57 protein-coding genes (2 of these 57 cut by a window edge) are annotated in these 54,755 nt (G+C 66.3%); 27 read left to right on the top strand and 30 right to left on the bottom strand.

The annotated features are described in order from the left end of the window. The 5 genes from A3Q7_RS0112165 to A3Q7_RS0112145 all read right to left on the bottom strand — a co-directional run. Positions 1-484, bottom strand: partial view of a LysR family transcriptional regulator gene (locus A3Q7_RS0112165; RefSeq protein ID WP_018412166.1) — the 5' portion only. The gene continues 446 nt to the left of window position 1, outside the view; 484 of the gene's 930 nt are visible here — the first part of the coding sequence; it begins with the start codon at positions 482-484; its stop codon lies beyond the left edge, outside the window. Positions 485-587: 103 nt separating this feature from the next. Continuing rightward, entirely contained in the window at positions 588-980 is a 393-nt protein-coding gene (locus A3Q7_RS0112160) for a c-type cytochrome (RefSeq protein WP_018412165.1), read from the bottom strand. Positions 981-1,043: 63 nt separating this feature from the next. Continuing rightward, a complete protein-coding gene (locus tag A3Q7_RS0112155; protein ID WP_018412164.1) occupies positions 1,044-2,759 on the bottom strand; it encodes a GMC family oxidoreductase in 1,716 nt (571 codons plus the stop codon). 49 nt (positions 2,760-2,808) lie between these two features. Beyond that, entirely contained in the window at positions 2,809-3,705 is an 897-nt protein-coding gene (locus tag A3Q7_RS0112150) for a transporter (protein ID WP_040570690.1), read from the bottom strand. 112 nt (positions 3,706-3,817) lie between these two features. Next, entirely contained in the window at positions 3,818-5,266 is a 1,449-nt protein-coding gene (locus A3Q7_RS0112145) for an aldehyde dehydrogenase family protein (protein WP_018412162.1), read from the bottom strand. A gap of 299 nt (positions 5,267-5,565) precedes the next feature. Between A3Q7_RS0112145 and A3Q7_RS0112140 the strand changes: the two genes are divergently transcribed. Next, positions 5,566-6,678 (top strand): VIT1/CCC1 transporter family protein, encoded by a 1,113-nt coding sequence (locus A3Q7_RS0112140; RefSeq protein WP_018412161.1) that lies wholly within the window; start codon positions 5,566-5,568, stop codon positions 6,676-6,678. Here the strand turns inward: A3Q7_RS0112140 and A3Q7_RS0112135 are convergent. Then, positions 6,667-7,443 carry a YkgJ family cysteine cluster protein gene (locus tag A3Q7_RS0112135; RefSeq protein WP_018412160.1) on the bottom strand — a complete coding sequence of 259 codons (777 nt, stop codon included), beginning with the start codon at positions 7,441-7,443 and terminating at the stop codon, positions 6,667-6,669. The genes A3Q7_RS0112140 and A3Q7_RS0112135 overlap by 12 nt on opposite strands. A gap of 110 nt (positions 7,444-7,553) precedes the next feature. Next, the gene (locus A3Q7_RS0112130) at positions 7,554-9,386 is read right to left on the bottom strand and encodes a carbamoyltransferase family protein (protein ID WP_018412159.1); all 1,833 of its coding nucleotides are present in this window, start codon (positions 9,384-9,386) and stop codon (positions 7,554-7,556) included. A gap of 354 nt (positions 9,387-9,740) precedes the next feature. Here A3Q7_RS0112130 and A3Q7_RS0112125 point away from each other — a divergent pair, with 354 nt between their 5' ends. After that, positions 9,741-10,457, top strand: a complete 717-nt coding sequence (locus tag A3Q7_RS0112125; RefSeq protein ID WP_018412158.1) for a flagellar brake protein — start codon at positions 9,741-9,743, stop codon at positions 10,455-10,457. A 46-nt stretch (positions 10,458-10,503) separates the two neighbouring features. Here A3Q7_RS0112125 and A3Q7_RS0112120 read toward each other — a convergent pair whose 3' ends face one another. The 7 genes from A3Q7_RS0112120 to A3Q7_RS0112090 form a co-directional block, all read right to left on the bottom strand. Continuing rightward, entirely contained in the window at positions 10,504-11,124 is a 621-nt protein-coding gene (locus A3Q7_RS0112120; RefSeq protein ID WP_018412157.1) for a 3'-5' exonuclease, read from the bottom strand. A gap of 339 nt (positions 11,125-11,463) precedes the next feature. Beyond that, positions 11,464-11,820, bottom strand: a complete 357-nt coding sequence (gene arsC / locus A3Q7_RS0112115; protein WP_018412156.1) for an arsenate reductase (glutaredoxin) — start codon at positions 11,818-11,820, stop codon at positions 11,464-11,466. A 60-nt stretch (positions 11,821-11,880) separates the two neighbouring features. Next, positions 11,881-12,333: a carboxymuconolactone decarboxylase family protein gene (locus A3Q7_RS0112110; protein WP_018412155.1), complete on the bottom strand. Its 453-nt coding sequence runs from the start codon at positions 12,331-12,333 to the stop codon at positions 11,881-11,883. Positions 12,334-12,413: 80 nt separating this feature from the next. Beyond that, a complete protein-coding gene (gene sigJ / locus A3Q7_RS0112105) occupies positions 12,414-13,283 on the bottom strand; it encodes an RNA polymerase sigma factor SigJ (RefSeq protein ID WP_018412154.1) in 870 nt (289 codons plus the stop codon). Between the two features lie 116 nt (positions 13,284-13,399). After that, positions 13,400-14,374, bottom strand: a complete 975-nt coding sequence (locus A3Q7_RS0112100) for an alpha/beta fold hydrolase (RefSeq protein WP_018412153.1) — start codon at positions 14,372-14,374, stop codon at positions 13,400-13,402. Between the two features lie 45 nt (positions 14,375-14,419). After that, a complete protein-coding gene (gene ycaC, locus A3Q7_RS0112095; protein ID WP_026224756.1) occupies positions 14,420-15,043 on the bottom strand; it encodes an isochorismate family cysteine hydrolase YcaC in 624 nt (207 codons plus the stop codon). 96 nt (positions 15,044-15,139) lie between these two features. After that, complete coding sequence (locus tag A3Q7_RS0112090) at positions 15,140-16,006, bottom strand: pirin family protein (protein ID WP_018412151.1); 867 nt, start codon at positions 16,004-16,006, stop codon at positions 15,140-15,142. 127 nt (positions 16,007-16,133) lie between these two features. On the opposite strand from A3Q7_RS0112090, the gene A3Q7_RS0112085 reads away from it, so the two are divergent. Continuing rightward, entirely contained in the window at positions 16,134-17,045 is a 912-nt protein-coding gene (locus A3Q7_RS0112085; protein ID WP_018412150.1) for a LysR family transcriptional regulator, read from the top strand. Positions 17,046-17,183: 138 nt separating this feature from the next. Next, complete coding sequence (locus tag A3Q7_RS0112080; protein WP_018412149.1) at positions 17,184-17,645, top strand: tellurite resistance TerB family protein; 462 nt, start codon at positions 17,184-17,186, stop codon at positions 17,643-17,645. A gap of 11 nt (positions 17,646-17,656) precedes the next feature. Here A3Q7_RS0112080 and A3Q7_RS20310 read toward each other — a convergent pair whose 3' ends face one another. Continuing rightward, on the bottom strand, positions 17,657-18,151 hold the full coding sequence (locus A3Q7_RS20310) for a hypothetical protein (RefSeq protein WP_018412148.1): 495 nt from the start codon (positions 18,149-18,151) through the stop codon (positions 17,657-17,659). Between the two features lie 328 nt (positions 18,152-18,479). On the opposite strand from A3Q7_RS20310, the gene A3Q7_RS0112070 reads away from it, so the two are divergent. The 8 genes from A3Q7_RS0112070 to A3Q7_RS0112035 all read left to right on the top strand — a co-directional run bounded on the left by A3Q7_RS0112070 (position 18,480) and on the right by A3Q7_RS0112035 (position 29,235). Continuing rightward, positions 18,480-19,103, top strand: coding sequence for a paraquat-inducible protein A (locus A3Q7_RS0112070; protein ID WP_018412147.1), 624 nt, complete (start codon positions 18,480-18,482; stop codon positions 19,101-19,103). Then, positions 19,097-19,726, top strand: a complete 630-nt coding sequence (locus tag A3Q7_RS0112065) for a paraquat-inducible protein A (RefSeq protein ID WP_026224755.1) — start codon at positions 19,097-19,099, stop codon at positions 19,724-19,726. Before A3Q7_RS0112070 ends, A3Q7_RS0112065 begins: the two co-directional genes overlap by 7 nt. A gap of 4 nt (positions 19,727-19,730) precedes the next feature. Further along, positions 19,731-21,380 carry a PqiB family protein gene (locus A3Q7_RS0112060; RefSeq protein ID WP_018412145.1) on the top strand — a complete coding sequence of 550 codons (1,650 nt, stop codon included), beginning with the start codon at positions 19,731-19,733 and terminating at the stop codon, positions 21,378-21,380. Continuing rightward, positions 21,380-21,943: a PqiC family protein gene (locus A3Q7_RS0112055; RefSeq protein WP_018412144.1), complete on the top strand. Its 564-nt coding sequence runs from the start codon at positions 21,380-21,382 to the stop codon at positions 21,941-21,943. The genes A3Q7_RS0112060 and A3Q7_RS0112055 overlap by 1 nt, the downstream gene beginning before the upstream one ends. Before the next feature lie 616 nt (positions 21,944-22,559). Then, complete coding sequence (locus A3Q7_RS0112050; protein ID WP_232417968.1) at positions 22,560-25,502, top strand: fibronectin type III domain-containing protein; 2,943 nt, start codon at positions 22,560-22,562, stop codon at positions 25,500-25,502. Positions 25,503-25,548: 46 nt separating this feature from the next. Continuing rightward, entirely contained in the window at positions 25,549-26,097 is a 549-nt protein-coding gene (locus A3Q7_RS0112045; RefSeq protein WP_018412142.1) for a cohesin domain-containing protein, read from the top strand. Between the two features lie 413 nt (positions 26,098-26,510). After that, the gene (locus A3Q7_RS0112040) at positions 26,511-28,439 is read left to right on the top strand and encodes a B12-binding domain-containing radical SAM protein (RefSeq protein ID WP_018412141.1); all 1,929 of its coding nucleotides are present in this window, start codon (positions 26,511-26,513) and stop codon (positions 28,437-28,439) included. A 97-nt stretch (positions 28,440-28,536) separates the two neighbouring features. Further along, positions 28,537-29,235 carry an AbiV family abortive infection protein gene (locus tag A3Q7_RS0112035; RefSeq protein WP_018412140.1) on the top strand — a complete coding sequence of 233 codons (699 nt, stop codon included), beginning with the start codon at positions 28,537-28,539 and terminating at the stop codon, positions 29,233-29,235. A 5-nt stretch (positions 29,236-29,240) separates the two neighbouring features. Here the strand turns inward: A3Q7_RS0112035 and A3Q7_RS0112030 are convergent, their stop codons facing one another. From A3Q7_RS0112030 to A3Q7_RS0112015, 4 genes are all read right to left on the bottom strand, one after another. Next, entirely contained in the window at positions 29,241-30,239 is a 999-nt protein-coding gene (locus A3Q7_RS0112030; RefSeq protein WP_026224753.1) for a cytochrome-c peroxidase, read from the bottom strand. A gap of 248 nt (positions 30,240-30,487) precedes the next feature. After that, positions 30,488-31,486 (bottom strand): cytochrome-c peroxidase, encoded by a 999-nt coding sequence (locus A3Q7_RS0112025; protein WP_018412137.1) that lies wholly within the window; start codon positions 31,484-31,486, stop codon positions 30,488-30,490. A 138-nt stretch (positions 31,487-31,624) separates the two neighbouring features. Next, positions 31,625-32,443, bottom strand: a complete 819-nt coding sequence (locus A3Q7_RS0112020; RefSeq protein WP_018412136.1) for an alpha/beta hydrolase — start codon at positions 32,441-32,443, stop codon at positions 31,625-31,627. Beyond that, on the bottom strand, positions 32,440-33,435 hold the full coding sequence (locus tag A3Q7_RS0112015) for an SLAC1 anion channel family protein (protein ID WP_018412135.1): 996 nt from the start codon (positions 33,433-33,435) through the stop codon (positions 32,440-32,442). The genes A3Q7_RS0112020 and A3Q7_RS0112015 overlap by 4 nt, the downstream gene beginning before the upstream one ends. Positions 33,436-33,833: 398 nt before the next feature. Between A3Q7_RS0112015 and A3Q7_RS0112010 the strand changes: the two genes are divergently transcribed. The 5 genes from A3Q7_RS0112010 (at position 33,834) to A3Q7_RS0111990 (ending at position 36,763) form a co-directional block, all read left to right on the top strand. Next, positions 33,834-34,514, top strand: a complete 681-nt coding sequence (locus A3Q7_RS0112010) for an MBL fold metallo-hydrolase (protein WP_018412134.1) — start codon at positions 33,834-33,836, stop codon at positions 34,512-34,514. Between the two features lie 25 nt (positions 34,515-34,539). After that, on the top strand, positions 34,540-34,956 hold the full coding sequence (locus tag A3Q7_RS0112005) for a hypothetical protein (protein WP_018412133.1): 417 nt from the start codon (positions 34,540-34,542) through the stop codon (positions 34,954-34,956). A gap of 28 nt (positions 34,957-34,984) precedes the next feature. Beyond that, positions 34,985-35,440, top strand: a complete 456-nt coding sequence (locus A3Q7_RS19850; protein WP_018412132.1) for a ZIP family metal transporter — start codon at positions 34,985-34,987, stop codon at positions 35,438-35,440. 166 nt (positions 35,441-35,606) lie between these two features. Further along, complete coding sequence (locus A3Q7_RS0111995) at positions 35,607-36,404, top strand: HNH endonuclease (RefSeq protein ID WP_018412131.1); 798 nt, start codon at positions 35,607-35,609, stop codon at positions 36,402-36,404. Beyond that, the gene (locus A3Q7_RS0111990; protein WP_018412130.1) at positions 36,401-36,763 is read left to right on the top strand and encodes a hypothetical protein; all 363 of its coding nucleotides are present in this window, start codon (positions 36,401-36,403) and stop codon (positions 36,761-36,763) included. The genes A3Q7_RS0111995 and A3Q7_RS0111990 overlap by 4 nt, the downstream gene beginning before the upstream one ends. A gap of 81 nt (positions 36,764-36,844) precedes the next feature. On the opposite strand, the gene petA is transcribed toward A3Q7_RS0111990, so the two are convergent. From petA to A3Q7_RS0111965, 4 genes are all read right to left on the bottom strand, one after another. Further along, positions 36,845-37,435 (bottom strand): ubiquinol-cytochrome c reductase iron-sulfur subunit, encoded by a 591-nt coding sequence (gene petA / locus A3Q7_RS0111985; RefSeq protein WP_018412129.1) that lies wholly within the window; start codon positions 37,433-37,435, stop codon positions 36,845-36,847. A gap of 468 nt (positions 37,436-37,903) precedes the next feature. Further along, the gene (locus tag A3Q7_RS20305) at positions 37,904-40,189 is read right to left on the bottom strand and encodes a hybrid sensor histidine kinase/response regulator (protein ID WP_157278179.1); all 2,286 of its coding nucleotides are present in this window, start codon (positions 40,187-40,189) and stop codon (positions 37,904-37,906) included. Positions 40,190-40,235: 46 nt separating this feature from the next. Then, positions 40,236-41,201, bottom strand: coding sequence for a DctP family TRAP transporter solute-binding subunit (locus tag A3Q7_RS0111970; protein WP_018412126.1), 966 nt, complete (start codon positions 41,199-41,201; stop codon positions 40,236-40,238). 48 nt (positions 41,202-41,249) lie between these two features. Then, entirely contained in the window at positions 41,250-42,599 is a 1,350-nt protein-coding gene (locus tag A3Q7_RS0111965; protein ID WP_018412125.1) for a sigma-54 interaction domain-containing protein, read from the bottom strand. 174 nt (positions 42,600-42,773) lie between these two features. On the opposite strand from A3Q7_RS0111965, the gene cydP reads away from it, so the two are divergent. The 7 genes from cydP (at position 42,774) to A3Q7_RS0111930 (ending at position 47,278) form a co-directional block, all read left to right on the top strand. After that, positions 42,774-42,977 (top strand): cytochrome oxidase putative small subunit CydP, encoded by a 204-nt coding sequence (gene cydP, locus A3Q7_RS0111960; RefSeq protein WP_026224750.1) that lies wholly within the window; start codon positions 42,774-42,776, stop codon positions 42,975-42,977. Further along, entirely contained in the window at positions 42,967-44,538 is a 1,572-nt protein-coding gene (locus A3Q7_RS0111955) for a cytochrome ubiquinol oxidase subunit I (RefSeq protein ID WP_018412123.1), read from the top strand. Before cydP ends, A3Q7_RS0111955 begins: the two co-directional genes overlap by 11 nt. A 6-nt stretch (positions 44,539-44,544) precedes the next feature. Beyond that, a complete protein-coding gene (gene cydB / locus A3Q7_RS0111950; protein WP_018412122.1) occupies positions 44,545-45,690 on the top strand; it encodes a cytochrome d ubiquinol oxidase subunit II in 1,146 nt (381 codons plus the stop codon). A gap of 25 nt (positions 45,691-45,715) precedes the next feature. Beyond that, positions 45,716-45,877, top strand: a complete 162-nt coding sequence (cydX, locus tag A3Q7_RS21365) for a cytochrome bd-I oxidase subunit CydX (RefSeq protein WP_040570944.1) — start codon at positions 45,716-45,718, stop codon at positions 45,875-45,877. Further along, positions 45,852-46,148, top strand: a complete 297-nt coding sequence (locus A3Q7_RS0111940) for a cyd operon YbgE family protein (RefSeq protein WP_018412120.1) — start codon at positions 45,852-45,854, stop codon at positions 46,146-46,148. The genes cydX and A3Q7_RS0111940 overlap by 26 nt, the downstream gene beginning before the upstream one ends. Positions 46,149-46,248: 100 nt before the next feature. Further along, positions 46,249-46,629, top strand: a complete 381-nt coding sequence (locus A3Q7_RS0111935) for a rhodanese-like domain-containing protein (protein WP_018412119.1) — start codon at positions 46,249-46,251, stop codon at positions 46,627-46,629. 100 nt (positions 46,630-46,729) lie between these two features. Then, positions 46,730-47,278, top strand: a complete 549-nt coding sequence (locus A3Q7_RS0111930; protein ID WP_018412118.1) for a rhodanese-like domain-containing protein — start codon at positions 46,730-46,732, stop codon at positions 47,276-47,278. Between the two features lie 10 nt (positions 47,279-47,288). Here the strand turns inward: A3Q7_RS0111930 and ruvB are convergent, their stop codons facing one another. From ruvB to A3Q7_RS0111915, 3 genes are read right to left on the bottom strand one after another with little or no spacing between them, the layout of a single operon-like run. Further along, positions 47,289-48,356, bottom strand: coding sequence for a Holliday junction branch migration DNA helicase RuvB (gene ruvB, locus A3Q7_RS0111925; protein ID WP_018412117.1), 1,068 nt, complete (start codon positions 48,354-48,356; stop codon positions 47,289-47,291). A 31-nt stretch (positions 48,357-48,387) separates the two neighbouring features. Continuing rightward, entirely contained in the window at positions 48,388-49,077 is a 690-nt protein-coding gene (locus A3Q7_RS0111920) for a pseudouridine synthase (protein ID WP_018412116.1), read from the bottom strand. Beyond that, positions 49,077-49,715 carry an MBL fold metallo-hydrolase gene (locus A3Q7_RS0111915; RefSeq protein ID WP_018412115.1) on the bottom strand — a complete coding sequence of 213 codons (639 nt, stop codon included), beginning with the start codon at positions 49,713-49,715 and terminating at the stop codon, positions 49,077-49,079. The genes A3Q7_RS0111920 and A3Q7_RS0111915 overlap by 1 nt, the downstream gene beginning before the upstream one ends. A 122-nt stretch (positions 49,716-49,837) precedes the next feature. Here A3Q7_RS0111915 and A3Q7_RS0111910 point away from each other — a divergent pair, with 122 nt between their 5' ends. Together A3Q7_RS0111910 and A3Q7_RS0111905 are read left to right on the top strand one after the other, a co-directional pair. Then, positions 49,838-50,563: a glutathione binding-like protein gene (locus tag A3Q7_RS0111910; protein WP_026224748.1), complete on the top strand. Its 726-nt coding sequence runs from the start codon at positions 49,838-49,840 to the stop codon at positions 50,561-50,563. A gap of 120 nt (positions 50,564-50,683) precedes the next feature. Then, on the top strand, positions 50,684-50,887 hold the full coding sequence (locus A3Q7_RS0111905) for a hypothetical protein (protein WP_018412113.1): 204 nt from the start codon (positions 50,684-50,686) through the stop codon (positions 50,885-50,887). Positions 50,888-50,938: 51 nt separating this feature from the next. Here A3Q7_RS0111905 and A3Q7_RS0111900 read toward each other — a convergent pair whose 3' ends face one another. From A3Q7_RS0111900 to A3Q7_RS0111885, 4 genes are all read right to left on the bottom strand, one after another. Continuing rightward, positions 50,939-51,313, bottom strand: a complete 375-nt coding sequence (locus tag A3Q7_RS0111900; RefSeq protein WP_018412112.1) for a YchJ family protein — start codon at positions 51,311-51,313, stop codon at positions 50,939-50,941. Beyond that, on the bottom strand, positions 51,313-51,753 hold the full coding sequence (locus A3Q7_RS0111895) for an outer membrane lipoprotein (protein WP_026224747.1): 441 nt from the start codon (positions 51,751-51,753) through the stop codon (positions 51,313-51,315). Before A3Q7_RS0111895 ends, A3Q7_RS0111900 begins: the two co-directional genes overlap by 1 nt. Positions 51,754-51,858: 105 nt before the next feature. Continuing rightward, positions 51,859-52,797 carry a carbohydrate kinase family protein gene (locus A3Q7_RS0111890; protein WP_018412110.1) on the bottom strand — a complete coding sequence of 313 codons (939 nt, stop codon included), beginning with the start codon at positions 52,795-52,797 and terminating at the stop codon, positions 51,859-51,861. A gap of 481 nt (positions 52,798-53,278) precedes the next feature. Further along, positions 53,279-53,884, bottom strand: coding sequence for a helix-turn-helix domain-containing protein (locus tag A3Q7_RS0111885; RefSeq protein WP_018412109.1), 606 nt, complete (start codon positions 53,882-53,884; stop codon positions 53,279-53,281). A 207-nt stretch (positions 53,885-54,091) separates the two neighbouring features. On the opposite strand from A3Q7_RS0111885, the gene A3Q7_RS0111880 reads away from it, so the two are divergent. Beyond that, positions 54,092-54,755, top strand: partial view of an FAD-dependent oxidoreductase gene (locus A3Q7_RS0111880; protein ID WP_018412108.1) — the 5' portion only. It continues 578 nt past the right edge of the window; only the first 664 of its 1,242 coding nucleotides appear in the window; the start codon lies at positions 54,092-54,094; its stop codon lies off the right edge, out of view.

Raw genomic sequence — 54,755 nt, 5'->3', positions numbered from 1 at the left:
GCGCGCGCGTGACCAGCCCTTCGCGCTGGCCCTGCGTCGGGCGCACGAAGGCGATGTCGATCTGGCCCGCTTCCAGTGCATTCACCAGTGCTTCGGTCGCCTGTTCCACCAGAGATATTTCGACTTCCGGATAGCGTTCGCGGAAGCCGCTGATGATGGCCGGCACCGAAGGGTTGAACGAGGAGGCGCTGGTGAAACCGATGCGGATCTGTCCCTGTTCGCCGCGCGCGGCGCGCCGCGCCGCCAGCACCGCCTGGTCCGCCTCGCGCAGCACTGCCTGGGCATGTGGCATGAAGGCGCGACCGGCCTCGGTCAGTGACACCGACCGCGTTTCGCGATGGAACAGCGTCACCCCCAGTTCGTGTTCGAGCTGCTTGATCTGCTGGCTCAGCGGTGGCTGGCCTATGCCCAGCTTTTCGGCGGCACGCGTGAAGTGCAGCTCCTGGGCCACGGTCAGGAAGTAACGGAGGTGGCGCAGTTCCATGGTGGGCGGTCGAGGCGGAGATGTCGGCGTGGCGGAGGCACTGCCCGGCCGATTGTGCCCCAGTCGGCAGGTCCTGTGGGACGGCGCACCGCGCGCGATCCGCTCAGCGGCCCTTCAGCGACATGAGATAGGCCACCAGATCGGCCAGCGCCTTGCGGTCGGTGATGCCGGGAAACTCCATGCGCGTGCCTTCGACCATGTTCTTCGGCTCGTCCTCCAGCCAGCGCGTCAGGTTCTTCGCATCCCAGCGGAAGCGGGCGGCGGCGAGCGCGTCGGAGTATTCGTAGCCTTTGAGCCGGCCGGCCGGGCGATTGGCAATGCCGTGCAGAGACGGCCCGAACAGCGTGACGTCCTTGTCCACCGAATGACAGCCGGCACACAGTTTGAACACTTCCCTGCCGCGTTCGACTGCAGCCGGATCGGCGTGTGCGATGGCAGGCAACAGAACACTGAACAGGGAACAGGCGACCATGCGTCGCAAGGGCAGGTCCTTCATGCAGTACTCCTGATCGAAACAGATGCGGGCCGGCAAGGGCGCCGACCCGCAGGAGCGCCAGCGTCAGCCGGTCGCGCGCATCATTTCCGCGCACTTCCAGCCGATCATGATCGAGGGCGCATTGGTGTTGCCGGTGGTGATGGTCGGCATGATGGAGGCGTCGGCGATGCGCAGGTTGCGCACGCCGTACACCTTCAGTTCCGGATCGACCACCGACATGTCATCCACGCCCATCTTGCAGGTCGAGGTGGGGTGGAAGAAGGTGTTCACCGATTTGGCGAGGAAGTCCTGCCACTCGCTGCTGCCCGCGCGCACGCTCGGCCCGGGCAGCCATTCCTTCGCGCGCACGTCCGCGAACGCCTGTTGCAGCGCGGTTTCGCGCGCGATTTCTGTGGCGCGCGAAAACACGCGGCGGTCATGATCGGTGGCGAGATAGTTCGGATTGATGATGGGTGCGTCACCCGGCTTGTTCGACTTCAGCTTGATGAAGCCGGTGCTGGTCGGACGTGCAAGTCCGGACAATACGCACCATCCGTTCTTGATGCCCTTCATCGGCAAGGCCGGCGTCGAGAACGGAATGTTCAGATACAGCGTGATCATGTCGGGTGCCGGCAGACGGTTGTCCGAGCGCGCCCACATGTAGACCTCGGAGGCGTTGTAATTCGATTCCGGCAGCGCGCTCGGCGATTCGTAGTTCGGTCCGCCACCCAGCACGTGGTCCTGCAGGTTCTGGCCGACGCCGGGCAGATGCTGCGTCGAACGTATGCCGACCGACTTCAGGTGGTCGCGCGGTCCGATGCCGGACAGCATCAGGATGCGCGGCGTGTCGATCGCGCCGGCGGACAGCACCACCTCGCGATCGGCGCGCACCGTGCGCGGCTTGCCTGCGTGCAGGTATTCGACACCGATGCAGCGGCCGTTCTCGACCAGAACGCGGGTGACCGGCGCTTCGGTCAGCACGGTGAGGTTCTTGCGCGCCATGGCCGGCTTCAGGAAAGCCACGCCGGTCGATTGCCGGCGCTGATCCTTGATCGTGAAGTTCACCCAGGCCGGACCTTCCATCGTCGCTGCGTTGAAGTCATCGGTTTCCTTGTAGCCAAGCGCCTTCGACGCATCGATGAACATCTGGCCACCGGGGTGACGCAGCGAGGGCTGTGGACGCGTCACCTGCAGCGGACCGCCGACGCCGCGATATTCATTCGCGCCGCCTTCGTAATTCTCGAAGTCCTTGTAGTGCTGCAGCACCGTGCGATAGTCCCAGCCGGCGCAGCCGGCATAGGCCCAACTGTCGAAATCGCTGTGATGACCGCGCGCGTAGATCATGGCATTCAGGCAACTGGTGCCGCCGATCACATTGCCGCGCGGCCAGCTATGCACGCGGTTGGCGGTGAATGGCTGCTTGGTGGTGGAGAACCACTTCGACGCGCGGGTGCCGAGCACCTGGGCCCATTTGCGCGGATCGTGTATCTCCGGCACGTTGTCGTCGCCCCCTGCTTCCAGCACCAGGATGCGGGCATCGGTCGTCGTGGCCAGGCGGTAGGCCAGCGCCGAACCGGCCGAACCGGAGCCGACGATGATGTAGTCGTAGGCGGCGTCCACCGCCTCGCGCTCGCGGGTCGATTGCGCGAAGGCTTCGTTGCTGAACACCGTCGCCAGCGACAGGCCCATGCCGGCGGAAATGCCGAGCGCGGCCGAACGGCTCAGGAATTCGCGGCGGGTGAGGCGGCCGGCACGGTATTCGTCCAGTGCCAGGCCAAGTTCCTTGGTGGTAGAGCTCATGACGGGGTCTCCTCCGTGAGATCGGATCTGGTTGTGGGGTGGGGACGGATCAGAACACCTGAAGGATCCGGACATTGATGCGCGATTCTTCGCGGAAGCCCTGTTCCACGCTCGCGTCGCGGCCGATCATGCCGAGCAGCTGGGTCTTCGGACCGACGAAGACCGATCCGCCGACCGCGAACTTGGTGGTGCGGCGTTCGTCGTTCTGCTGGGTGCCATCGATCTTCGTTTCGCCACCGACGGTGTGCGACAACAGCAGACGAAGATCGGCGGTCGGGCTGAGGTGGTAGCGCAGCCAGACCTGCCCCTGCACCAGCGGCTTCTGTTCCAGCCGCTGTCCGGTGGCACCGAAATCGGTGTTGTCGCCATACAGCATCACGTCGCCGACCAGGTCGAGCGAGAAGTCCTTGGACAAGCGGCGCACATGGGCGACCTGCAGGTTGTATTTCCAGCGGTTCTCGCCGAGGTTCAGCGCGTCGTTGCGGTCGTAGCTGCCGATCGGCACATACAGATAGGGCGTGATGCCGGTGTAGACCTTGTTCACCGGGTCGTTCTGCACCCAGAAGGTTGCGGCGAGGATGGGATCCCCGATGCCGCTGGCGTCGCCCAGACCCGAGGTGTCGCCCTTGCCGGCGACGCGACCGAATGGAATCAGTATCTGCGGATCGGCCACGATGCCGCCGATTTCCATGAAATGCACCGCGCGGAAAATGCCGATATCGGTATTGAGGCGGTTGTTGCCGGCTTGCCGGTCGCCATTCGAATACAGTCCGTCGTTGCGTGCATGCTGCAGATAGAGCAGGGCGACATTGGTGCCGGGCGCTGCCGGTTCGTAGTCGCCGGCATCGACGTCGATCGCGTGCGCAGGCGCGCTCAGGCAGAGGGTGGCCAGCGCAGCCATGAGGGATGACGAAAGGGTGCGCCGGGCGGGGGCATGGGACAACATGGGTTACTCCTCCTGGTTTGACTGTGTTGTGTCGTGCTTTTCTGGGCGCGAGCGGGCCCTGCCGGGTAAGGCCGCGCCTTTCCCGGTGGGTCGCTGCAGGGGTGGGTGGGGACTACTTCCTGAACATGTAAGTCTTGGTATTCGTGAACTCGGCCAGGCCTTCGTGGCCGTTCTCGACACCCAGACCGGACTGCTTGTGACCGCCGAACGGAATGTCTATGCCATGGATGTGGATTTCATTCACCCACACCGTGCCGGCGTCGAGACGCCGGGCGATCGCGATGCCCTTGTCGCGGTCGCCGGTCCACACCGATGCGGCCAGGCCGAAGGGAGTGTCGTTCGCGCGCGCGATCACATCCTCGACGTCGTCGAACGCAATGATGGGCAGGATGGGGCCGAACGGCTCTTCCTTGACGATGCGGCTGTCCTCGGGCGGGTTGTCCACGATGGTGACGGGTACGAAATTGCCCGCTTGCGTCTGGTCGATGTGGCCACCCAGCGGCACCGTGTAGCCATTGCGCCGGGTGTCCTCGAACAGGCTGAACAATTTCTCGTACTGCATGCGGTTCTGGATCGGACCGAGATCGGTCTGCGCATCCATGCCGTCACCCACGCGCTTGCTGCGTGCATAGTCGACGAAGGCGCGCACGAACTCAGGCTGTATGCTCGAGTGTACGTACAGGCGCTTGATGGCGATGCACCACTGGCCCGAGTTGCCGAACGCGGCCCAGAACAGGTCGGGAATGATGGCCTGCCAGTCGGCGTCGGCCAGCACGATGGCGGCATCGTTGCCGCCCAGTTCCAGCGTCACCCGCTTCAGATTGCACGACGAACTGGACATGACGCGCTTGCCGGTGGCGGTCGATCCGGTGAAGCTGATCTTGGCGATATCGGGGTGTTCGGTCATCTGCTGGCCGAGTTCGTTGCCGCCCGACACGATGTTCAGCACACCGGGCGGCAGCACCTGTTGCGCGATCCTGCCGAAGAACAGCGAGGTGAGCGGTGTGTAGGGCGAGGGCTTGAGCACCATGGTGTTGCCGGTGACCAGGCAGGGCGCCACCTTCCACAGCCCGAGCAGCACCGGGAAGTTCCACGGCGTGATCGCACCCACCACGCCGAGCGGCGTGTGCGCGACTTCGACCACGTGCTGGTCGGTGTCCTCGATCACCTCGGTCGGCAACGAGCGCTTGGCGACCTCGCGTACCCAGTAGATCGCAGCCTCGACTTCGGACCTGGCCATGGTGTGGCGCGGCTTGCCTTGTTCGAGTGTCAGCAGGTCCATCAACTCTTCCTTGCGCGCCTCCAGCGCGTCGGCATAGCGCTGGATGCAGGCGGAGCGCTCTGCCCAGGGACGGCGGGACCAGTCCTTGAAGGCGCGTCGCGCGGCGGCGATCGCCTGTTCCATCTGTGCCGACGAGGCCGCCGGTGCGCGGGCGATCACCCGGTTGTTCGCAGGATTGAACACCTCGAATGTTTCCGTCGCCGGTACGAGCTGTCCGTCGATCAGCAGATGGAAATCCTGGTCGAGAACCGGGTGCGAAGAAGGGTTGGAAGTGCTCACGGACCATCTCCTCTAGTCGATGCCATCGCTTGGCATTTATGTTCGGTGTCAGTGCCGGCGGCGGGAGGCATCGCGCAGGCGGGGCATGGGCGCCGTGCGGGCACGGTCGTCTACATGACTCAGGACACTGTAGCCATCATCTGACTGTTGGTCCAATATATTGAAAAGCCTAAATCGATACTTAAAAAATATGATTGGGGCAGTGTGCCGCGAGCGCGGCATGATGGCGTGGCCGCAGCGCATCCCGAGCAAGTCCGGGCGAGCGGATTCCTGCACACGACCTTCCGGCTGATCAAGCGATGACCGCCCAGAACGACCGCTACCGCAACAATCTGCAGGACGAACTGGATGGCGCGGCGCTGTATGCCGCGCTGGCCGAGGCGGAATCCGACCCGGCCCGGCGCGATCTGTTCCGCCAGTTGTCGGAAGCCGAAGCGGCCCATGCGCAACTCTGGCGGGGCAAGCTGCAGGCGGCGGGCGAACTCGCGGAGCCCTTCCGGCCCAGCCTGCGCACCCGCCTGCTGGGCGCGCTGGCGCGGCGCTTCGGCACCGGCTTCGTGCTGCCATCGGTGGTCGAGGCGGAAGTGGCCGATCGCGACAAGTACGCGCGCCAGGCCGACGCAGCGGTGCTGTCCGCCGAGGAACGTTCGCATGCCGCGGTGCTGCAGGCGGCCGAGAGGCGGTCGCGCGGCATGAGCGGCCCGTCCATCGCGCGCGGCGAGCGCTGGCACCGTGGCGGCTCGGGCAACGATCTGCGCGCGTCGGTGCTGGGCGCCAACGACGGTCTGGTATCCAACCTCTGCCTGGTGATGGGTGTGGCGGGTGCCGGCGCGACCGCACAGACCATACTGCTCACCGGCCTGGCCGGTCTGGTGGCCGGCGCGGTGTCGATGGCGCTGGGCGAGTGGCTGTCGGTGACCAATGCGCGCGAGTTCGCGCAGGCGCAGATCGAACGCGAGGCGCAGGAACTGGAGGAAATGCCGGAAGCGGAACAGCGCGAGCTGGCGCTCATCTTCCAGGCGAAGGGGCTGGCGCGCGACGACGCCGAACGCGTGGCGGCCGGTTTGATGCGCGACCGCGACTCGGCGCTGGATACCCTGGTGCGCGAGGAACTGGGCCTGGACCCGGCCGAATTGGGCGGCAATCCGTGGAGTGCGGCCTCATGGTCCTTCGTGCTGTTCGCTGCCGGCGCGCTGTTTCCGGTGCTGCCCTTCTTCTTCACTCACGGCGTGCCGGGCATGGCATGGAGCGCCGCTCTGTCGGCGATGGCTCTCGCCGGACTCGGGCTGGCGACCGCCCTGGTCAGCGGTCGCCCGCCGCTGCGCTCGGTCCTGCGCCAGGTGCTGGTCGGCGTGGCGGCGGCCGGCGTTACCTATGGCACCGGCGCACTGATCGGCGTGTCACTGGCCTGAGTCGCACGACGCGGTTCGCGCCCGCTTGAGCATGTCGAAGGCGCTGGCCATTTCAGCCGGACTCACGTCGTCGACCTGGGCATCGGCGAAAACGTCCAGTCCCTGCCGCCAGGCCTGTTCGAGTTCGGGGTCGGCCAGCGCCAGCATGAGGGCGTGATTGAGTTCGTACGAAGCCCAGGGCAGGCCGTGGTCGCGCAAGGCCGATTGCAGCGCGTTCTGCACCAGGCTGCGCACGGTGCGGTGTTCGATCGAATAGGGGATTGCCGCGATTTCGCCGCAGGCCGCGCGGTCGCAGGCCTGCCTGTCGTGCGAGGCATGTCCGCGGCAGGCCAGCGGCCGCACCGGGTAGATGACGCAGGCACCGTCGTCGTCGATGAAAGGACATGCGCGTCGCAGCGCGACGCGTCCGGATTCGTCCGCATCGCGGGTTTCGAAGTCCGCTTCGGCGATGCGCCACACCAGCCGGCCGCACACTTCCGGATCGGCTTCGCGCAGGTGGGCGGCGATGTTCAGTACCTCGGGCGCGGTGGCGGTGACGCGTATCGTGCAGCAGGTGGCGCAGCCGCGGTCGCAGGCGACGCGCTGCGCGCGCTTGAGGCGCTCGGCCAGCACATCCTCGAAATCGGAAAAGGCGTCATCCAGCAAGGCGCGATTCATGCCGGGCCGGTCGCGCCATTCGGCGACGATCGAGACAAAAGCCGCCTGGCGGCTGCGGAAATAGCTCAGGTTGTCGGCATGGCTCATGGTGCGGTGGCGGCGCCTCATCGCTTGCCGCAGGGAAGGGTTGAGTCGCCGACCGTGCCGCATCGCTTGCCGTGGCGCCTTGATCTGGCGCAATGTTTCCGTTGCGTGACGACCGACGAGGCGCAGCCGCCTCAATCCGGTGCGCAGTCCGCCCGGTAATCCACGGCCAGCGCGGGGTCCTGCCGGCCTTTTTCCATCACGCAGTTGCCGACCACGAGCAGGTCCAGTCCGCTGCCCATGAAGCAGCGAAACGCGTCTTCCGGGGTGTTCACAACGGGTTCGCCGCGCACATTGAATGAAGTGTTCACCAGTACCGGGCATCCGGTGATCGCCTTGAAGCGTGCGATGAGCCGGTGGTAGAGCGGATGGCGGGAGGCATCCACCGTCTGTATGCGCGCCGAGTTGTCGACATGGGTCACCGCCGGAATGTCGGAGCGCGCAAGGTGCAGCCGGTCCAGCCCCGACAGCGCGCGCTGTGCCTGCCCCAGCGGCCGGCGATGCGCTTCGGCGACATCGGCGACCAGCAGCATGTAGGGGCTGTCCTCGTCGAATTCGAACCAGTCGCTTACATCCTCGCGCAGCACGCTGGGCGCGAAGGGACGGAAGGATTCGCGGAACTTCACCTTCAGGTTCAGTTGCCTCTGCATGTGCGGCGAACGCGGGTCGGCCAGTATCGAGCGGTTGCCCAGCGCGCGCGGCCCGAATTCCATGCGACCCTGATGCCAGCCCACCGCCATGCCGTCGGCAAGCGCGCGGGCGGTGCGTTCGATCATGTCGTCCTGCGGCAGTGCCTCGAACACGGCGCCCGCCGCGCGCAGGCGACGCTCGATGTCGCCCTGTTCGAAGGCCGGTCCGAGCAGGCTCGCCTGCATGCCATCGTCCGGCTGCACGACGCGCGGTCCCCGGAAATCGAGATGCGTCACGGCAAGCGCGGCACCGATGGCCGAGCCCGCCTCGCCCGGTGCCGGCGGCACCCAGATGCGTTCGAACACGCCGGAACGCAGCAGCCGCCCGTTGACCACGCAATTGAGCGCGACCGCACCGCCCAGGCACAGCGCGGGCAGTCCGGTCGTCCTGCGCGCGTGGCCGGCCAGGCGCATCACGATGTATTCGGTCACTGCCTGCAGCGATGCGGCCAGATCCATGTCGCGCTGCGTGAGCGGTCCTTCGGGCGAACGCGGCGGACCGTCGAACAGCCCATGGCAGCGCTCATTGGTCAGCAGGTGATCGCCGTGCTCGACGAAATGTCCCATGTCCAGCCGGAACGACCCGTCCTCGCGCACATCCACCAGATGGTCCAGCAGGGCGCGCGCATAGCGCGGCTCGCCATACGGCGCGAGCCCCATCACCTTGTATTCGCCGGAATCGGGCCGGAAGCCGGCATGACGGGTCAGCGCGGAATACAGCAGGCCGAGCGAGTGCGGGTGATACTGCCGTGCCGTCAGATGCAGGTCGCGACCGCAGCCATGCCCGGTCGAGGTGGTCGCCCATTCGCCGGCGCCATCGACAACGAGGACCGCCGCCTCGTCGAAGGGCGAGGGATAGAAGGCGGCTGCCGCGTGGCTGAGCTGATGGGAGCACAAGCGCAGCCGCGCTGCCCAGTCGACCTCCGGCCAGTGCGAGCGCAGTTCCGCCAGCAGGGACCGGCGACGCGTCAGCGATTGCAGCAGGCGGGGCGGCAGTTCGCGCGCGGCCGACAGCCTGCCGCGCATGGCCGCGGACAGTCCATGCACCAGTTGCCGTCCGAAGCGGTGTAACGGCCTTTCGTGGAAGGCGACAATGTCGACATCGCCGGGCGAGGCACCGGCCTGTTCCATGCAGAACCGGATGGCGTGAACCGGAAATCCGGCGTCGTGCCGGCGCCGCGTGAAACGTTCCTCCTGCGCCGCGGCGACGATGTCGCCATCGACCACCAGGCTGGCCGCCGCGTCGTGCTGGCCGTAGGAAATGCCCAGAACCCGCATGCCTCAGCTCGCGTCGTCGACAGCAAGACGCGGTTTGCGGTACGCAGCGCGCGGTCTCCGGCCGGGCATGGCGGCAGGCAATGAACAGGGGCGGGCGGTCGAGGTCACCGCGCCATTCTTCCACAGCCGGCGCTGAGGGGGCGGCGACCGTGCGGAAAGCCCGCTTCGCGATGCAAAACTTTGCTCGGTTTGCATAAAGCACCCGCTCAGAATCGCCGTAATCTGCTGAAACATTTCGCGACACGCGCACTCGCATGCGAGGACGCCGCCGCCTGCCCGCTGTTGACCGAGCACGAGGCAGGCCGCCCGTCCCGCCGTGTCGTGGCGGGCCGTCAGCCATCCGGGAGATATTCCATGGACAACAACGAAGCGGGCATCATCGAAGCGGCGGCACAACAGGTCGAAGGCGCCGAAACCCAGGCCGCCGCACTCGCTTTCGCCGACCTCGGGCTGAAGATAGGCGACCGCATGATCCTGGAGCCGCCGCCCAAGCTGGGGACGACCGCTGCCGTGGTGAGGCTGATCGGCTACCTTGCCGATCAGAGCGTGCTGGTGACCATGCCGGATACCCGGGCGTGGGCCGGACCGCCGATCGAGGGCGATGCGCTGGGCGTACGCACCTTCGCCGGCCGGCACGCCTACGGATTCACTACATTCGTGCTGAGAAGGTCGGTCCATCCCTACGAGCATCTGCACCTGGAATTTCCCAAACGCATTTCGGTACGCCAGATCCGCAACGCGGAACGCATCGCGACCTCGATACAGGGGCGCGTCATGATGGACACACCGGTGTCGACCGAGGTGATCAACCTGAGCGCCACCGGCGCCGAAGTCCGTGAGTGGGAAGGGGCGGGCGAGGTGGGCTCGCGCATACAGCTTGAAATGGTGCTTGACATCCATCAGGTGCGCACGCGTCTGCTGGTCGATGCGCTCACGCGCAACCGCCATCAGGCGGCCGACGGCGGCTGGGCCTGGGGGGTGGAGTTCTGCGACGTGAATGCGCAGACCAGCATTTTCCTGAAGAGCTTCGTCTACCAGCACCTGGTCGAGGCGCCGCATCGACGGCTCTAGCCCCTGCATGCGGGCAACGTCGCCGCATCCGGAGGGGCCGCGCCGCTCATCGCCGCTGCGCGAGCGCCAGTTCGTCCGCCGAGGGTGCCAGCGCGTTCAGCACGCACAGCGCGGCATAGGCGTCGTTGGCCGCATAAAGCTTCTGTGCGTCGCTCAGTTGCGGCACCGACCAGTTGGAGGTGGTGACTGATTTCGACTTGCGGAAATTCCGGCCAAGCACCAGACCCACTGCGGCGCGCACACCGAGCGAACTGATATAGCCGCGGCGCCGGAACAGGTGGTCGAGATCGAGCACCGCCCGCATGTCCGCGCCCAGGCGCGCCCGGATCTGGCTGCGGTCGGCACTCAGCCCGAAGCCGGCTTTCACGACCGCCTCGTCCTCCAGCAGCTCGCGCACCGCCTGTTCGCAGGCCGCGTGATGAAGCTGGAACAGCAGCGCGCGGTCAGCCAGTGCGAACTGCACCACATGCGGACCGGTGCTGATTTCGCCCGGCCGGAAGGTCGGCCGCGATTCGGTATCGAAACCCGCCACGCCGGCCGCGCGCACCGCCGCAACCGCGCGAGCGACGTCGTCCGCGCTCGCGGGCAGGAAGACCTGCGTCAGTGTCAGGCCCTCGAAAGCGGGCATCTGATCGGTTTCGCTCTTGTTCGGTCCGGTCTTCTTCATGGTTGGGTTCCAGTCGCGATGCGGTTTGCGCCGACCGCTGGCTTTGTTCCAGGCTCAATCGCGGGCAAGCCCGCTCGCCCTCACCCCTGGCCCCTCTCCCACTGATGTGGGAGAGGGGAGTCGGGCGCCGTCGTCGATGTGACCCTCGCCCGCATCAGCGGGAGAGGGTGGCGCGCAGCGCCGGGTGAGGGCTACCAGCCTGAGCGAGCCGACGGCTTCGTCCGAAGCTGCATCGCGGGCAAGCCCGCTCACTCCCACTCCCCGGCTCCGATGGCGGTCTGGGCGAGCTGTTGCGGGAGCGGCCTCCGGCCGTGGATGCGGCGGCATGTGCGGGCTGCGTCAGGGCAGGATGTCGAGCACGGTTTCCGGCGGCCGGCACAGTTTCGCGCCGCGTGGGGTCACGACGATGGGGCGGTTGAGCAGCACCGGATGCGCTGCGATGGCGGCGATCAGTGCGTCGTCGCCCAGCGCGGGATTCGCGAGCCCGAGTTCGGCAAACGCCGCTTCCTTGCTGCGCATCAGTTCGCGCACCGGAACCTGGCAGGCGGCGACCAGCACCTTGAGCTGGCCGGCGTCCAGCGGTGTCTTCATGTATTCGACGATGTGCGGCGTGATGCCGCGCTCGCGCAGGATGTCGAGCACGCCGCGCGAATTGCTGCAGCGGGGATTGTGATACACGGTGATGTCCGGGGTCATGAGCTGTCGTGCGACCGGTGCCTCGATCGCACGACGATAGCAAATCACGTGCGCGGTGGGTTACGCGCTCCGCCGCTCCACCGGCTGGCGCATCGATATGGCGATGCGGTTCCACGCATTGATGGTGGCGACGACGAAAGTCAGTTCAGCGATCTGCGCGTCGTCGAAATGGGCTTGCAGCGCGGCGAACTGCGCGTCGTCGGGTGCGCTGTCGGCGATGCGCGTGAGCGATTCCGCCCAGTCCAGCGCCGCGCGTTCGGCATCGCTGAAGAATCCGCATTCGCGCCAGCCCGCCACGGTATCCAGTCGCTGGCTGTCCTCGCCCAGCCGGCGCAGTTCAGTCGCGTGCATGTCGAGGCAGTAGGCGCAGCCATTCATCTGCGATACGCGCAGATACACCAGTTCCACCAGCTTCCTGTCGAGCTTGCCGTGAGCGAGCAGGTCGGACAGCGAGTACAGCGTCTTGAAGGCGTCGGCGGCGAGGCGGAAGTAGGGAAGGCGAAGCGAATGCATGGTGTTCTCCAGGTCGGGACGCGCCGGAAATCGGCGCGCTCATGAACAAGACGGATGAGTTCGCGCGCTTGTGACAGCGATCAGTCGATGCGGAAGTCGGCCAGCTTGTCCGGATTGAGTACGCCATACAGCGCGATCACGCGCTCGCCATCGGTGACGACGGACAGCGTCGAATGCAGCACGCCGTCGCGGAAGCGCAGGATGGCGGGTTCGCCATTGACGATGCCCTCGCGCCATTCCATCCGCACCCGGGGGTTGCGCGCGAGCGCGTGGTAGAGCCAGGCGATGCGCGCGGCACCGTGCAGCGGCTTGAGTGTGGCCCAGGTCTTGCCTCCGCCATCGGATACCGCGATGGCGTCGTCCGCGAGCAGGCTCTCGATGTCCGTGCGTCGCCCCGACTGCGCGGCGGCCATGAAGGCGCGCAGCACGCGCAGGTGGGCATCGCGATCGACCGTGAAGCGGGGTCTGTCCTCGCCGATACGTGTCTTCGCACGATGCACGAGCTGGCGACAGGCGGCTTCGGTGCGGTCCAGCGCGGCAGCGACTTCCGGGTAGTCGTAGTCGAATACCTCGCGCAGCAGGAAGGCGGCGCGCTCGTCCGGACCCAGCCGTTCCAGCAGCGTGATGAAGGCGAAGGACAGGTTGTCGGCCAGTTCGAGCCGTGCCTCAGGCGTCACCGGATCGAAGGCATCCAGCGGCTCGGGCAGCCAGGGGCCGATATAGCGCGCGGCGTCCGCCTTGCGCGCGCGCAGCCGGTCCAGGCTCAGTCGCGTGACCGCGGTCACCAGCCAGGCTTCCGCGGAACGCAGGTCTTCGGGTGCCGATTCGTGCCAGCGCAGCCAGGCGTCCTGCACCACGTCCTCGGCATCGGCGCGCGAGCCCAGCATGCGGTAGGCGATGCCGGTCAGGCGCGGGCGGAGCTGGTTGAAGGTGGATGTGGAAGGGGTCATGGCGACGGGAGGGACGATGCGTGATCACTGTAGACGCGGTGCGCGCCTCGCGTGTGACAGGACCGGGTGTGCAGGCGGCCCGCCTCACATGGGTGCGAGGCGGGCCACCTGTCCGGTCAGGACTGCACGAAGGCCAGCAGGTCGGCGTTGAACTGCGCCTTGTGCGTGTCGGTCAGGCCGTGCGGCGCGCCGGCATACACCTTGAGCTGCGCGTTCTTCACCAGCCGGGCCGAGGCGCGGCCGGCGCGGTCTATCGGCACCACCTGGTCGTCGTCGCCATGCACCACCAGCGTCGGCACGTCGATCTTCTTCAGGTCTTCGGTGAAATCGGTTTCCGAGAAGGCCTTGATGCAGTCGTAGGTGTTCTTGTGGCCGGCCATCATGCCCTGCGACCACCACGCGTCGATCAGCCCCTGCGACACCTGGGCACCCGGACGGTTGAAGCCGTAGAACGGGCCGCTCGCGATGTCGCGATAGAACTGGGCGCGGTTGGCGAGCTGGGCGGCGCGGAAGCCGTCGAATACCTCGAGCGGAATGCCGTCGGGGTTGTTCGCCGACTTCACCATCTGCGGCGGCACCGCGGCGACCAGGGCTGCCTTGGCCACCCGCTTGCTGCCATGGCGACCGATGTAGCGCGCCACTTCGCCGCCGCCGGTGGAGAAGCCCACCATGACCACATTCTTCAGGTCCAGTGCATCCATGAGCTGGGCCAGGTCGTCCGCATAGGTGTCCATGTCGTTGCCTTCCCAGGGCTGGCTGGAACGGCCGTGTCCGCGGCGGTCGTGGGCGATGGTGCGATAGCCCCGCTCGGCCAGGAAGATCATCTGCGATTCCCAGCTGTCCGAATTCAGCGGCCAGCCGTGGCTGAACACGATGGGCTGTCCGTTCTTCGGGCCCCAGTCCTTGTAGTAGAGACGGGTGCCGTCGCGCAGGACCAGCGTATCGCCATTGCGTACCGCATGGCCCTTGCGCGGTGCCGCGCCGGCTTCCGCGCTCAGGCCGCCGAGTCCGGCCGCGGCGCCGAGGGCGGCGACCTGCTTGAACATGGCGCGGCGGGCGCCGTCGTGAGTGATGGTGTCATGCGTGGTCATGAGTGTTCTCCTTGTACGAGTCGATGTTCGCGAGGCACGCCGGGCTCAGCCCTTGAGCGCGTTGTAGCTGGTCATGAGATTGCGGTAGTCGGGAATGTGGTTGGACAGCAGCGTGGCCAGTCCTTCCACGTCGTTGCGCCAGTCGCGGTGCAGTTCGCACGCCACGCCGAACCAGTTGATGAGCTGGGCGCCGGCCTGCGACATGCGGTCCCAGGCCGAGTGGCGGGCGATGTCATTGAAGGTGCCGGAGGCATCGGTCACCACGAATACGTCGAATCCTTCCTCGATGGCCGACAGGGCGGGAAAGGCGACACACACCTCGGTCACCACGCCGGCGATGACGAGCTGCTTGCGGCCGGTGGCCTTGATCGCCTTGACGAAGTCCTCGTTGTCCCAGGCATTGATCTGGCCGGGGCGGGCGATGTAGGGGGCGTCCGGGAACAGTTCCTTGAGCTCCGGCATCAGCGGGCCGTTCGGGCCCTGTTCGAAGCTGGTGGTCAGGATGGTGGGCAACTTGAAGTACTTCGCCAGATCGGCGGTGGCCAGCACGTTGTTGCGGAACTTGTCCGGATCGATGTCGCGCACCAGGGACAGCAGGCCGGCCTGGTGGTCCACCAGCAGCATCACGGCATCGTCCTTGTCCAGCGTCTTGTAGGTCTTCGTGGTCATGGTCATTCTCCTTGCAGTAGTGAGGGGTGCCGTCAGTCTTTGGGGCATCGGGCGGTGTTGTCCCTGCGCGCCCGGTGCGCGCAGGGGGTGAAAGAATCAGGCGCTTGCCGTTTCGAAACGCCCGCTGTTGAAGTCGTCAATCGCCTCGCGGATTTCTTCCTGCGTGTTCATGACGAAAGGGCCATAGCCGGCGATGGGTTCGTCTATCGGCTCGCCGGACAGCACCAGCAGGCGCGCATCGCCTTCGCTGGCCATCGAGAACCGGCTGCCTTCGCGGTGCAGCAGCGCCATCTGCGCGTCGCGCACCGGCTGGCTGCCATTCACCGTGACCAGGCCGCGCAGCACCACCAGAGCCAGCGTGCGACCTTCCGGTACCGCCAGTTCGAGATCGGCGCCAGCAGCGAGCTTCACGTCCCACACATCGATCGGCGTGAAGGTGCGGGCCGGACCGTGCCGGCCTGCATATTCGCCGGCGATGACGCGCAGTTGCCCCGCGCCGTCCGGCAGGTCCACCTCCGGTATGTCGATTCGGGCCAGATGCTGGTAGCCGGGCGCCGCGCGCTTGTCGCGTGCCGGCAGATTCACCCAGAGCTGCACCATTTCCAGCGGACCGCCGCGCCGGGTGAATTCGGGCGAATGGAATTCCTCGTGGATGATGCCGGCGCCGGCGGTCATCCACTGCACGTCGCCCGGGCCGATCACGCCGCCCGCGCCGGTCGAATCCTGATGGGCCACTTCGCCGTCATACACGATGGTGACCGTTTCGAAGCCGCGGTGCGGGTGGCGGCCGACGCCGCGCGGCGTGTCGGCCGGCTCGAAGTTCGCCGGGCCGGCGTAATCGAGCAGCAGGAAGGGGCTGACGTGGCGGCCCAGCGTGCTGTAAGAGAACAGCGAGCGCACCGGGAAGCCGTCGCCCACCCAATGGCTGCGGGGGGCGCTGTACAGACCGGCGATCTTCTTCATGGCGTTTCTCCTGTTCGGTTGCGTTGCTGCGATGGTTGAACGATAGATTCGCAACGACCGAAGCACTAGACTGGCAAAATGCGTTTCAGCGTTCCATTCATGGAACGATGGATGGAGCACGCTTCCGATGCAGGATCTGAACGATCTGTACTACTTCGCCAAGGTGGTGGAACACGGCGGCTTCGCGCCCGCAGCGCGTGCGCTGGACATGCACAAGTCCAAACTGTCGCGGCGCATCGCGCTGCTCGAGGAAAGGCTCGGGGTGCGGCTGATACAGCGTTCCACCCGCCGTTTCACCGTGACCGAGGTCGGTCAGGCCTATTACGGGCACTGCCTGGCCATGCTGGTCGAAGCGGAAGCGGCGCAGGAGGCGGTGGACCGCACGCGCGCCGAGCCGCAGGGCGTGGTGAGGCTGGCCTGCCCCACCGCCTTGCTGGAGTACCAGATCGCGGACATGCTGAGCCGCTACCTGGTGGACTGCCCGCGTGTCGAGCTTCAGCTCGAAAGTACCAACCGCCGCGTGGACGTGATACGCGAAGGATTCGATCTGGCGATACGCGTGCGCTTTCCGCCGCTCGAAGACACCGGCCTGGTGATGAAGGTGCTGGGCGACAGCCCGCAGCGACTGGTCGCCCATCCGGACGTGGTCGCCCATCTTGACCAGTGCGTGCCGGCGGATCTGGCCACGCTGCCCAGCGTGGCATGGTCGGCGGTTCAGCGTGATTACAGTTGGGACCTGGTCGGGCCGGAGGGCGCGAGCGCGCGTGTGCGGCATGCGCCGCGGCTGGTGACCGACGATCTGGCGGCGCTGCGCAGCGCGGCGCTGCACGGCGTGGGCATCGCCCAGTTGCCCAGCATGATGGTGCGCGGCGACCTGGCCGCGGGCCGGCTGGTGGATGTGCTGCCGGACTGGGCGCCGCGCAGCGGCATTGCGCATGTCGTGTTTCCGTCGCGTCGCGGACTGCTGCCGGCCGTGCGCAGTCTGGTCGACCATCTGGCGCGCGAGTACCAGGCGCGGGTGATGCAGGACGCCGCGTGACGCTGCATCACCCGGATACACAGTCGTTGCGATGCCGGTGCGTTCGCGCTGCGTGCTGCGGCGATACTGTGCAGCATGGATACGATCCAGAGCGGTCGGCGCAGTCCCGCCCCGCTCTCATCGATCGGAAGGAGCCCCATGTTTCGTACCCTGAAGGAACTGTTGGACAGCTTTGCCGCGCCGGCTGCCGATCCGGCCGCGACCGAACATCAACTGCAGCTCGCGACCGCGGTGCTGCTGGTCGAGGTGATGCGCGCCGATCCGGCCATCGGCAAGGCCGAACGCGATACCGCGATGCGTGCGCTGCGTGAAAAATTCGTACTGGCCGACGACGAGGTCGAGCGCCTGATCGAACTGGCCACCACCACCGCGACCGAGGCCTACGACTACCAGCGTTTCACCAGCCAGCTCAACCGCGCGTTCGACGCGCCGCGCAAGCTGCGCGTGATCGAGCTCATGTGGCAGGTAGCCTATGCCGATGGCCACCTGCATGCGCACGAGGCGCATGTGATGAGGAAGGTGGCGGACCTGCTCTACATTCCGCATGCCGACTACATTACGGCCAAGCTTGCCGCGCGCGCTGGAGCGCCGGCCGCGTGACAGGCGCTGTTTCAGGTCCCGTCGCCGCCCAGTGCGTACCGAGCCTCGATGCCGGCGGGCACCGTGTAGCGGATCTGTTTCAGGCTCCGCAGCCCGCGACCCGGCCACGCGCCGATGCTTCCGTAGGCGAACAGCAGGCTTTGCCCGCGTGCGCGCAGCACGGAAATCGTCCGCCCGTCGTCGGGCACGAACATGACCAGGGTTTCCGCGTCGCGGCGTGGCGTGATGTCGAAGCGCCCGCCTTCGCCATCGGCCCAGATGCTGTGGAACATGGCTTCGCAGTAGCCGCCGGACGGGGCGACCCACAGCAGCCAGCCGGACACGGCATGGCCACCGGCGAGGCGGCACTGGATGAGCACGTTCTGATGGCAGTTGTCGTGCTCCGCGGGAAAGCCACGCGCGGCAGTCAGAGGCAGCAGCACGCAGGCGTCTTCGGAAAGGCCGAGAAAGACGAGCAGACGGCGCAGCTCGCCATCGATGGCCGATGGGGTGGTGAGGGCGGACATCTGGACGGTACCGGGTGGCGGTTCGAGGCGGCAGCCAGCCGGTCGAAGCGGCGGTGCGAGCCCATGCCGACCCTCCCGGTCATCAGCGGAGGTGCGGAGTGTTTTGGCCCGGGCGCGCACGCATCGGCGAGGCGGCTTGCCGGACGACTGTCCGGCGGCATCTCGCCGTCGTCACGCTTACCTGCCTATCCTGTCCGCGATGGGCACGCCCGAGGGTGCACGCAGTCTATACCCGGCGAGATCGCGTGCCGCGTCCGGTGCGGCGCGCTCCGATTGCGCGCACTGGCGCGCTGACCCCACAATCGCTGGACATCCGCCTTCTTCGCCCATGCACCTGCGTCTTCCCGCCCAGACCATCGCCTGCCACGAATGCGATCTGCTGCAGGCCGAGCCCGAACTGGCGCCGGGCCAGACCGCGCGCTGCGCGCGATGCGGCGCCTTCCTGGCGCGCAATCCGCCGGACAGCCTGGATCGCACGCTGGCGCTCACGCTGACCGCCATGCTGCTCTACCTCGTCGCCAACGCCTGGCCTCTGGTCGGGCTCGAACTGCAGGGCCGGCATGTGCAGGTGACGCTGTTCGGCGCGGTTCAGGCCTTGTGGCGCGAGGGCATGACGCCGGTGGCGGCGCTGGTGTTCGGCACCGCGCTGCTGTTTCCGCTGCTCGAAATGGCGATGATCCTGATGGTGCTGCTGCCCTTGCGGCTGGGGCGCGTGTCGCCGCGCATGGCGCCCTTTTTCAGGCTGGTCAGATCGGTGCAGCCCTGGGGCATGGTGGAAGTCTTCCTGCTCGGCATGCTGGTGTCGCTGGCCAAGCTGGCCCACATGGCCACCGTCATCCTGGGCACCGCGTTCTGGGCGATGGCGGCGCTGATACTGGTGCTGACCGCCGCCGGCCGCGCGTTCGATCCGCGCCTGCTGTGGCAGGTGCCGCCTGAGGGCGCGCAATCGTGAAGCCGCTCACCGCGCGCGAGGCCGGGCTCATGAGCTGCCATGTATGCGGCCAGCTCGCCCGCCACGAAGGTCACACGCACACGCGCTGCCCGCGTTGCCATGCGCCGCTGCATCAGCGCAAGCCGGCCAGCGTATCGGCCACCTGGGCCTTGCTCATCGCGTCGGCCATCCTGTTCATCCCGGCCAACACCTTGCCGATGATGACCACGTCCTCGCTGTTCGGTACCCAGAGCGACACCATCATGAGCGGCGTGGTGTTCCTGTGGAACAGCGGTTCGTGGCCGCTCGCGCTGGTGGTGTTCTTCGCCAGCATCGTCGTGCCGCTGCTCAAGATCCTTGCGCTGGCATGGCTGAACTGGAGCGTGCAGCGACGGTCGCGGCGCGCCGTCATGCAGCGCACCCGGCTGTATCGCATCGTCGAATTCGTCGGCCGCTGGTCCATGCTGGACATCTATGTCATCACGCTGCTGGTGGCGCTGGTGAATTTCCGCGGACTGGCGACGATAGAAGCGGGTCCGGCCGCCGTCGCCTTCGGCGCGGTGGTGGTGCTCACCATGTTCGCGGCCATGAGTTTCGATCCACGGTTGATCTGGGATCCGCTGGCAGACGCCGACAAGACATGACGACATGACTGAACCGCACGACACGTCCGCACCTTTCCTGTCCGCCGCGCATGTCGATCCGCCCGGCCGTTTCCGCATCCCGCTGGTGTGGATCATTCCGCTGGTGGCGGCGCTGATCGGGCTGTTCCTCGCCGCCCGGACCTGGATCGAGCAGGGCCCGGTCATCACGCTGCAGTTCGCCACCGGCGCGGGTCTGGAGCCGGGCAAGACGCGCATCAAGTACAAGGACATCGACGTGGGCCTGATCAGCGCAGTCAGGCTGTCCGACGATGGCAGCCACGTGGTGGCGCAGGCGCAGATGGCGCGCGAGGCCGCCCGGCTGCTGGTCGAGGACACGCGTTTCTGGGTGGTGCGGCCGCGCGTAACCGGCAGTGCGGTGTCCGGACTGGATACGCTGTTGTCCGGCTCCTACGTCGGCATGGATGCCGGCAAGTCGTCGACCTCGAAACGCGATTTCCTTGGGCTGGACGATGCACCGGTCATTTCCCTCGGCGTCCCCGGACGGCGCTTCTCGCTGCATTCGGAAACACTGGGTTCGCTCGATGTCGGCACGCCGGTGTATTTCCGCCGCGTACCGGTGGGCCAGGTGACCGGCTTCCGGCTGGACGAGCAGGGGCGCCATCTCGACATCCAGGTGTTCGTGAAGGCGCCCTATGATCGCTATGTCACGGTCGATACGCGCTTCTGGCATGCCAGTGGCGTCGATGTGAAGCTGGCGGCCGACGGCCTGCAACTCAACACCGAATCGCTGGCATCCATCGTGACCGGTGGTCTGGCGTTCGAAACGCCCGAGGGCGGCGATGCCGAGCCCGCGCCCGAAGGACTGGATTTCGCGGTTTTCGCGACGCGCACCGAGGCGCTCAAGCAGCCCGGCCACGACGCCCAGATCTGGCGCCTGCGCTTTACCGATTCGCTGCGCGGATTGCAGGTCGGCGCGCCGGTCGACTTCCGCGGCATGCAGATCGGCGAAGTGCTGGCGATACGGCCGGATGTCGATATAGACCGCGCCGACATCGCATTGCTGGTGGATGTCGCCATCTTCCCGGAACGCATGACTGCCCGCGACAGCAAGGCGCGCGAGCTGAACGAGGCCGAACATAAGGCCTTCATCGAACGTCTGGTGGCGCGCGGTCTGCGCGCCCAGTTGCGCAACGGCAATCTGGTCACCGGTCAGCTCTACGTCGCGCTGGACTTCTTCCCGGATGCCGACAAGGGTTCGGTACAGTGGACCAGCACGCCGCCACGTCTGCCGACGCAGCGCGGCAGCCTGGAGGAATTGCAGGCTTCGCTCGGTCGTATCGCCGCCAAGCTCGACCGCCTGCCTCTGGACGACATCGCGACGGAAACGCGCGGTGCGATCGAAGGACTGTCGCGCGCGGTGGCGCGTACCGAAGCGCTGATGCAGAAGCTCGATGGCCTGGTGTCGAACGACATCCGCGCAACCGTGGACGAGACACGGCAGGCGATGGCCGAGGCGCGCGCAGCCATCGGCGACGGCCGGCGCCTGCTCGCCAGCGATGCGCCGCTGCAACAGGATCTGCGCGACAGCCTGCAGGAACTGTCGCGCGCGGCGCAGGCCCTGCGGCATCTGGCCGACACGCTGGAGCGGCAGCCGGAAGCGTTGCTGCGCGGCAAGACCGGGGAGAAGGACTGATGCGCATCCACCCATTCCATTCACTGTTGCTCGTACTGATGCTGACAGCCTGCGGCAGCTCACCGCCAGCCAGGCTCTACACGCTGGCGCCGGAAGACGTGGTCGTGTCCGCCGCCGCCGCCACACCCACAGTGGTGGTCGGCCCGGTGTCGCTGCCCGAATCGATTGATCGTCTCCAGATCACGCGGCGCGGTGAAGGCGGCGTGACCGAAGCGCCGGACGGACATCGCTGGGCCGGCTCGATGAAGTCGGAAGTCGGCCGGCGGCTGGCCCTCGCGGTGGCGCGCGAGCGCGGGCTGGCGCGCGTGGTCGCGGCGCCGCAGAACAGCGTGCCCAGCCCCGATTACAGCGTACCGGTGGACGTGCTGCGCTTCGATGCGGAGGGCTTTTCCCGGGTGACGCTGGACGCCGTCTGGAGCGTGCGTCGCGACGGGCGAGAAATCGCGAGCGGCCGCTTCACGCGCAGCGAAGCAGTCGCAGCGGCCGACTACCCGGCCCTGATCGCCGCTCATGGCCGCCTGCTCGACGCGCTTGCCGCCGACCTCGCGCGCGCCATCCCCTGACGCGCACGACTGTTCCCACAACAGCTCGCACGGACCGTGAACGGAGCCAGGTTTTCGTGGGAGCGGGCTTGCCCGCGATTCAGTCTCGAACGAAGCCCGCGGCCCGCATCCGCCGCATCGCGGCCAGAGGCCGCTCCCACAACAGCTCGCCCGAACCACGAACGGAGCCGGGGTTTCGTGCGGGCTTGCCCGCGATTGCAGCCTGGAACGAAGCCTGCGGCGTGCCAATGCCGCATCGCGGCCAGAGGCCGCTCCCACATAAGCTCGGCCAGGCCGAGAACGGAGCCAAGGTTTCGTGGAGCGGGCTTGCCCGCGATTGCACCCCCGAACGAAGCCCGCGGCCCGCATGCGCCGCATCGCGGCCAGAGGCCGCTCCCACGTAAGCTCGGCCAGGCCGAGAACGGAGCCAAGGTTTCGTGGGAGCGGGCTTGCCCGCGATGCGGCCGTCGGGTTCGTACGCGTACAGATTTTTTCATTCGCGCAAATCCCTGACGCTGCGAAGTTCTTTCGATTGCAATAGTCCGAAAGGCTCATGCAATCGCGAGAATGCCGAAAGCGGCCTGTAACCCGTCTTCGTTTCAATCCGCCGGTCCTGTTACGGATTGAAATGATGAACATGCCTTCTTTACTCGCGCGACGGCTGCGTGCCGTCGTCATTGCACTGGTCGGTGCCGGCGCGGCGCTGAATGCCGTGGCGGCTGACATCGTGCCCTATCTGCAGACGCCGACCGCCAGTTCTATCTGGGTGGCGTGGAAAACCGCCGAAGGTGATGAATCCGTTGTCGAGTACGGCGTCGATGGCGGGCCTCTGGACCGCAGTGCGTCCGGTTCGACACAGACCCTGGCCGCCAACTATCGCTACCACGGGGTGCAACTGACCGGGCTGCAGCCGGAAACCCTGTACAGCTACCGCGTGCGTACCGGCAACCAGGTGTCGCCGGTGTATCGCTTCCGCACCCAGCCCACCGCCGCGCGCAAGACCGGTCACTTCCGCATCCTGCTCACCGGCGACCACCAGTTGCGCAACGACGACCGTCACACGCCGCTGCTGCAGGCAGCCAAGGCCAAGATCGAATCGCTGACCGGCCAGCCGCTGGAAGAGGCGGTGCAACTGATGCTGAACAATGGCGACCAGGTCGATGTCGGCACGCTGGATCACTACGAATTCGTGCACATGAAGCCGTCGGCCGTGGTGTCCGGCAATCTGGCCATAATGACCGCGCTGGGCAATCACGAAACCTATTACGACCCGGGTCTGGCCAACTGGCGTGCCCACAACTTCTACGACCAGATCAGCTACAAGGGCATTCCGGCCGCGGCCGACGAAAGCTATTACGCGCATCAGGTCGGGCGCGTGCTGCTGGTGTACACGAATTCGGAATCGAACTTCGCCGCGCAGACCGAATGGCTGCGCAAGGTGGTAGCGGCGGCGAACGTCGACCCGGATGTCGACTGGGTGATCAGCGTGGTGCACCGTCCCTATCAGGCGGAACAGTACGTGGGCGACATATCGCAGTGGTTCCGCGATACCGCGATGCCGATTCTGGCCGGTACGCGCAAGCATGTGCTCAACATCGGCGCCCATCACCATCTGTATGCGCGCGGCCAGACGCGCGACTGGCCGATCTACCACATCATCAGCGGCGGCACCGCCTGGGACCAGTTCTGGGGCCAGTCGACCGAGCGCGACATGGACGATGTGCAGAAGACCATCGCCAACTGGACCTGGCAGCTCATCGACATCGATCTGGGGGCGCGCACGATGAAGGTGTCGTCCTACGCCGAAGGTCATCCCAAGCTGGGCTTCGCCTACAACAGCCGGCTGGTGGACGAGTTCGAGCGCCGCCTCGATGTGGCCCCGCCGGAGAAGCCGACGCTGGACGCATTGCCGGACGGCGGTGTCGTCACGCTGCCGTACAGCTTTGCACTGTCGCCCTTCCAGTCGATGGCCGGCATGGCGCTGAACAGCACGCAGTTCCAGATTTCGCGTGACGCCGCGTTCTCCAGCACCGTGGTCGACCTGATCCGCGATGTCGAGAACCTCTACGGCGACACCGGCGCGCCGGACTACGAGCCGGTGGACATCCACGCCGGCGTGGACATCGAACGCTACACCGTGCAGCAGTACGGCCTGAACAACGGCAGCTATTACATCCGTGCCCGCCATCGCGACGCGAATGCCGAATGGTCGCCCTGGTCGGAGGCGCGCAGCTTCAAGGTCGAGGGCAGTTCCGATGGCGATCCGGCGCTGCGTCTGGCGAAGAAGGTGTGGGCGCCGGATGAGCCGGTGGTGGTCGAGTACATGAATGGCCGTGGCAAGACCAAGGACTGGGTGGCCATCTACCGCAAGGGCCAGACACCCGGCTCGGCGACACCCTCGGTCAAGTGGAGCTATGTATCGGGCGTAAGCGGACAGATGGCCTTCAGCGGACTGGCGGCCGGTGTCGAATATTTCGCCGCCTTCATGACCGACGACAGCTATGTCGAGATCGCGCCGCGTCTGTCCTTCTACGTCGGTGACATGCCCGAGCTCGCGGTGAACAAGAGCCAGTTCAACGTTGGCGAGCGTCCTGCCTTCACCTGGAGCGGCGCGCCGGGCGGCGCGAAGGACTGGATAGGCGTGTATCGCGTCGGCCAGACACCGGGAAGCGTGAACTCGACCACCTGGGCCTACACGCCCGACGAATCCGGCAGCGTCACGCTGGGTGCGCTGAACAAGGGCTATTACTACGCGGCCTTCTTCATCAACGACGCCTACTTCGAAATTTCCGAGCGCGTGCCGTTCGCGGTCGGCAGCGAAATCGCGAACGTGAGCCTGGTGAAGACCACGCTCGCCAGCGGCGAGCGACTGGACATCCGCTTCGCGGACGGCCCGGGTACCGCCAAGGACTACATCGGCGTGTTCCGCAAGGGCGCCACGCCGGGCATAGACCTGCTGGTGGCCTATTACTACGTCGATGGTCGCGCAGCCGGCAGCCTGTCGCCGCCGGAAGCCCTGCCGGATGGCGACTACTTCCTCGCGCTCTACATCAACGACTCCTACACCGAGGTGTCGAACCGCGTCGAGTTCACCGTCGGTGCGGGCAGCGAGCCGGAGCCTGATCCGCGCGTGCTGGGCGTCAAGCGCAACCTGATCCGCACCGGTGATGTGCTGGAAGTGAGCTGGTCCGGCATGCCGGGCAATGCCAAGGACTGGATCGGCATCTACCGCTCGACGCAGACGCCGGGCGGCAGCAGCCCGTCGGTGCAGTGGCGCTATGCGGGCAGCCCGGCGGGCAGTGCCTCGTTCAGCGGTCTGCCCGCCGGCGAGTACTACGTGGCCTTCCTGCTGAACGACGGCTACGACGAGGCGGCAACGCGCGTGTCCTTCGCGGTGCGCAAGCGCGGTGACATCAATGGCGACGGTGCGATCAATGTCGCCGACCGCGATGCCCAGCGCGCAGCGCTCGGCAGTTGCGAAGGCGATGCGCGCTACCAGCCGCTGGCCGATTTCGACGACGACCGCTGCGTCACCCAGGCCGACTACAGGCTGTGGTACGCGATCTTCGCCAAACAGTGATCGATGACGGGCGGGGCGCGCAGCCCTGCCCACAAGGAGCATTCTCATGATGATCAAATCCCTCGTCGCGGCGCTGATCGCCGCCGGCACCCTGTCGGCCCAGGCGGCCACTGTCGGACTGTCGGGCAGCAGCAGTGCCTCGGTGGGCCAGACCTTTACGCTGGACCTGCTGCTGCTGCAGCCCTTCGATGGCGAGCGCGCCGGTGACGAACTGCTCGCCTTCGGCATGGACCTGTCGTTCGACGCCAGCCTGCTGAAGCTGGTCGGTGTAACCATGGCCGACGGCTGGAGCGACGATTCGGCGCTCACCGGTGTCGTGCTGTCCGGTTCGGCCTTTCCCGGCGTGGCCGATGCCGGCCAGGCCTCGCTGAGCCTGGCCCGCCTGTCTTTCGAAGTGCTGGGCGCCGGCAATACGTCCATCAGCCTGTCCAGCGACAAGGCCGGCAACTTCAGTCACGGCCTGTTCTACCTGACCGCGCCGACGCTGGACGTGCAGGCCAGCCACGCGCTGGCGCTGGCCGTGCCGGAACCCGGCAGCTACGCCATGATGCTGGCCGGCCTCGGCCTGCTGTCGCTGGCCGTGCGCCGCCGCTGAAGGAAACCGGATCGCGCGCGGCCTTCGTTCAAGCGCCGCATCGCGGCCAGAGGCCGCACACAACAGCTCGCCCGAACCGCGAACGCAGCGGGTTTGCGTAGGAGCGAGCGCAGCTCGCGATACCACTGACGAACGAAGCCCGCGGCCTGTCGATGCCGCTGGCCCTCACCCGGCGCTGCGCGCCACCCTCTCCCGCGGATGCGGGCGAGGGTCACATCGGCGACGGCGCCTGCCTCCCCTCTCCCACATCAGTGGGAGAGGGGCTGGGGGTGAGGGCGAGCGCGCTTGCCCGCGATTCAGCCTGGAACGAAGCCGGCGGTGATGCCATGTCGCCTTGCGCCGGGTGGCGACGACACAGGCAATGCGCGCCGCGATTCCGTCGCGCCCGTGCATCGGTTACCCTGCGGCGGCTCATGAATACCGCCGCAATCGCCTCCGCCGCCCCGCGTGTGCTGTCCATCGTTCCGCCGATGACACAGCTCAACACGCCCTATCCGTCCACCGCCTATCTCACCGGTTTCCTGCGTTCGCGCGGTGTCGATGGGCGGCAGGTCGATCTCGCACTGGCGCTGGTGCTGGACCTGCTGTCGCCGTCGGGGCTTGCGATCCTGCGTGACGCGTGCGAGGCCCTGCCGCAGAAGAGGCGGCCGCGCGCTGCCGCAAGCTTTGCCGCGCAATACACGCGCTACGCCGCGACCATGGCGCCGACACTGGCTTTCCTGCAAGGGCGCGATCCCACCCTGGCGCATCGCATCGCCGCGCGCGGCTTCCTGCCGGAGGGGCCGCGCTTCGAATCGCTGGACGTCTATATCGACCCGGATGGCGGTGATCCGCTGGCCTGGGCCTTCGGTGCGCTGGGCGTGCAGGATCGCGCACGGCACTTCGCGACGCTCTATCTGAACGACGTCGCAGATGCGATACGCGAAGCCATCGATCCGCGCTTCGAATTCGTGCGCTATGCCGAATCGCTGGCCCAGAGCCAGCCCACTTTCGATCCGCTGGCCAAGGCGCTGGCCGCTGCGCCGAACGCGGTCGACCTCGCGCTGCAGAGGCTGACGCGCGACGCGCTGGCGACTCACGTGCCGCGCATCGTGCTGCTGTCGGTACCGTTTCCGGGCGCGGTCTACGCGGCCTTCCGCATCGCGCAGACGGTGAAGGCGGTCGACCCGTCCATCGTGACCGTGCTCGGTGGCGGCTATGTGAATACCGAGCTGCGCGAACTGGCCGAGCCGCGCGTGTTCGACTTCTTCGACTATGTGACGCTGGATGCCGGCGAGCGCCCTCTGCTGGCCCTGCTCGACCATCTGGCCGGCGGACGTTCGCGGCAGCGGCTGGTGCGCACCTTCGTGCGCGAGCCGGGCGAGGCCGGCGGCAGCGTGAAGTACGTGAACTTCGTCGAGCCGGACATTCCATTCGACGACGTCGGCACGCCCACCTGGGACGGCTTGCCGCTGGACCGCTACCTGTCCTTGCTGGACATGCTCAACCCCATGCACCGTCTGTGGTCGGACGGGCGCTGGAACAAGCTCACGGTGGCGCACGGCTGTTACTGGAAGAAGTGCAGCTTCTGCGACGTGAGCCTGGACTACATTTCGCGCTACGACGCGGCCAGCGCCACCGTGCTGGCCGACCGCATCGAAGCCATCATCGCCGAAACCGGCCAGACCGGGTTCCACTTCGTCGACGAGGCGGCGCCGCCGAAGTCGCTGCGCGCGCTGGCGGCCGAGCTGGCGCGGCGCAATCTGAGCATTTCCTGGTGGGGCAATATCCGCTTCGAAAAGTCCTTCACGCCCGATCTGTGTGCGGAACTGGCCGACAGTGGCTGCATCGCCATGTCGGGCGGGCTGGAGGTCGCGAGCGACCGCCTGCTCAAGCTGATGAAGAAAGGCGTGTCGGTGGAACAGGTGGCGCGTGTCACGCGTGGCTTCGCGGACGCCGGCATCCTGGTGCACGCCTATCTCATGTATGGCTTTCCGACCCAGACCGTGCAGGACACGGTGGACGCGCTGGAGTACGTGCGCCAGTTGTTCGAGCACGGCTGCATACAGAGCGGCTTCTTCCACCGCTTCGCCTGTACCGTGCATTCGCCGGTGGGCCTGCACCCCGAGGAATACGGCGTCACCCTGCAGCCGCTGCCGCCGGTCACCTTCGCGAAGAACGACGTCGGCTTCATCGACCCGACCGGTACCGATCACGACGCGATGGGCGCCGCGCTGAACAAGGCGCTGTACAACTACATGCACGGCATCGGTCTGGACGAGGACGTGCGTGCCTGGTTCGGCGGCCGCGTACCCAGGACGCGCGTGCCGCCCCACTTCATCGAGCGGGCGCTCTTGGGCTGAGGGGGCGATGGCTGGACGACGCGCCGCCGGCTGCGTATGCTCGAAACAGGTTGCCCGCCACGAGCGGGCGCTTCATGGGCGCAACCGGAGCATCGTCATGTCGTCGGAATCCCTCGCCAGCATTCCGCTTTCGTCCCGCCTGCTGCGTACCATGCGCGACGTGGCCATCGACAACGCGCGTCAGCTTCTGCACGAGGCGACGCTGCTGCTCGCACATCACCATCATGCGCGTGCGGCGCTGTTCGCACGCGTGGCGATCGAGGAGGTCGGGCGTGCCGTGCAGGCCTTCGATGCGCTCGGCCGCAACATGAACAACGATGCGGTGGCCATGCGGGTGAAAATGAATTTTGCGGACCAGGCCAGGCGCATGCATGCCGCAACCTTTCCGCTGTTGCTGGAAGAACCGCAGCGACGCGACGAGGTGATGGCGCAGATCGGCGATCTGATGGATGCCGCGGGCAGCGAGCTCGAGCCCGCCCTCTATACCGGCGTCGATGCGCTGACCGGCCGGGTTGTCACGCCCGGCGGATCCATCGGGGCCGCTGCCGCAGCGCGTCGGGTGGCACTGGCGAAGGACGTGTTCGCGCGTGGTGAATTGATGGTGCTGTTCACGCCGCCCAAGCTGCGCACGCGCGCGGAGGACCGGTTTTTCGCGATGCGCCCCGGCGAGCTGATTGCCGCCCGCCAGGGCGCCGAAGCGTGGGAGGTCTATATGGAGAACATCCGGGCCGGCGATGCGCGCTTCGAATCGGCACTGGATGAGATGCGCAGGCGCGGTACCGACCCGGACCGCTGATCGACTCACCTCTGCGCGAATGGCCGGGGACGCGGCGTGTCATCTCCCGATGGCGGCAGCACCGGCAGTTCGAAGCGCGGCTGTTCGCCGGTGAGCGTCTTCAGGAAGGCGACGATGCGCGCGTTCTCGTCGGAAGAGAACACGCGGCCGAGCTGCAATCGGCCCATCAGGTCGACGGCCTCGCTCAGGGTATTCGCCGCGCCATCGTGGAAGTAGGGATAGGTCAGTTCGACATTGCGCAAGGTCGGCACCTTGAAGCTGAAGCGGTCGGCGTCCTTTCCGGTCACCGCCGAACGCCCTTCCGCAGGACTGTTCGCCTTGTAGGGCTCGACCCGCCCCATCTTGTGGAAGGCATTGCCGCCGGCCGCTTCACCGTTGTGGCAGCCCGCGCATCCGCTCTGCTTGAACAGTGTGTAGCCGGCCTTCTCTTCCGTCGTCAGCGCCTGTTCGTCACCGAGCAGCCACTGGTCGAAGCGCGCATTCGGCGTGACCAGCGTCTTCTCGAATTCGGCGATGGCCGTGGTGACCTGGCCGATATCCATCTTCCGGGTGCCGAACACCTGGCGGAATTCGCGCACATAGCCGGGAATGGTTTCCAGCACGCCGATGGCCAGCGTGTGCGAGAAAGCCATTTCGCCGGGGTTGGCAATCGGGCCGCCGGCCTGTTCCTTCAGATCTGCCGCGCGGCCGTCCCAGAACTGCGCGACGTTGAGGCTGGAATTGAGCACGGTCGGCGCGTTGATCGGGCCCTGCTGCCAGTGGTCGCCGACCGAGGCCGGAATGTTGTCGCTGCCGCCCATGGACAGGTTGTGGCAGGAATTGCAGGAAATGAATCCGGACCTGGACAGGCGCGGATCGAAGTACAGTTTCTTGCCCAGTTCAGCCATGCCGAGGTTGATGTTCCTGGGCGGCCGGACCGGCATGATGGGTTCGTCGCGGAAGGCCTGGCTGGATGCCAGCCCGGATGTGGCCAGAAGTGCACAGGCGATCAATGTCTTTTTCATGATGGACTCCGTTGCGATTGATTGAGTCCAGTCTGGGCACCGCGCCCGGTGCGGAATCTGATCGGCGTCAACGACCGTCCCGCAGCGCGTCCGCCACCCCTCATCCGATGAAAATTTCCCCGATGCCGCCCGCTCGCGACGGTCGCGCGCTCACACCTCGAACTTTCCGCTCTCGTGGCGTGTGTGCCCGGCCGACCTCTTTGTTCGCCGGGTCTGTCATGGCGCCGTCGCGGCGTGCAGCGAAACAGCTACTTCTTGTCGAAGGGCCGCGGCCTCGGCGTGCTGTCGGCCGATGGTGGCAGGATGGGCAGCGTGAAGCCGGGCTGTTCACCGGTCAGCGTCTTCAGGAAGGCGACGATGCGCGCATTCTCGTCGGCGCTGAACTTGCGGCCCAGTTGCAGCCGGCCCATCACGTCCACCGCTTCGGTCAGCGTATTGGCGGCGCCGTCGTGGAAGTAGGGGTAGGTCAGTTCGACATTGCGCAGTGTCGGCACCTTGAAGTTGAAACGGTCTCCGTCCTTGCCGGTCACCGCCGAGCGGCCTTCCGCCGGACTGGTCGACGTGTAGGGCTCGACCAGTCCCATCTTCTGGAACGACGCGCCGCCCACCGCTTCGCCGTTGTGGCAGGCCACGCAGCCGCTGCTCTTGAACAGTTCGTAGCCCGCCAGTTCCTGCGCGCTGAGCGCGTCGTTCCTGCCGAGCAGCCACTGGTCGAAGCGCGCATTCGGCGTGACCAGCGTTTTCTCGAATTCGGCGATGGCCAGCGTCACCTGGTCGATGTCGATCTTCTGCGTGCCGAATACCTGGCGGAATTCGCGCACATAGCCCGGAATGGTTTCCAGCACGCCGATGGCCAGCGTGTGCGAGAAGGCCATCTCGCCAGGGTTGGCGATCGGGCCGCCGGCCTGTTCCTTCAGGTCCGCGGCGCGGCCGTCCCAGAACTGCGCGACATTCAGGCTGGAATTGAGCACGGTGGGTGCGTTGATCGGGCCCTGCTGCCAGTGGTCGCCGATCGAGGTCAGAATGTTGTCGGTACCGCCCATGGACAGGTTGTGACAGGAATTGCAGGAAATGAAACCGGACTTCGACAGGCGCGGATCGAAGTACAGCTTCTTGCCCAGTTCGACCATGCCCAGATTGATGTTCTGCGGCGGGCGAATGGGCTTGATCGGTTCGTCCCTGAAGGCCTGGCTGACGGCCACGCCGGATGCTGCCGCGATGGCGGCAGCAAGAAGGATGCGCTTCATGGTTCTTTCTCCCTCGCTGATGACTTCGTTCAGTCCGGGTGATCTGGACTTGGTCTAATCTGATCGAAATCAATGACCGGGCTCATTCCACTTCATTGCATATCGACACCGCGGCAACGCCGTCCGGCAATCCTCACGTCACTCATGTGCGTGCAGGAAAGCCGTGAACGCATCGCGCGCCTGTGGCAGTGCCGGGCTCAGGTCGTGACCGGCATCGAGCTCGATCAGCGCCGTGCCGGGGCGGCTCGCTGCCAGCCGTTGTGCTTCGGCGAAGGGCACGGTGTTGTCGTGCCGCCCGTGCGCCAGCAGCACCGGGCAGCGCACCCGGGGCAGCGTGCTCACCGGTGCGATGTCGTCGAAGCGGGCGCCGATGAGGTGCTGCACATAGGCGGTGACCAGCGCACCCAGCGGATGCCAGGGCAGACCCATGGCCGACAGGTGGCGGCGCATCATGTCGCGCGGATGGGCGAAGGCCGACAGCGCGATCGCAGCGTGCAGACGGTCGCGCCGGCTCGCTTCCAGCAGTATCGCGGCAGCGCCGACCGAATGGCCGACCAGGCTCAGCCGCGCGTGGTCGACGTCGAGCCGGTCGAGCAGCCAGTCCAGACCCGCGGCCACGTCGTCGGCGAAGCGCGGCAGCGACATGAAGTCGATGTCCTCGCTCGCGCCGTGACCGCGCGCGTCGATCAGCAGTACGGCATGGCCGGCATCATGCAGCGGCCGGGCCAGCGGCAGCATGAGTGAGGCGTTGGCGCCCCAGCCGTGCATCACCAGCACGGCCGGTGCGGGGGCACCGCCCGCCGCCGGCACGAACCACCCGTGCAGGTGTCGGCCGTCGCGCGCAGTCAGGCCGACATCCACCGCGACCAGACCGTGGTCCGCCGGGGTGGCCGTGTGCGCCTCGCGCGGTACGGCGAAGCGCCGCAGCAGCCAGCGGCGCAGCAGGCCCGGGCTCATTCCGGTACGCAGATGAGGCCGCGTCGCGCGGCGAGTGCGGTTTTCGTCACCAGCACCGCCAGCACCACGGTGAGTACCGCGAGCAGCAACAGGGCCAGCGCGCCGTAGAAGGGCTGAGCGCTGCGCGCATGCATTTCGAAGGTGGCGATGGTGATGGCCGCCAGCGGGAAGGAACAGGCCCAGGCGGAAATGAAGAAGGGCAGACGCAGGAAGCGCACCGCGTTGCTGGCCAGCAGCAGCGTCAGGAACAGCGCGAAGAAATACAGGATGCGCGCCATCGCATCGACTTCGCCGGTGAGCGCCACCCAGGACAGGAAGCCCACTGCCGGCGGCGCGATCAGGATGAACAGCGTCGGTGCCAGACGGGCGGGCAGCGGCTCGTGGAAGAACAGGCGGTACAGCACCACGGTCATCAGCACGCCCCACATGACGAGACCGATGGCGAAGAAGAACCCGCTCACGTCAGCCGGGGCGAAGCGCACGCCGGCAATCGGCACCAGGATGTTGCCCACCACCGGGATGAACCAGGCCGGGTTGGCGTGCTGTATCGCGTAATGCGTGTGGTGCAGCCAGCTGCTCATGACGTAGAGCGTGAAGGCCAGATGGGCGGCCGTGCCGATGGCCCACATCCAGCGCGCGAGGTCGGGTGCATCGGGTGCCCAGGCGATCGCCAGCAGCAGAAGACCGATCGAGGTCGCCGGAAAGAAGTTGAGCCGCACCGGATGGCGCCGTTCGGCATCGACATCGCCCGGGTGACGCACCATCTTGAGTGCATGGACGCCGAGCAGGAAGACATGGAGCGCCGACGCGACCGCGCGCAGCACCTGCGACACCCCGACCGGCAGCGGCATCGTGTGGGCGGCTTTCATCCACGCGATGGCGAGGCCGGCCATGCCCATTACGGTCGCGAAGAAGGACACCGGGAAGTGGGCAAGGCGTGCGGCGTCGGTTGGTGGCGGGTGAAGGGCGGCGGTATCGCGCATGACGTGCATGTCCTCATCCTGAAAGGCATCGTGCCCCCGGGTTTGCAAGGTGCCGGGCGGTGACCGCGTGGCGCGCCTCGCTCCTGCCTCGCGCGCTGCCAACGCGGTTCGCGATTCACTGACAACAGAACCTGTGCATCAAGTCCCGTGCCAGAGGAGCGTCCACGCGTCGCGTCAATCAGAACAGGCACTTGGCGGATGCGCGAAGCCGGCCCCGGCTGCCACAGCGCTGCCCTGGCAGCCGGGGCGCTGTCAGCCGACTGCCTCTGGCAGCGCCCCCGGTCCATCCTCGCCGGCGACCGTCGCACACAGCAACCTGATTCCGCACCATTTTCCAGGCACTCCCACCGCATGGCACAGCACTTGATAGTGGCCGCTGACCACGTACTGTCCGCCTTTGTCCCGCCATGTATTTCCATCCTGTCGAAGACCCCGAGTCGGGCCAGATCGGCTATCTGCTGGCCGACGCCACCGAACAGAAGGCGGCGGTGATCGATCTGCCGCCGCGCAGCACCGAACTGCTGCGCGCGCTGCTGGCGGAGCGCCGGCTGGCGCTGTCGCACGTGCTGCGCACCCACATCCATCGCGGTGTGCCGATGAACTGCGCGGCGCTGAGCGAACTCACCGGTGCGACGCTGGTGCTGCCCGACGGGGCGCCGGTGCCGGCCGACTGCGCGGTGCGCGTGCAGGCCGCCCGCGACGGCGGCCATGTCGTATTCGGCCAGCAGGTGCTGCAGATACTGGCCACGCCCGGCCACACCGCGCATTGCGTGAGCTATCTGTGGCGCGACCGCCTGTTCTGCGGCGACGCCTTCGATCTGGGCAGTTGTGCGGACGCCGGCGAAGACACCGACCCGGGCCTCATGTTCGACACGCTGTCCGGCCGGCTCTTCCAGTTGCCTGGCAGCACGCTGCTGTTTCCGGCCCACCCGCTCGGCGGCCGGCGCGTCGCGCTGGTCGGCGAACAGCGGCTGCGCACTGCCTCGCTGCTGACCGGCAGCCGCGACGCCTTCATCACCGAAATGCTGTCCCGACGCACGCTCGCACAGCGGCGTGCGCGCTCCTCGTCCGCCACCCGGCGGCACTGATCCGTCCCCCACCAGGAGTCCATTCATGAAGAAGTCCTTCGCCGCCCTCGCACTTGCCGCGCTGTCTTCAGCCGCCTTCGCCGACAAGCAGCCGGTCACCGTCATCCTCAGTTCCGACAGCGGCATGACCCAGGGCATGGCCATGGTGCTGGCCAACCAGATGCAGGAACAGGGCGGTCAGGTCGACATCCTGCTGTGCGACAAGGCGGGCGACCTCGCGCTGAAGGGTGCCGGCGGCACGCCGCTCAAGCCCAGGGACGTCACCCCGGCGCAACTGCTCGACGCCGCGCTGAAGAAGGGCGCGACCGCATCCGTGTGCGCCATCTACCTGCCGAACACCGGCCACAAGCCGGACATGCTGAAAGACGGCATCGCGCCGGCCAGGCCGGACGCCATGGGGCGCGCGCTGATGGAAGCCAACCGCAAGGTTGTCGCGTTCTGACCGGCGTCGCGGGCCACCGGCGCACGCCGTGTCCGCCACCGTGCTGGCCGGCATCGTGCTGTTCTTCGCGCTGGAAAAGGCCGTGCTGTGGCGTCACTGTCACGACGCCACCTGCCCGACCCACGGTGCTACCGGCCCGCTCATCCTGATCGGCGACGCCTTCCACAACTTCGTCGACAGCGTCGTGATCGCGGCGGCCTTCGATGTGTCTCCGGACGTGGGCGTCGCCACCGCAATCGCCGTGATCGCCCACGAACTGCCGCAGGAGGTCGGCGACTTCGCTCTTCTTCTCGGACACGGCTACGGCGCGCGCAAGGCGCTGCTGCTCAATGCGCTGTCGGCGTCGGCCACCTTCATCTACATCGCCGTATCCGACCTGATGCCGCGCCTGCACCGCACGCTTTCGGTCAAGGAGTCACTGCGCGACGGCGTACTGCTGTTGCTGAGGATCGCCACCATTGCGCTGTTGCGGATGGGGCATTGAGGGGGCGGTCAGTGCCACGCCGCCGTGCGCTGCCTTCCGACCGGATCGAAACCCAGCGCGATCTGCACTTCTATAGCGGAACGGGGAATAGAGTGGCTACACTCAGCGCGATGTCATCAGCCTTCGGGAGCCGGCAGCAGCTTCGGCTGTACTGCCTGAAATCGTCATGCGCGAAAGCCGTTGGACCAAGGATCAACTGAAGCTCGCATTTCATCTGTACTGCCAGCTTCCATTCGGAAAGTTGCACGCGAGAAACACCGAGGTCATGCGGCTGGCGAGCCTGATCGGAAGAACGCCGTCGGCGGTCGCCATGAAGCTCGTGAATTTCGCCAGCCTCGATCCGGCGATCACGAGCTCGGGCCGCAAGGGGCTGGACGGTGCGTCGGCGCTCGATCGCGAAATATGGGCGGATTTCCATGCCGATTGGGACGGGCTTGCGCTCGAGTGCCAGCGATTGCGCACGCAGTTCGTGGCGGATGCCGCGACCGACCCGGTGGAGGAGAGGCTCGACGGATTCGACATCCCGGACGACTTTACCGGTGACACGCGTCGGGTCCTGACCGAACAGCGCATCAAGCAGAATTTCTTCCGTCGCGCCGTCCTGGCCAGCTATCGCGGTCGCTGTTGCATGTCCGGCCTTTCCGAACCGCGCCTGCTGGTGGCCAGCCACATCGTGCCGTGGAAGGACGACCGGGCGAACCGGCTCAATCCGAGCAATGGCCTTTGCCTCTCCGCCATTCATGATCGCGCGTTCGATCAGGGATTGATTTCGTTGAGCGACGACTGGAAGGTCATTCTGTCGGAACAGCTCCGTCGATCCAAGGAGCCCTTCGTCGAGTCGGTTTTCAAGCCGCTCGACGGCCGGATGATCGAGTTGCCGCATCGTTTCGTTCCCGACGCGGCCTTTCTGCAAAGACACCGCAGTGCGGTATTCGTCGACAACCGCTGGGCAACTTCCGCATGAACGACTTCAGCATTTTCGAATACCTCTACCGCGATGCCGGCAACTACAAGATCTGGTGCAGCGTGCTGCTCGCAGGTCGGGCGACACCCGCCGACGCGAAGATCGTCAAAGCGGGTCTTGACCGCGGCGAGTTCTTCATCGCCGAACAGATCGGCGTACCTGCGGCCCATGCAATGGCGGACGGGGCCAAGCCCATGCCGAACGAGGATGATCATGTCTGGCATGAGTTCTCGGAACTGCGACCGGCGGAGGCCGACGAAATCGTCGGCGAGCCGTGGGGCTCGGTCGCGGAACTCGTCGCCCGCTTCGGCTCGGTGCAGCGGTGGGATCAGAGGCTGTCGCCGCACTGGGGCGCGTAGCGGGCGTCCGCGCTCGGCTCGCGCGCCTGAGGTAAGGCAGAGTCCATCAGGGTTCCCCTTGCGCCGTCACGTGCCCCGTCCTCAAACCTCTCCCCGCCCATCATCCCCGATCAGCACCCGCGTTTCCGACAACCATTGGTAGGGCGGCACTTCGAGATTGGTGGGCGCCGGCTGGTTGCGGAAGACGCGGCCGGCGAGGTCGAAGCGGGAGCCGTGGCAGGGGCACAGGAAGCCGCCGGGCCAGTCTTCGCCGAGGCCGGAGTCGGCGCCGCTTGCGAGCTTTTCGGTGGGCGAGCAGCCGAGGTGGGTGCAGATGCCGATCACCACCAGAAAGGGGTCGCGCGCAGCGCGGCTGCGCCTGGTGGCGTAGCCCGGCTGTTGCGGCACCGCCGAACCGGCGTCGGCGAGGCGCGCTTCGTGGCGCGCCAGCGCGCCGAGCATGTCGGGCGTGCGGTGCAGTATCCACACCGGCTTGCCGCGCCATTCGACGGTCATCATGCTGCCGGGCGCGAGCTTGCTCACATCGGCTTCGACCGGCGCGCCGGCGGCGCGGGCGCGTTCGGACGGCGCGAAGCTGCTCAGGAAGGGGACGGCGGTGGCGGCCGCGGCGAGGGCACCGGCGCCGCTGGTGGCGATCAGCAGGCGGCGACGGTCGGTGCAGGATGCATTCATGAAGGCTCCCGAAAAAGACGAAGCCGGTCGCCCGCGGCGGCTGGAGGACCGCCCGGGCCGGGCGGGACGACGGGGTCATGCCGCCTTGCGCACCGCACAGCAAGGATCGAGCAGGATGTTCGATCTTCGGTGCTCGCCCTCGAACCTGATCCACAACGCCGATCAACGGGTGTTTTCAGGTTCAACCGGCTTCGCTGCACGGGATTCGCAAGCCGTGTGCCAGTTGCCGGAATGGCGGCCGCGCGCGGTTTTACGGCTGCGGCGCGAAGAACGCCGACTGCCGCGCTGCCAGATGCGTCAGCGCAAGGCTGTCAGCACGGGCAGCAGTTCGGCATTCGCGATGTCCTGCAGTATCCGTTCCGCCGCGCCGGTTGGCGCGCGACAGAGGGAAGGGGTCATACAGGCTGCAGACCGCCGCTTGCCGCGACCGTGTCATCGCGGCACATGGGAGCCGACCGGACCTTCTCGTTACCGGACCGCCTTTCCGCGCGTCATCCAGTGCAACAGGACTTCGTACAGCGCCTGCGGATTCAGCGGTTTGGTGATGAAATCGTTCATGCCCGCTTCGAGACAGCGTTCCTTGTCTTCGGCGTACGCGTTGGCCGTCATGGCCAGAATGGGGGTATCCGCGTTCCGCTCAAGCCGCCGGATCCGCCGTGTGGCTTCCAGCCCGTCCATGGTCGGCATCTGCATGTCCATCAGGATCAGGGCATAGCTGTTCTCTGCGGCGAGTCTGACCGCTGCATGCCCGTCTTCGGCCGTATCGACCCTCAGTCCGGCGTAGTCAAGCAGTGTCTGGGTGATGGCCCTGCTGGTCGGCTCATCCTCGACGATCAGGATGCGTGTGCCCGCGCAGGCCTTCTTCAAGGCCGCTTCCGCATCGGGGAGGGTATCGACGACGTCCTGGACAGGCATTTCGATGCCCTTCCGCAGTCGTACCGTCAGCCAGAAGGTGCTGCCCTTTCCGGGCTCACTGATCACCCCGGCATCCCCCCCCATGATCTGCGCGATCTTGCGCGTGATGGCCAGCCCCAATCCTGTCCCGCCATATTTGCGTGTCAGCGAACTGTCGGCCTGTTCGAATGCCGAGAACAGCCGCGGTATGGTTTCCGGCGCGATGCCGATGCCGGTATCCGTGACGCTGAACCGGATCAGCGTGCTGTCCGGCGCGTCCTCGTCCTGGCTGACCGCGACAGTGATGCGGCCCTGCTCGGTGAACTTGACCGCGTTGGACAGGTAGTTGAGCAGGGCTTGTTGCAGGCGGGTGCGGTCTCCCCTCAATCCGTCGGGCAAGGGAGGCAGATCGACGCACAGGCGCAGGCCTTTGCTCTGGGCGCTGCCGCGGACCATGTCGAGTGAGGTCCGGATGACCTCGGCGACAGGAACGAGGGTGTCTTCCAGCGAGAACTTGCCGGCCTCGATCTTCGAAAGGTCGAGCACGGCATTGAGGACTTCCAGCAGATGCCTGCCCGCCTCTTCTATCCGGTCCAGTCTCTGGATCTGCTGCGGATCGAGTCCGGAACGACGCAGCAGGTAGGCCATGCCGTTGATGGCGTTCAACGGCGTGCGGATTTCATGGCTCATGTTTGCCAGAAAGGCGCTCTTGGCGATGTTCGCGGCCTCGGCGGCCTCCTTCGCGACACGCAACTCGGCGGTGCGCGAGTACACCAGTTCTTCCAGGTGGCTGCGGTACTGTTCGAGTTCGAGTGCGGCCTGCTTGCTGGCGGTGATGTCATCGTAGATGCCGAGCACGCCGATCACCTGGCCATCCGCATCCCGCAGGGGTACTTTCGACGTACGCAACCATATCGTCCGGCCGTCGGGTGTGGTCTGCGGCTCTTCGTAATTCAATATCGATTGACCGGAGGCCATCACCCGCTGGTCGTCGGCACGATAGCGATCCGCCTGCGCCGCCCATCCCATTGCGAAGTCGTCCTTGCCCATCAGTTCCGCAGGCGACTGCATGCCGGCATCCCGGGCAAACAGGGGGTTGCAGCCCAGATAGCGCAGATTTCGGTCTTTCCAGAAGACGCGCACCGGCGCCGTATCGATGATCGTCTGAAGCAGGTTGCGCGAAGCGCTGAGTTCGGCCAGCAATCGTTCGAACTCGGTTCTGGCGAGATCGCGATCGCGGTCGTGCCGAAGAATGGTCCGAACGGTCAGGACGGCCGTTCCGCATACCGCACATGCGGCCATGAGCGCGGCGACGATCAACGTCGCCTGTTGCCGTTCGATCTGTCGGTCATATTCGAGCGCGGCGAGCTCGGTGTTCTTCCGGCTCAGCTCGGTCAGCCTGTTTATCGCCAGCGCGAGCAGCTTGTCGTTCTCGGTATCGATCAGGAAGGACAGTTCGTCAGCGCTGGCGCCGCGCGCGAGTGCGGTCTTCAGCGTGTCCAGATCGCCGAGGTAGGCTTGCAGGTAGGTGTCGATGCGATCGAGGAGCTGTCGTGTCTCCTCGCTGCTCGATCCTGTGGATCGATACTTGCCGATGGATTGCTGGATCAGCCCGATCTCGAGCTTGAAGCGCTCTCCGTCGCCAACTGCGCCGTGCTTGAAATTGGACAGGTAAAGGCTTGCGAATCCCAGGCGCTGGGCGCAATCCAGCATCAATTGATGACGCTTCGTGGTGACGGTCGAAATCTCGACCCATTGCTTTTCAAGCTGACGTTGCATCCAGGCAAACAGACCCACCACCCCCAGTACGATCGACAGGGTGACTGCAAATCCCAACAGGATGGTTTGCTTGGGTTTCACGGTATGCCGGGGCTCTGAACAGAGTGGCCGTGCAATTTCGCTGGCTTCATCGAGTGGCCGCCATCAGCACACGCAGGAAGTCTCCGACCGGGCTGGCGAGCCATTTGTCGTACACCGGCCGGCATGCGATCTCGAACGCCGCCACATCGGGCGCTTCGATCTGCATCCCCGTGCGCCGCAGTTCGGCCATTGCCTCGCTGTCCTCTTTCCGAGTCAGGCTTCTCTGCAGCGTGGTGGCCTCTTCGGCGGCGTAAAGGATCGCGCTCCTGTCCGCTTCGGACAGCGCGTCCCATCGGGCGCGCGCCATGACGAAGGGGGTCACCTCGTACTTGTGTCCGGTCAGGCTGAGAAACCTCTGCACCTGATGGAGTTTGCCGGTCAGGATGTTCACCAGCGGATTTTCCTGCCCATCCACCACTTTTCGTTGCAGCGCGCTGTAGACGTCCGACCATCTGATCTGCCGCGGCAGGCCGCCAAGCGCCTTGATCAAGTCGGCGGAAGCGGGGTCCGGAGGCGTTCTGATGCGCAGTCCGCGTACATCTTCCGGAATGCGGACCGGCCGCACGTCGTTGGTCAGGTGACGGATTCCGTTGTCCCAGTAGCCCAGCAGCTTCAGTCCCCGGTCTGCAGACCGCTCGGCGAGCACCTTGCCCGCGTGGCCATCGAGCACTTTCCACGCGGCTTCCGGACTCGGAAAAAGAAAGGGCATGCCGATGGCCGCATATTCGGGCACCACCGTCGACACGGCGCCCTGGCTGTTTGCCGATATGTCCAGCGTGCCATCCTGCAGGCCTCTCACCATGGCCGCGTCGTCGCCCATGCTGGCCGCCGGGAAGATCTGGACCTCGATCCGTCCTTCGCTGTAGTGCGCCACCCTCTCGGCGAAGTGCAGCGCGGCCAGATGGCGCGGATGATCGATCGACGATCCATGTCCCAGCGTCAGCCGGGTGCCGCCCTGCGCGAATGCGACCGTGGCCGCGCACAGGCCGATGATCAGAACGAGGGGTCTCATGGCTCGATATTACGCTTGCGTGGGCGTTGTCTCATCGCCTGGCCTGCTTCAGGGCGGGTCCCGATCCAGCCCGAGCGCGCGCAGGCGACGGTACAGCGTGCGTTCGCTGATGCCGAGCTTGCGTGCGAGGTCCTGCCGGCTGCCGCTGTGGTTGCGCACGGCGCGCAGCAGGGCCTGCCGCTGGGCCTCTTCCAGATCGAGCGTGGGGGCGGCTGCGCCACTTGCGGTGCCTGTCGCGTCCGGCGGCGACGGATCGGCGCACCCGGCGCAGATGTCCTCATCCAGATGCTGCGGGCCGATTTCGTCGCCGTCGCACAGCAGGCTGGCGCGTTCCAGCACATTGCGCAGTTCGCGCACATTGCCCGGGAAGGCGCAGTGCTGCAGCGCGCGCAGCGCCGACGGCGACAGGCTGAGCCGGCGGCCGGGGGCGACGCGGGCGAGCAGTGATTCCGCCAGCAGCGGCAGGTCCTCGCGCCGCTCGCGCAGCGGCGGCACGACGATGGGGAAGGCGTTCAGCCGGTAGTACAGATCCTGCCGGAAGCGGCCTTCGGCAATCATCTGTTTCAGCGGCCGGTGGGTGGCCGACACCAGCCTGATGTCGGCGCGCCGCAGTTCGGTCGAGCCGACCCGGCGGTAGGTGCCTGTTTCCAGCAGGCGCAGCAGCTTCACCTGCATGGTCAGAGGAATGTCGCCCAGTTCGTCGAGGAAGAGGGTGCCGCCGCTGGCCGCTTCGACCAGCCCGGCCTTGCGCGCGATGGCACCGGTGAAGGCCCCCTTCTCGTGGCCGAACAGTTCGCTTTCGAACAGCGTGTCCGGCAGGCCGGAACAGTCGACCACGACGAAGGGTTTGTCGGCGCGCCGGCTGGCGTCGTGCACCGCCTGCGCCACCAGTTCCTTGCCGCTGCCGGATTCGCCCTGCAGCAGCACGCTCGCCTCCGACGGCGCCACCCGCGACACCAGTTCCAGCATGCGCTGGAAGGCCGGTGCGCGGCCGGTCAGGCCGCTGCGTTCCGACACGCCGCGCGCCACCTTGAGCGGCTCCATCTTTTCGATGAACCAGTTGATGTCACCGGCCGCATTGCGCACCGGCGTCAGTTCGATGTTCACGTATTCCTCGCCGCGCGGCGTCTGGTGCAGATGCAGCACGCGCTCGCGCTGTTGCGATTCCAGGCTGCGCGCCAGCGGGCAGGATTCTCCGGCGCGATCGCACGGCACGCTGTAGTGGTGCGACACGTCGTAGCAGGTGCGTCCGATCACGCTGCGGTGGCCGGCGAACTGCGTGCGGTAGGCCGTGTTGGCGGCGATCACGCGATAGTCGCGATCGAACAGGATGTGTGGCTCGGGCGCCAGTTCGATGAAAGACACCAGTTCGGGCAGGGGGCGGAGATCGTCTGACATGGCGCTGACAGTTCTGTCGTATCGGGGCTGTCAGTCTGTGGCACTGACAGCCCGCCGGTCTGGTACCGAGGTCACACAGCGGGGCTGACAGCGTCGACAAAACAAGGGTTTGGCCGCGGCGTGCCACGCTGGCACGGCATTTGATCCGTCATGGGCATACGGATGGAGAAAGCCATGACCCTGGCAGACCGGAAACTGCTGCATGAAATCGTCGTCGTCGTCGTCCTCAAGCTGACCGTGCTGGCCGTGCTGTGGAACGCCTTCGTGCGCGACGAGCGGGTGAGCGTCGATGCCGCGCGCGTCGCCTCGCAGGTGTCGGCCATGCCTTCTCCGTCCCCGTCCGCTTCAGCCACTACCGGAGACCGCCATGGTCAGTGAACAACTGGTCGACCTGTCCCGCCTGCAGTTCGCCGCCACCGCGATGTACCACTTCCTGTTCGTGCCGCTCACGCTGGGCATGGTGTGGCTGCTGGTCATCATGGAAAGCGCCTACGTGATGACCGGCAAGGTGATCTACAAGGACATGACGCGCTACTGGGGCAAGCTGTTCGGCATCAATTTCGCGCTCGGCGTGACCACCGGCATCACGCTGGAATTCCAGTTCGGCACCAACTGGGCCTACTACTCGCACTACGTCGGAGACATTTTCGGCGCGCCGCTGGCGATCGAGGGGCTGATGGCCTTCTTCCTCGAATCGACCATGATCGGCCTGTTCTTCTTCGGCTGGGACCGCCTGTCGCGCCGCCAGCATCTGCTGGTGACGCTGCTGATGGCCATCGGCACCAATCTGTCGGCGCTGTGGATACTGATCGCCAATGGCTGGATGCAGAACCCGGTCGGCGCCGAATTCAGCTTCGAAACCATGCGCATGGAACTGACCGATTTCTGGGCCGTGGTGTTCAACCCGGATGCGCAGGCCAAGTTCGTGCATACCGTGTCGGCCGGCTACGTGACCGGCGCCATGTTCGTGCTGTCGATCTCGTCCTGGTATCTGCTGCGCGGTCGCGACGTCGAGTTCGCCAAGCGCAGCTTCCGCATCGCCGCCGCCTTCGGGTTCGCGTCGGTGTGTTCGGTCATCGTGCTCGGCGACGAATCCGGCTACACGGTGGGCGAGGCGCAGCAGACCAAGCTGGCGGCGATGGAAGCGATGTGGGACACCGAAGCCGCGCCGGCCGGCTTCAACGTGATCGCCGTACCGAACGAAGCGGACATGAAGAACGACTGGGCGCTGCACATTCCCTATGTGATGGGCCTCATCGGTACCCGCTCGCTGGACAAGGAACTGCCCGGCCTGAAGGACATCCTGGCGCACAACCGCACGCGCGTCGAATCCGGCGTCGCGGCGGTGAAGCTGCTGGAGACGCTGCGCGCCGATCCGCAGGACGTGGCCGCGCGTGAAGCGTTCGACCGGGTGAAGGCGGACCTCGGCTTCGGCCTGCTGCTGAAGAAGTACGTGCGCAGCATGGACGAGGTGACGCCGGAACTGATGGACCGCGCCGCGCGCGACACGCTGCCGCGCGTGACGCCGCTGTTCTGGACCTTCCGCATCATGGTGGCGCTCGGCTTCGCCATGCTGGCGCTGTTCGGGCTTGCGCTCTGGTACTCGGTGAAGGGCGATTTCGCGCAGCGCCCCTGGCTGCTGCGCTGGGCGCTGTGGTTCCTGCCCATGCCGTGGATCGCGTCGGAACTGGGCTGGTTCGTCGCCGAGTACGGCCGTCAGCCCTGGACCATCTACGGCGTGCTGCCCACCCATCTGTCGGTATCAACACTCAGCGTCGACAGCCTGTACGGCTCGCTCGCCGGCTTCGTCGGCTTCTACACCGTGCTGCTCGTGGTCGAGATGTACCTGATGGTGAAGTTCGCGCGCCAGGGGCCGGGCAGTCTGGGTACCGGCCGCTACGAGCACGAAGCTTCCCATGCCCATGCTGTGCACGCCTGATCGGAGATGACCATGTTCGACTACGAAACCCTGAAGGTGATCTGGTGGCTGCTGGTGGGCGTGCTGCTGGTCGGCTTCGCCATCATGGACGGCCACGACATGGGCGTCGGCACGCTGCTGCCGTTCGCCGGTCGCAACGACGAAGAACGGCGCGTCATCATCAACACCGTCGGCCCGCACTGGGACGGCAACCAGGTGTGGTTCATCACCGGCGGCGGTGCCATCTTCGCCGCCTGGCCATTGGTGTACGCGACCGCCTTCAGCGGCTTCTACTGGGCCATGCTGGCCGTGCTTTGGGCGCTGTTCTTCCGCCCGGTCGGTTTCGACTACCGCAGCAAGATCCACAACGCCACCTGGCGCAGCGTGTGGGACTGGGGGCTGTTCGTCGGCGGTGCCGTGCCGCCGCTCATCTTCGGCGTGGCCTTCGGCAATCTGCTGCAGGGCGTGCCTTTCCATTTCGACAGCACACTGGTGCCCTACTACACCGGCAGTTTCTGGCAGTTGCTCAACCCGTTCGCGCTGCTGGCAGGCGTGGTCGGCTCGGCCATGATCACCGCGCACGGCGCCATCTACCTCGCGCACCGTACCGAGGGCGACATACAGCGGCGCGCACGCGGCGCCGCGCTGATCGCCGGGCTGATCACGCTGGCTGCGTTCAGCGCCGCAGGGTCCTGGCTGGCGCTGGGCGACTTCGGCTACGCCATCACGTCCAGCGTCGACGCCGGCGCGTTGCCGAATCCGCTGGCCAAGCAGGTTGTGCAGCAGTCCGGCGCCTGGTTTGCCAACTATCGCAGCACACCGCTGACCATGGCCGTACCTGCGCTTGCCTATGCCGGCATGGTGGCGGCGCTGCTGCTGATCGCACGCGGTCGCACGCTGTCGGCCTTCGTCGCGTCGTCACTGGCGATGACCGGAATCATCGGCACCGCCGGCGTGGCGATGTTTCCCTTCGTCATGCCGTCCTCCACCGTGCCGGGCGCCAGCCTCACCGTGTGGGATGCGGTGTCCAGCCAGCGCACGCTCGGAATCATGTTCTGGGCCACGCTCATCTTCATGCCTGTCATCGTTCTCTACACGAGCTGGGCCTACAGGGTGATGGCCGGCAAGGTGACCACGGCATGGATACGCGAGAACGAACATTCGGCCTACTGAATCACGTCAATACGGGGAGATGAGCATGTGGTATTTCGCCTGGGTGCTGGGCATCGGCTTCGCGGTGCTGCTCGCCATCCTGAACACGCTGTGGGGCGAGCACGAGGACGAGCGCGAGGCAGCACGCGTCGCATCGATACGCGGACGCGCGGAGAACGGCCATGACGGCGACACGCGCACGGCCTGATCCGGCGCCGGCCGGTGGCCTGGGATGGCCGCCGCTGCTCGCTGCCCTCGCCATCATGCTCGGCATCACCGCCTGGCCGCACGCGCTGTCGGGGCCGTCCGGCGACGCCGATCACTGGGCGGCGATGGCGCTGTTCTGGGCCATGAGCGCCGGCTTCGTGGCCGGCGTCGGCTTCCGTCCGCATTTCATTCTGTGGCGAGTGGGCTTGTCGGGTCCGGCCTGTTTCATCGGCATCGCGCTGGCGCTGCTTCGCATATGGACTCTGCACTGAGCGTGCCGGCCGGGGTCTTGGTGCGCCTGCTGCCGGTGCCGATCATCCGGGGACGAGACCTGCATTGTTCGGGCATTCAAGCATCGAAAGGAGTGAATCGATGAAAACTGCGCATGATCTGGTGGTGATGGCCAGAGCGAGGGTGGAGGAAATCTCTCTGGACGAGGCCGAACTCGCCATACGCGATGCCGACGCATTGATAGATGTCAGGGAGGGGGACGAGTACACGACGGGTCATCTTGCGGGGGCGCTGAACATTCCGCGTGGGGTACTGGAGTTCCGCATTTCCGCCATGCCGGGTCTGGAAGGCCGCGACCGCACGCTGGTGCTGTACTGCAAGACCGGCGGCCGCGCAGCGCTTGCCGCATGCGCGCTGCACGACATGGGTTACCTGAACGTGAAGTCGATTGCCGGCGGCATCGAGGCCTGGAGCGAAGCGGGCAAGCCGGTGGTCAGGCCGGCGCAACCGGACTTCGAATGATGACGCAGCGGCCGCCCTCACTGTCGGTGATCGAGGTCACTGGCATCGGCACTTCCACACCCCACCATGTGCCCCGCTCATCGAATGCAAGGAGAACCGGATGAAACAACTGTTCCTGTCGGTCGCGCTGTCGCTGGCCAGCCTGAGCGCCGCGGCGGTCGATGTCGCGATATCGCCCGCGGAGGCCTACGCCGCGGTGCAGAAGGCCGACAGCAAGGTATTGCTGATCGATGTGCGTGACCCGGTGGAAATCATGTTCGTCGGCTTCAGCGACGCCGTGCATGTGAACATTCCCTATCTGCTGGTGGACCGCACGAAATGGAATGCCGAAAAGGGCGTGTTCAAGACCACCCAGAACCCCGATTTCGCGGCGCAGGTGAAGGCGGAGCTGGAGAAGCGCGGTCTGGGCATGGACGCCGAGGTGATCACACTGTGCCGCTCGGGCAGCGAGCGCGGCGAGCCGAGTGCGGCCTTCCTGCGTGCCAACGGCTTCCCGAATGCGCGCTTCGTCGAACACGGCTTCCAGGGCGCGCAGATCAAGGACGGTCCGCACAAGGGCTTCCGTCTGCAGAACGGCTGGCAGAACTCCGGTCTGCCGTGGAGCATGAAGATGAATCCGGACAAGATGTACCGCGTGGACCGCCCCTGAGGCTGCGGCTTCAGCCTGCGTCCTTGTCGTCCCACAGCGAGGCGACGGCCGGACCCGGGGCGGCGAAGCCGAAGTGTCGATAGATGGCCGCGGTGGCGATGCGGCCACGCGGCGTGCGCTGCAGATAGCCTTGCTGGATCAGATAGGGTTCGAGCACGTCCTCGATGGTGTCGCGCGATTCGCCGATGGCGGCGGCAAGGTTGTCCACGCCGACCGGTCCGCCGTCGAACTTGTCGATCACCGCTTCGAGCAGCTTGCGGTCCATCAGGTCGAGGCCGACGCTGTCTACGTCCAGCATGCGCAGTGCCGCGTCGGCCACTTCGCGCGTGATCTCGCCGTTCGCCTTGACCTGCGCGTAGTCGCGGCAGCGGCGCAGCAGCCGGTTGGCGATGCGCGGCGTGCCGCGCGAGCGGCGGGCGATTTCCAGGCTGCCCGCGTCGTCGATCGCGCATTCGAGCAGGCGCGCCGAGCGGCGCACGATGAGCGCCAGTTCGTCGGCCGAATAGAACTCGAGTCGGGCGACGATGCCGAAGCGGTCGCGCAGCGGGTTGGTGAGCATGCCGGCGCGCGTGGTGGCACCGACCAGCGTGAAGGGCGGCAGATCCAGCTTGATCGAGCGCGCGGCCGGGCCTTCGCCGATCATGATGTCGATCTGGAAATCCTCCAGCGCCGGGTAGAGGATTTCCTCCACCACCGGGCTCAGGCGGTGGATTTCGTCGATGAACAGCACGTCCTTGGGTTCAAGGTTGCTCAGGATGGCCGCCAGATCGCCTGCGCGCTCCAGCACCGGGCCCGAGGTCTGGCGCAGATTGACGCCCATTTCGGCGGCGACGATGTGGGCCAGCGTGGTCTTGCCCAGGCCGGGCGGGCCGAACAGCAGTACGTGGTCCAGCGGCTCGCTGCGGCCGCGCGCGGCCGCGACGAAAATGTCGAGCTGGTCGCGTATCTTCTGCTGGCCGATGTATTCGTCCAGCCGCTTTGGCCGCAGCGCGCGTTCGAGCGCGTCTTCCTGCGCGCCAGCGGGCGCGGCCGACACGATGCGCGGGCCGCTGGGCAGGGAATCGGTCTGGATGGCCATAAGTCTCGGGCTGCCTCGCTGGTGTGCTGCTCTAGATGTCGTTCGGGTCGATCCAGCGCCACTGCCCGGGCGCCAGATCGTCCGGCAGTTCGAGCCGTCCCACGGCAGCGCGATGCAGTGCCTCGCAGCGGTTGCCGGCGGCGGCGATCATGCGCTTGACCTGGTGGTAGCGACCTTCGCCTATCGTGATCGACAGGTGGTTCGCATCGATCTGCTCGACCGCGTGTGCGGCCACCGACACGCCGGGCGCGTCGTTCAGTTCGACGCCGCCGCGCAGCGCGGCGAGCTGGGCGTCGTCGACCGGGTGCTTGGTGGTCGCCACGTAGCGCTTGAGCACGCCGTGCTTGGGCGAGGTGAGCCGGTGGATGAACTGGCCGTCGTCGGTCAGCAGCAGCAGGCCGGTGGTGTCCTCGTCCAGCCGGCCGACGCACTGCAGGCCGCGCGTGACGAGCTGCGGCGGAAGCAGCGCGAATACCGCCGGGTGGTGCTTGGGTTTCTGCGAGCATTCGTAGCCCGCCGGCTTGTGCAGCAGCACATAGGCCTTCTCCTGGTAGCGCCAGGGCACGTCATCCACGCTGAAGTCGAGATCGACGGTGTCGATGTCGGCGAACGGATCGTCCATCGTTTCGCCGCGCACGGCGACGCGTTCCATGCGCACCAGCGCGCGGCATTCGCGGCGCGTACCGAAGCCCTGGCTCTGCAGCATGCGTTCGAGCTGCATCAGCGTTCTCCGCAATAGGGGTTGTACTTGCGTTCTTCGCCGAAGGTGGACATCGGCCCGTGACCGGGAATGAAGCGGATGTCGTCACCGAGCGGGAACAGCTTTTCGCGGATCGAGCGGATCAGGTCTGCGTGGTTGCCGCGCGGGAAATCGGTGCGGCCGATGGAACCGGCGAACAGCACGTCGCCGACCTGGGCAAGGCGGCCGGCGCGGTCCACGAACACGACATGGCCCGGCGTGTGGCCCGGGCAATGCACCACGTCCAGCGTCACATTGCCCACCGTGACCGTATCGCCGTCGGCCAGCCAGCGCGTGGGCACGAAGGGGCGACAGGGCGGGAAGCCGAACATCTGCGCCTGCAGCGGGAAGCCGTCTATCCAGAACCTGTCATCCGGGTGCGGGCCCTCGATCGGGAGATTCAGTCGTTCCGCCAGGTCCTGCGTCGCGCCGGCATGATCGAGATGACCGTGCGTGATCAGGACTTTTTCCAGCGTGAGGCCGTGACGCTGCGCTTCCGCGAGCACGCGGTCGAGCTCGCCGCCCGGGTCGACGACGGCCCCTTTCATCGTTTCGTCGCACCAGAGCAGCGTGCAGTTCTGGGCGAAAGGCGTGACCGGAATGATGGCGTGCTGGAGCATGGGCGACGCGGACAATTTCAAAGTCGTCATTGTACGTGCCACATCCGCTTGCACTGCGCACTGGCAGAACCGGCCCGCTCGAGGTAGGGTCTCAGTCCGGCAGATTACCCAGAGACCGCATCGTGATCGATCTTCACTTCTGGCCTACCCCCAACGGGTACAAAGTACTGATGTTCCTTGAAGAAGCGAACATCGAACACCGCATCGTGCCGGTCAATATCGGCGCGGGCGAGCAGTTCCGGCCGGAATTCCTCGCGATTTCTCCGAACAACCGCATGCCGGCCATCGTCGACCACGCGCCGGCAGACAGCGGCGCGCCGCTGTCGGTGTTCGAATCCGGTGCCATCCTGATGTACCTGGCCGAAAAGACCGGCAAGTTCCTGCCCGCCGACCCGCGACGGCGGGTGCAGGTCATGGAGTGGCTGTTCTGGCAGGTCGGCGGCCTCGGCCCGATGGCCGGACAGAACCATCACTTCGTGCAGTACGCGCCCGAACCCATCCCTTACGCGATCAAGCGCTATGTCGACGAGACGTCGCGGCTGTACGGCGTGCTGAACAAGCATCTGGCCGACCGGGCCTTCATCGCCGGCGACGATTACAGCATCGCCGACATGGCGGCCTATCCCTGGGTGGTACCGCACAAGCGGCAGCAGATGGATCTGGACGATTTCCCGAACCTGAAGCGCTGGCATGACGCGATACGCGCGCGCTCGGCCACCGTGCGCGCGTACGAGCGCGGTGCGCAAGTCAGCGACAAACCGGTGATCGACGAGAATTCGCGCAAGCTGCTGTTCGGACAGAACGCCGACACGGTGACACGCGCAGGTTCTGCTCCGTCGCGCGCGTGAAGGAGGGCGGGCGCCCCCGCCCGGTCGGCTGTGCTAGTCTTTTCGTGACGAGACCTTTCCGCGGCGGTGCGATGACATCGGTGCGCCGCGGTGTGCTTCGTTTGTTCGGGAGAAAACTTAATGAGCACCGAAAAGCTGATTCACGACGCGGCCGACCAATGCGACTGGGATCCGGACATGGTGGTCAGCGTACTGGCTGATTTCATCGACGAATTCTGCGACCCCGATGACTTCAAGTCCTTCCTGGAAGCGCGCGTTGCTGAGGAAGGCGACGACGATTACGAAGGGGACGAGGACGAAGTCGCCAACGACGACGATTACTGAGCGTTCGCCGGAAGGGCAGGGATCGCGTCATGCACGGTCGGCGGTGCCGTGTCAGCGCCCGAAATCCCCGTCCAGGTAGTACCAGCGTCCGTGTTCGCGCACGAAGCGGCTTGTTTCGTGCATGCGGTGCGCGCGTCCGCCCAGCTTGCTGCGGGCGACGAATTCCACCGTGCCGTGGTCTGCGTCCTGCAGGCTGCTGCGCCGTACTTCCAGACCCAGCCAGCGCAGCCCCGGTTCAGGTGGCGGCAGCTCGACAGGCCGGGTGTCCGGGTGCCAGGTGGCGAGCAGGTAATCCCTCCGATCATGCACATAGGCACTGTAGCGTGAGCGCATGAGCGCTTCCGGCGTGGGTGCCACCTCACCCGCGTGATAACGGGCGCAGCAGTCGGTCCCGGCGCGACCACTGCCGCACACGCAGTCCGTCATCAGTAGCGGCTGACCCGGGTGTTGCCGCTGGCCCCGACCAGCTTGACGCGCTCACCCTGCTGGAACTTCTCTTCGCCTTCCTGCACCACGGCAACGATATTGCCGTTGTCCAGCCGTATGGTCAGTTCCTGGCCGGTGCGGCGCGTTGCGCCTTCCTCGATCAGGGCGCCGGCGACACCACCGACCACCGCGCCGGCGATGGCGCCGGCGGTCGATCCGCGCCCACCGGCCAGACCGCCGATCGCGGCGCCGGACGCTGTGCCGATATGCGATTTCGTGCCTTCGATCTGCACCACGCGCACCGATTCGATCACGCCGAAGCGCACCGACATTTCACGGCGCGCCTGGTCCCGCGAGTAGGTGTCGCCGGACAGGCTGGACTGGCAGCCGGCGGTCATCACGCCAGCGAGCAGGAGCGCGGAAAGCGCCAAGGTTCTCATCATCGTCTCCGTCATCATATGGGCCGGCAGTACGCCGACCTGGCAGGCATTAGACGCGCGGCAGCGCACGCCGCCACGGCGCAATCGTGAGCTTTTGTATCCGCCTCAGAACGCCAGTTCGACGCCGAAGGCCTCGCGATGACGACGTGCGATCTCCTCGCGCGTCGGCGCATGGTTCTGCGGACCGCGGCTGGCGATCTTGATCGACCCCATCACCGACGCGAGGCGCGCCGACGCGACAATGTCGACACCACGCGACAGGCCGTACAGCAGACCGGCGCGATAGGCATCGCCGCATCCGGTGGGGTCGAGCACGGCAGCGGCCGGTACGCAGGCCACCTCGCTCACCGTACCGTCGTGATAGACCCGCGATCCCTCCGCGCCGCGCGTCACGATGAACGCTTCGACCCGCTCCGCCACCTGTGCCTCGGTCAAGCCGGTGCGGTCGCACAGCAGCTTGGCTTCATAGTCATTGACGGTGCACCAGGTCGCGAGTTCGAGGAAGTGCAGCAGGTCCTTGCCATCGAACATGGGCATGCCCTGGCCCGGGTCGAAGATGAATGGAATGCCGGCATCGGCGAACTGCTGCGCATGTTCCAGCATGCCGTCGCGTCCATCCGGCGCCACGATGCCCAGCTTGATGCCCTCGGCGTCGCTTACCCGGTTTTCGTGCGAGAAGCTCATCGCACCCGGATGGAAGGCGGTGATCTGGTTGTCGTCGAGATCGGTGGTGATGAAGCACTGCGCGGTGAAGGCGTCGGCGATGCGGCGCACGTGCACGTCGGTGATGTCGAAGCGCGCCAGCCGCTCGAGGTAAGGCCCGGCGTCCTGGCCCACGGTTGCCATGATGACCGGCTCGCCGCCGAGCAGCTTCAACGAATAGGCGATGTTGCCCGCGCACCCTCCGTACTCGCGGCGCATGGCCGGCACCAGGAAGGACACGTTCAGGATGTGGATCTGGTCGGGCAGGATGTGATTCCGGAAGCGATCCGGAAACACCATGATGTTGTCGTAGGCAATGGAGCCGCAGATGAGGACGGACATGTGAGGTGCGCGCAGTCTAAAACCGCGAGTATACGGCGCCAGAGAAGACCTCGCGCCGTTCGTGGTCAAGGCGAGCCCCTGAGGGAGCGGCCTCTGGCCGCGATGCGGCGGATGCGGGCCGCAGGCTTCGTTCGAAGCCGCATCGCGGGCAAGCCCGCTCCCACGAAACCGGGGTCCTATGGTGGTTTGGGCGAGCTTTTGTGGGAGCGGCCTCTGGCCGCGATGCGGCCTGGGCACGCCGCGGGCTTCGTTCGAAGCCGCATCGCGGGCAAGCCCGCTCCCACCAGACCCGGGCTCCGCTCGTGTTTGTCGCGAGTTCCTGTGGGGGCGGCCTCTGGCCGCGATGCGGCCGATGCGGACCGCTGCCTTCGTTCCCGATTGAATCGCGGGCAAGCCCGCTCCCACGAAACCGGGGTCCTATGGTGGTTTGGGCGAGCTTTTGTGGGAGCGGCCTCTGGCCGCGATGCGGCTTGCGCGGGGCTTACTCGTGCCCCTGCTCGGGATAGATGGTGATGGAAAGGAAGCGGATGGGTACTTCGACCAGCTTTTCCGGGCCGTGCGGCACATTGCCGTCGAAGGTGAGCGCATCGCCCGGCCGCAGTTCATACACCGTCTTGCCGTGGCGATATTCGATGCAGCCTTCCAGCATGTAGATGAATTCCGTGCCCGGATGCTCGAACACCGGGTAGGGCGGCTGGTCCTGGTCTATGGTGATCAGGAAGGGCTCGAAGCGTTTGGTCGGCCCCTGGTGATAGGACAGCAGATTGTAGATATGGCCGGCACGCGTGCCGCGGCGCGCCACTTCCATGCTTTCGCCGGCCTTGATGAGCTGCGCGCCTTCGCCTTCCGTCTGGTAGTTCTTGAACAGCGCCGACAGCGATACGCCCAATGCGCGCGCGATGCGCGACAGCGCGTCCAGGCTGGTGGCGGTCTGGCCATTCTCGATGCGCGACAGCATGCCGCGGCTGATGTCGGCCTTTTCCGAAATGTCGGCAATGGTCAGCCCATGCGCCCGCCGCAATTCGCGGATGGTGTTGCCGAGGTAGCGCTCGAGTTCGCCTTCGGTGACGCTTTCCTGCGCACTCATTCCTGTGTCGGCTCCTGTATGGCATGGCGGCTCCGGCGGTGGAGCCGTGCCAAGCATGGTCGAGATTATTTCACACGACGTGTTTCATCACGAGAATTTAAGTTGACTTGCCTGAAAAAAGGTTCATGATTAGAAAAAAAGTTGTCCATAACGAATCGGTGTGTTCGGACGGGCGACACTTCATCTGACTGGACTACAGGAAAGCTCATGCCCTGGCGCCTCTTGCGATTCGGCCTGTCGAAAAAGCACCCTGAACCGCGCATGTTCACGGCTCACGACACGCTCAAGTCTTCGTACGACGTGGTGATCATCGGCGGCGGCGGTCACGGCCTCGCCAGCGCCTACTACCTGGCCCGCGACCATGGCATCACCAATGTCGCGGTGCTCGAGAAGGGCTACATCGGCGGCGGCAATACCGGTCGCAATACCACCATCATCCGCTCCAACTACCTGACGCCGGAAGGCGTCAAGTTCTACGACAAGTCGGTGCAGCTCTACCAGGACCTGTCCACCGAATTCGATCTCAACCTGTTCTACTCCACGCGTGGCCACTTCACGCTGGCGCACACCGATTCGGCGATGCGCACCATGCGCTGGCGCGCCGAGGTGAACAAGCACTACGGCATCGCGTCCGAAGTGGTGGGGCCGGAGGAGGTGAAGCGTTCCACCCCGCAGATCGACCTGTCTTGCGGCGGCCACGCGCCCATCATGGGTGCGCTGTACCACGCGCCGGGCGCGGTTGCGCGTCACGATGCGGTGGCCTGGGGCTATGGCCGCGGCGCCGACATGCGCGGCGTGGAAATCCACCAGCAGACCGCGGTCACCGGCATCGAGGTGAAGGGCGGCAAGGTGGTCGGCGTGCATACCTCGC

The organism is Methyloversatilis thermotolerans, assembly GCF_000372885.1.
Taxonomy (GTDB): Bacteria; Pseudomonadota; Gammaproteobacteria; order Burkholderiales; family Rhodocyclaceae; genus Methyloversatilis; species Methyloversatilis thermotolerans.
This window is presented reverse-complemented; position numbering and strand designations above follow the sequence as displayed.

Bases quoted from the DNA above. Each gene is read 5' to 3' on its own strand.
- A3Q7_RS0112160 (WP_018412165.1), bottom strand. From the start codon at position 980: ATGAAGGACCTGCCCTTGCGACGCATGGTCGCCTGTTCCCTGTTCAGT.
- A3Q7_RS0112155 (WP_018412164.1), bottom strand. From the start codon at position 2,759: ATGAGCTCTACCACCAAGGAACTTGGCCTGGCACTGGACGAATACCGT.
- A3Q7_RS0112150 (WP_040570690.1), bottom strand. From the start codon at position 3,705: ATGTTGTCCCATGCCCCCGCCCGGCGCACCCTTTCGTCATCCCTCATG.
- A3Q7_RS0112140 (WP_018412161.1), top strand. From the start codon at position 5,566: ATGACCGCCCAGAACGACCGCTACCGCAACAATCTGCAGGACGAACTG.
- A3Q7_RS0112135 (WP_018412160.1), bottom strand. From the start codon at position 7,443: ATGAGGCGCCGCCACCGCACCATGAGCCATGCCGACAACCTGAGCTAT.
- A3Q7_RS0112130 (WP_018412159.1), bottom strand. From the start codon at position 9,386: ATGCGGGTTCTGGGCATTTCCTACGGCCAGCACGACGCGGCGGCCAGC.
- A3Q7_RS0112125 (WP_018412158.1), top strand. From the start codon at position 9,741: ATGGACAACAACGAAGCGGGCATCATCGAAGCGGCGGCACAACAGGTC.
- A3Q7_RS0112120 (WP_018412157.1), bottom strand. From the start codon at position 11,124: ATGAAGAAGACCGGACCGAACAAGAGCGAAACCGATCAGATGCCCGCT.
- arsC (WP_018412156.1), bottom strand. From the start codon at position 11,820: ATGACCCCGGACATCACCGTGTATCACAATCCCCGCTGCAGCAATTCG.
- A3Q7_RS0112110 (WP_018412155.1), bottom strand. From the start codon at position 12,333: ATGCATTCGCTTCGCCTTCCCTACTTCCGCCTCGCCGCCGACGCCTTC.
- sigJ (WP_018412154.1), bottom strand. From the start codon at position 13,283: ATGACCCCTTCCACATCCACCTTCAACCAGCTCCGCCCGCGCCTGACC.
- A3Q7_RS0112100 (WP_018412153.1), bottom strand. From the start codon at position 14,374: ATGACCACGCATGACACCATCACTCACGACGGCGCCCGCCGCGCCATG.
- ycaC (WP_026224756.1), bottom strand. From the start codon at position 15,043: ATGACCACGAAGACCTACAAGACGCTGGACAAGGACGATGCCGTGATG.
- A3Q7_RS0112090 (WP_018412151.1), bottom strand. From the start codon at position 16,006: ATGAAGAAGATCGCCGGTCTGTACAGCGCCCCCCGCAGCCATTGGGTG.
- A3Q7_RS0112085 (WP_018412150.1), top strand. From the start codon at position 16,134: ATGCAGGATCTGAACGATCTGTACTACTTCGCCAAGGTGGTGGAACAC.
- A3Q7_RS0112080 (WP_018412149.1), top strand. From the start codon at position 17,184: ATGTTTCGTACCCTGAAGGAACTGTTGGACAGCTTTGCCGCGCCGGCT.
- A3Q7_RS20310 (WP_018412148.1), bottom strand. From the start codon at position 18,151: ATGTCCGCCCTCACCACCCCATCGGCCATCGATGGCGAGCTGCGCCGT.
- A3Q7_RS0112070 (WP_018412147.1), top strand. From the start codon at position 18,480: ATGCACCTGCGTCTTCCCGCCCAGACCATCGCCTGCCACGAATGCGAT.
- A3Q7_RS0112060 (WP_018412145.1), top strand. From the start codon at position 19,731: ATGACTGAACCGCACGACACGTCCGCACCTTTCCTGTCCGCCGCGCAT.
- A3Q7_RS0112055 (WP_018412144.1), top strand. From the start codon at position 21,380: ATGCGCATCCACCCATTCCATTCACTGTTGCTCGTACTGATGCTGACA.
- A3Q7_RS0112050 (WP_232417968.1), top strand. From the start codon at position 22,560: ATGCCTTCTTTACTCGCGCGACGGCTGCGTGCCGTCGTCATTGCACTG.
- A3Q7_RS0112045 (WP_018412142.1), top strand. From the start codon at position 25,549: ATGATGATCAAATCCCTCGTCGCGGCGCTGATCGCCGCCGGCACCCTG.
- A3Q7_RS0112040 (WP_018412141.1), top strand. From the start codon at position 26,511: ATGAATACCGCCGCAATCGCCTCCGCCGCCCCGCGTGTGCTGTCCATC.
- A3Q7_RS0112035 (WP_018412140.1), top strand. From the start codon at position 28,537: ATGTCGTCGGAATCCCTCGCCAGCATTCCGCTTTCGTCCCGCCTGCTG.
- A3Q7_RS0112030 (WP_026224753.1), bottom strand. From the start codon at position 30,239: ATGAAAAAGACATTGATCGCCTGTGCACTTCTGGCCACATCCGGGCTG.
- A3Q7_RS0112025 (WP_018412137.1), bottom strand. From the start codon at position 31,486: ATGAAGCGCATCCTTCTTGCTGCCGCCATCGCGGCAGCATCCGGCGTG.
- A3Q7_RS0112020 (WP_018412136.1), bottom strand. From the start codon at position 32,443: ATGAGCCCGGGCCTGCTGCGCCGCTGGCTGCTGCGGCGCTTCGCCGTA.
- A3Q7_RS0112015 (WP_018412135.1), bottom strand. From the start codon at position 33,435: ATGCACGTCATGCGCGATACCGCCGCCCTTCACCCGCCACCAACCGAC.
- A3Q7_RS0112010 (WP_018412134.1), top strand. From the start codon at position 33,834: ATGTATTTCCATCCTGTCGAAGACCCCGAGTCGGGCCAGATCGGCTAT.
- A3Q7_RS0112005 (WP_018412133.1), top strand. From the start codon at position 34,540: ATGAAGAAGTCCTTCGCCGCCCTCGCACTTGCCGCGCTGTCTTCAGCC.
- A3Q7_RS0111995 (WP_018412131.1), top strand. From the start codon at position 35,607: ATGCGCGAAAGCCGTTGGACCAAGGATCAACTGAAGCTCGCATTTCAT.
- A3Q7_RS0111990 (WP_018412130.1), top strand. From the start codon at position 36,401: ATGAACGACTTCAGCATTTTCGAATACCTCTACCGCGATGCCGGCAAC.
- petA (WP_018412129.1), bottom strand. From the start codon at position 37,435: ATGAATGCATCCTGCACCGACCGTCGCCGCCTGCTGATCGCCACCAGC.
- A3Q7_RS0111970 (WP_018412126.1), bottom strand. From the start codon at position 41,201: ATGAGACCCCTCGTTCTGATCATCGGCCTGTGCGCGGCCACGGTCGCA.
- A3Q7_RS0111965 (WP_018412125.1), bottom strand. From the start codon at position 42,599: ATGTCAGACGATCTCCGCCCCCTGCCCGAACTGGTGTCTTTCATCGAA.
- cydP (WP_026224750.1), top strand. From the start codon at position 42,774: ATGACCCTGGCAGACCGGAAACTGCTGCATGAAATCGTCGTCGTCGTC.
- A3Q7_RS0111955 (WP_018412123.1), top strand. From the start codon at position 42,967: ATGGTCAGTGAACAACTGGTCGACCTGTCCCGCCTGCAGTTCGCCGCC.
- cydB (WP_018412122.1), top strand. From the start codon at position 44,545: ATGACCATGTTCGACTACGAAACCCTGAAGGTGATCTGGTGGCTGCTG.
- cydX (WP_040570944.1), top strand. From the start codon at position 45,716: ATGTGGTATTTCGCCTGGGTGCTGGGCATCGGCTTCGCGGTGCTGCTC.
- A3Q7_RS0111940 (WP_018412120.1), top strand. From the start codon at position 45,852: ATGACGGCGACACGCGCACGGCCTGATCCGGCGCCGGCCGGTGGCCTG.
- A3Q7_RS0111935 (WP_018412119.1), top strand. From the start codon at position 46,249: ATGAAAACTGCGCATGATCTGGTGGTGATGGCCAGAGCGAGGGTGGAG.
- A3Q7_RS0111930 (WP_018412118.1), top strand. From the start codon at position 46,730: ATGAAACAACTGTTCCTGTCGGTCGCGCTGTCGCTGGCCAGCCTGAGC.
- ruvB (WP_018412117.1), bottom strand. From the start codon at position 48,356: ATGGCCATCCAGACCGATTCCCTGCCCAGCGGCCCGCGCATCGTGTCG.
- A3Q7_RS0111920 (WP_018412116.1), bottom strand. From the start codon at position 49,077: ATGCAGCTCGAACGCATGCTGCAGAGCCAGGGCTTCGGTACGCGCCGC.
- A3Q7_RS0111915 (WP_018412115.1), bottom strand. From the start codon at position 49,715: ATGCTCCAGCACGCCATCATTCCGGTCACGCCTTTCGCCCAGAACTGC.
- A3Q7_RS0111905 (WP_018412113.1), top strand. From the start codon at position 50,684: ATGAGCACCGAAAAGCTGATTCACGACGCGGCCGACCAATGCGACTGG.
- A3Q7_RS0111900 (WP_018412112.1), bottom strand. From the start codon at position 51,313: ATGACGGACTGCGTGTGCGGCAGTGGTCGCGCCGGGACCGACTGCTGC.
- A3Q7_RS0111895 (WP_026224747.1), bottom strand. From the start codon at position 51,753: ATGAGAACCTTGGCGCTTTCCGCGCTCCTGCTCGCTGGCGTGATGACC.
- A3Q7_RS0111890 (WP_018412110.1), bottom strand. From the start codon at position 52,797: ATGTCCGTCCTCATCTGCGGCTCCATTGCCTACGACAACATCATGGTG.
- A3Q7_RS0111885 (WP_018412109.1), bottom strand. From the start codon at position 53,884: ATGAGTGCGCAGGAAAGCGTCACCGAAGGCGAACTCGAGCGCTACCTC.